Consider the following 55,605-nt stretch of genomic DNA (forward strand, 5'->3'; position numbering starts at 1 on the left):
CTATGCGCCCGATTTGAATCCCGTCGAGGGCGTCTGGTCCCTGCTGCGGCGCGGGCCTCTGGCCAACGCCGCCTTCGCCGATGCCGACGAGCTCACCCGAACCCTCCGCCGCGGCCCGCGACAGCTTCAATACCGACCCGACCTCATCGACGGCTGCCTCGCCGGGACCGGTCTTGCGATCACCGGTCACCACCCGACCCCACACCGAAAACCTCAGTAGGGCGTGTATCGAAAGTGGATCGTCTGTCACACCTGCCTGGGATGCTCCGAGCATGGAGATGACAGTGCAGCTGGCGATCGACTGCTCCGATCCGCAGAGAATGGTGACTTTCTGGGCCGAGGCCCTGGGTTACGTACCTGAGCCTCCGCCGGGCGGGCACGCCACGTGGCGTGCCTACTGGGTGGCGGTGGGGGTGCCCGAGGAAGAGTTGCCGGCCGATGCCGGGGACACTCCGGAGTCGATCATCGATCCCGCGGGACGTGGACCGAGGATGTGGTTCCAGCCGGTTCCGGAGCCGAAGACCGCCAAGAACCGGTGGCACTTCGATCTGAAGGCCGGTGGGGGTCGTCACGTGCCATTGGATGTCCGCGCACAGCGGGTGAAGGCGACGGTGGAACGGCTGGTCAAAGCTGGTGCCACCGTCACGGAGATCAAGGATGAGCCCGACATGGGGCACTACTCCGCCGCCATGCAGGACCCCGAGGGCAACGAATTCGATGTCGTCTGAAGGCCTCGCGCCGGGGCCACACCCCTGGTTCGTCCGTCCTCACTCTGCGCTCGGGCACCGACCGCGCCGTCTCGTCGGGGACATGCTGCACAGCCCCGTCCAAGTCCTTGAGCCCGACTGGAACAGCTGCTTCTGCGACGACCCCCAGCTCGCGGCCAAGACCCGTCGCGCCGACCTCTCACGCGCCGCCGAACTGCGCGAGATCATTATCCCGGCCCACTGGCCGGGGCGCGGGGGCGCCGAGGTCCGCCGTGACGGCGACGGCTTCGCCCTCTCCGGGTGGGCGGGCTTCCCCGCCGCTGACGCGACTCCCGCGCCCGGCAGCGGTCACGGTCGGATGTCCGGGCCGCGGCCGGCCAGAGCCCCCGATCCGCCAGAGCCCGAACCCAAGCCGCTGCTACATCCGGAAACCCGCCGGCCCCCGCACCGCGGCGGCGGCGAGTTCGCTGACCCGGGCGGCGGGTACGGGCACACCGGGCGCCTGCTGGACCCAGGCCACGAACTCCCTGACGGTGAGGCCGGACGGCGTCTGCCCCACGTACGGGATGGCGTACAAAGGGCTGTTGGGTTCGCTGCGCCAGCTGTCGGCCAGCGTACCGAGGTCCACCGAATCAAACCCGAGGTCGTCCAGCAGGTCGGCCACCTCCTTCTTGGCGTCCGGGTCATCGCCGGAAAGCGGCAGCGCGGTACGGTCAAAGGCTCCGGTCGGGCGGAACAGCTCCAGCAACTGCTTGGGGCCGATGTTGTGCAAGGCCTTCACCACCCGGGCATCCACGAGGTGGCGCTGCACCATTTCGCTGGAGGTCAGCTTGTGACTGTCGAGTACCGGCATCTCGAAGTCGGCGTGGGGCGCGTAGTTCATCGGGTCGATAACGGTCTTGCCGGCCAGCTCGGCCCGAGGCAGTTTCTCGTAGGCGGCCAGTGGCACGGAGGCGAGGACGAGATCACCGGCGCTCGCCGCTTCGGCCGGGGTGGCCGCGCGGGCCCGCTCGCCCAGCTCCGCGACGAGAGCGGCCAGCGTCTCGGGGCCGCGTGAGTTGCTCAGGACGACGTTCAGGCCGGCGTCGACGGCGCGACGGGCGGCGCTGACGCCGACCATGCCGGTGCCGATGACGCCGAGGGTTGTTGGGCTCACTCTGTTCTCCGTTCACATTTGCCCGCGTCGAGCCATCCAGCGGGTAGGACCGCTCCGGCGGGTCGTACCCATCACAGTCGAGGTGGTCCGCCCGAACAATGACCAGGAACGCTCGGCAGCGATCACATCGTGTGATAGATCAGGCAGATGGAACTGAGAGCGCTGCAGTACTTCGTCACCGTCACCGAAGAGCTGCACTTCGGGCGCGCGGCGCAACGGCTGGGCATCGTGCAGCCGGCGGTGAGCCAGCAGATCGCCCGGCTCGAACGTGAGCTTGGCGTACGCCTGCTCGACCGCACCTCGCGCCGGGTGCGGCTCACCCCGGCCGGCGAGCGAGTGCTTGCCGCGGCCAGTAAGACCCTCGCTGCAGCGGCTCGGGTACGGGTGGCCGCCGGCGAACCGGCGGCCGTCCTGCGGATCGGGGTGGCCTCCTGCGCCACCCGACGGCTCGACCGCGCGGTGGGCCGACTGGGCGACGGCGAACGCCCCGCCGAGCCGAGACTGGTCGACCTGCCGGTGGCCGCCCGACTCGACGCCGTCCGCGACGGCGAGCTGGACCTGGCACTAGTGCGAGGTGCGCTCGCCTCCACGGCGGTGACGGTGGCGCGCGCCTGGTCCGAGCCGCTGTACGCGGTGCTCGGGCATGAACATCCCGCCGCTCGCAAGCCCGCGGTCAGCCTGCACGACCTCGATCCGTACGGCCTGAGGCTCCCCGCCCGCGACAGTGACCCGCCGATGCACGACGCGGTCCTCGCCGCCCTGCCCGTGGCCCCGTTGCGGCCACCTGCCGGGGACATGCTCAACGTACTGTTCGAGGTGGGCCGGGATCCAGAGGGCTGGACGCTGATGGCTGCCGAGCAGCTCGACGGGTCCCGCTCCGAGCGACTGCTCCAGGTGCCGCTCGACCCGCCGATGACCGTCGACGGCCACGTCGTCACCTCACTGGCCACTCCGGAGCCGTGCGTGGCGTCGTACGTGGCCGCGTTCGCGGACTGAACTTTCGCCTCGGGTACGCATTTTTCTTCCTGCTTCTCTTTCCCGGAACGCCGCACACCGCTGCCGACCGGGGATCGACGGCACCCTTATTCCCGGCCCCGCGTCGCACCGGAAGGGCCGCCTGGCGGAAGCGCTCCGGTGAACACCGCCATCACGGCCTGTGCTTGCAGGTCATCTTGCCCTGGGCCGCGCGGAAGACACGAGCGCGCAGCGGCGCTTGGGCGGGAAGTTCCCAAATCCCTGCAGGAGTACCTAGAAGAGCTGCGCTCCCTCCTGGGCCCGGGCTCGGTCGAGCCCGCCTCCGTAGGCGAAGAATTGGATGAGCAGTCTGGCGGCCGGCCGGTACGTGTCGCCGGTGTCGCGGGGAAGGCACAGCTGCCATCGGGCGATCGAAACCGTCATTCTTCGGAGCGACTGCGCGATGATGAGATTGCTACGGCAGCACGGTCAACTCGTACCGCCTCAGCCGAGGATCGGATCCCCGGCACGCTGCTCTCTGCCGGATGTGGGCCCTGATTCACCTGGCGCGTACGTTGCTGTGCTGCGTGCTCGGCCCACGAGCCGGTCACGTCCAGGACGCCCTTGCGGCCAGGAGGCGGCCCGCCGCTCGTCCGAGGAGGGTGTGACAGTCCGGGTGTCACCCAAGTCATGGAGCTCCGGGGTGAGCCTCGTTGCGGGTGGAGTCGGCCTGTGGTGCGTAGGCTCGAGGCGTGGGAGGAGACGTGGGACGAGGAAGGCTTCGGGATCTTCGCGGTCGAGCTCCTGGCTTCCGGTGAACTGGCGGGCGCCGTCGGCCTGTTCGTCACCTACGCTCCGTCCGAGGCCGCCGGTCAGGTGGAGATCAGCCGGCGGCTCGGGCGGGTGTTCCGGGGCAGGGATACGAGTCCGAAGCCGCCTACGCCACAGTGGAGTTCGCCGTGCAGGGCCGCCTTTCGAGGACCGGGATCGGCCAACGTCCATCCAGCGGATGCGGCCCCGTCGCTGCCCGGGGGCCGGCACTCGATGGGGCTGTTCCGTAGCCGGAAGTAGATCCGTTGCCAGGTTTTCCTACTCGTAGTGAGGCCCGCGCCGCCCGCCGGGCCGCCGAGACGCCCTGGCCCACGAGATCGCCGTCTTGCAACATCGCCTCTCGGTGCACGGGCAACGACATGAGCAAGAACACGCCCTCGCAGCGTAAGCATCGAGCGTCCACTATTACGGGCAACCTTCACTCAGCCCGGACGCCGGTACCCGACAGGACGCCTTCGACCACGTCGCGGAGCTGCGAGCGGGCGGTGATGCCGAGCTTGGGGAAAACCCGGTAGAGGTGTGAACCGACCGTGCGCGGTGAGAGGAACAGCTTTTCCCCGATCTCACGATTCGTCAGGCCACGGGCCGCCAGCTGGACGATCTGCTGCTGCTGGGGACTGAGTTCGGCGAAGGCAGTGGGTACGACATTGCCGGCCTCGATGCCGGCGGCGCGTAGTTCTGCCTGTGCCCGCTCGACCCACGGCCGTGCGCCCAGCCGCTGGAAGGTTTCCAGGGCGGCGCTCAGCAGCGGACGGGCCTCGGCGATACGGCGCTGCCGCCGGAGCCATTCCCCGTAGTCGAGCCGTGTCTGCGCCCGTTCGAACGGCCACTGCTCACCTGCGGGTTCCTTGAGCGCCGCCCGGAAGAACGGCTCCGCGTGCTCGGGAGCCGCCAACAAAGCGCGGCCCCGGTCGATCAGTGTCCTCACCCGTGCCGACATGCCTGTACTGAGACGCCGCGCCGACCGTTCCAGTAGCTCTGCGGCGTGCTCTTGTCGTCCTCGGCGGACAGCTGCCGCCGCCAGTTCGGCCAGGAGGGTGTAAGAGACGTGGTAGTGGACCGGATCGCCGTCGGCGGTGAACGCGGCGCGGAACTGCGTGTACGCGGTGTCGTAGTCGCCCTCGGCCACGGCCGCCATCCCCAGGGCCCGACGCGCGAAGACCGCGACGGAGCGGCTCTCCAGTGGATCGACGAGAGCCAGGGCTCGTTCGACGAGCCGGCGTGCGGTGGCCGGGTCGCCCAATAGAGCGACCACCGTGGCATCGAGTGCCTTGGCACACGCCTCGGCGTGGTCGAGTCCGGCCGACGATGCCATGGCCGCGATGTCAGTCGCCACCGAGCGGGCCTCGGCCCATCGGCCCTGCTCCAGGCGAGTCCAGCCGGCCGCACATCCCAGTCCGTCCGGGAGCCATCCACGGGCGTGCCACTGGTCGAACGCCTCGTCGAATGTCCTGGCGGCGAGGGTGGTCTGGTCGAGCAGCCAGGCGACGATGGCCAGCGCGGTCAGGCGACTGGCGTCGCCCTTGGCCTCGGCGATGAGCCCGGGCAGGGCTGGTGTGAGCAAGGCTCCTGCGCTGCTGGGGTCGGAGACGGCCAGGACCCAGGCGCGCAGCGCCGCTCCGGCGGCATCGTCGGGTATGCGGGAGAGCAGGCTTTGGATCTGTCGCTGTTGGGACTCCTCGCCCGAGTAGTAACGGACCACCGCCGCCGCGGCCAGCGCGTCGAGAACGATGGGCAACCGGGTGTCCGCCGCTTCGTCGGCAACACGCATGAGCAGGGCGAAGGTTGCTGTGTGCCGGGAGCCCAGCGACATGAGCTGTCCGGTGGCCAGTGCGGCTCTGCCCAGCAGCGCCTGGTCGTCGGTGCACTCGCGGACTGCGGCGGCCAGATGTTCCACCCAGCCGAGTTGACCGGTGAAGACGGCGGTGGCGGCGGCTTCGGTCAGAAGTCGCGCTCGGTCCTCGCGGCGCGGGCTGAGTTCCGCGGCGCGCTCCTGGGCCGCGGCCGCGGCTGCGAAGCCACCCCGGCGCCGGGCCCGGTCGGCCGTCTGCTGCAGTGCGGCCGACACGTCCTGGTCGGGGCGTACGGTCGCGGCGGCGAGATGCCATGCGCGGCGGTCGGGCTCCTCGCGCAGCAACTCCGCGAGAGCGAGGTGGGCTTGGCGGCGTTCCTCGAACGACGCGGCGTGGTAGACGGCGGAGCGGACGAGCGGGTGACGGAAGGAGATCCCGGATCCGTCCTGGCGTACGAGACCGGCCCGCTCCGCGGGTACCCATGCCTCGTCGTCCGCCTCGGGAAGTCCCACGGCTGCCGCCGGACCGTCCGCCGCGTCGGCGGCCGCGAGCCGCAGCAAGATGCGGCGGGTCGGTTCCGGCAGATCCGCCGCGTGCCCCGCGAAGATCCGTTCCAGTCGGTCGGTGACCGGCAGCGGGCCCTCCAGGCCACTGCCCTCGGGGTGCCGGATCGCGGTGGCGTGGGTCAGTTCCACCAGGGCCAGCGGGTTGCCGGCCGCCTCCTGGAGGATCCGCACCCGGGCTCGGCCGGTGGGCGGCGTGGGTTGCCGGTCCAGCAGTAGGTTGGCCGCCTCGTCGTCCAGCGGGCCGAGTTCGAGGCGCTCGTATCCCTTGTCGAATCCAGGCAGGGCGGCCGCGGTGCGGACTCCGACCAGCAGGGTGACAGGCTCGCTGTCCATGCGTCGCGCCACGAAAGAGAGAACGTCCAGTGATCCGCGGTCGATCCACTGGGCGTCGTCGACCACCACCAGCAGCGGGGCGGTTTCCGCCAGGTCCGAGAACAAGGTCAGGACCGCCAGACCGACGAGCATTGCGTCGGGAGTCTCCGCACACTCTTCGAGCCCCAGGACGGCTCGGAGCGCGGAGCGCTGCCGCGACGGCAGCCCCTGCGCTTCAGCGAGTACCGGACGCAACAACTGATGAAGACCGGCGAACCCGAGGTGCGCCTCGGATCCGCTCCCCACCGCCCGCAGCACTCGGCCACCCGCGCCCCGTGCGCGATCGGCCGCGAGATCGAGCAGCGTGCTCTTGCCGGCACCGGGGTCACCCGTGACGATCAAGACGTCCCTGTGGGACCGGTGAGTGCTCACACGCCGGATGATTTCCGCGGTCTCGGTCTCTCGGCTCACCGCCGCCGGACCACAATCCCGCGTCGAGCGCTGGCCCTCACGAGCCGTTCCATCGTTCTGCACGAATCGTTCTGCACGGATACTCCAAGGAATCGAGACACGCCAGACACTAGCGTGGGGCTGCGGCGGCAGTGCCGGTAGCGGTATCGAACCCGCTCAGAGCACTCAGAGCGCAGTCGTCGTCCGGGGGCGATGCAGTCACGTGATGCATACCCCGACTGTTGTCACAATTCGTTGTTCGACATCTCGAAGCGTGAGGAACGGCCGCATCCGCTGTCCCGGGACGAACCGTAGTTCAGCAGGTCGGGTGACCAGCGAGGTTAAACGCCGAGTTGAGGGCAGCGCCGTAACCTCGTGCGCTGTCCGGATACCTTGGCGTCGACGTCGACCGACGTCGACGCCAAGGTATCCGGAGCGGGTGGGGTGTGTACTGCCCGACGGCCGATGTGCGCGTACGGGCACGCCTCGGGGGTTCACATGAAGAGGGCCCGGTTCAGGCGGACGCTGTACTCCGCATCGGGGTTGGTCGTGGCGTCTCGACCCTCTCCGTGACCGCGGCGACGGCCAGGTCGCGCCGACTGGGCAGGCGTCCAGCCTCTGCCGCGGCCAGCGCGCCCGGCATATCCTCGCGCGTGAGGTCGGTGCGGTAGCAGGGCGCACCGAGCTGCTGGCGCCAGGAATCCGCGAGCGTGCCGGCGTCGAAGGCGTCGAACCCGGTGTCCTCGACCAGTGCCATGGCCACCTGCCGGTCCTGGTCTCGGTCGGCGCCGACGGGGATGGCGATGCGGCCCGGGCTTCCCGCGGGCTTGTCCTTGGACGCGAACGAGTGGGAACCGATCGCGTTCCGCGCTTTGGCGATCGGCCGGCCCAGCTGCTCGGTGACCCACAGGCTCTCGACCTGACCGGCGTCGATGGCCTCGATCCGGCCCTCTCGCGCCGGGTAGTAGTTCGACGTGTCGATGACGGCCGTGTCAATCGGCACGTTGACGATCAGCGACGCCGCCCGTGGAAGACGGATCAGGGGAATCGAGAGGATCATGACGTCGACGTCCGCCACGGCCTCCGCCGCTGTGACCGCGCGTCCGCCCGAGGACAGCACATCGGCCTCGATCGTGTGTGGGCCGCGCGAGTTGGCCACCTTCACATCGTGTCCCGCGGCTCTGAGTCGCTGGGCCAGAGTCTTGCCGATGTGTCCTACGCCCAGAATGCCGATCCTGACACCCGACATCTACGAGGACGGCATCGACGCATTCGTCGACGAGGTGGTGCCGACCCCGCAGGAACGCGGCATCTGTCCCACCGAGTACCCGGGCACGACCCTGCGCGCGAACCTCGGCGTCCCGCACCAGTACGGACCCGACCCACGCATCACCACAGGCGAGCAGTAAGCACCCTGGATGCCACAGACACTCCGGTGCCTCCTCCGAAGACGGCACAGCCTCGCTCTCCCCGCCGCCCTATAGTCGGGCATCCTCACAGGAACGCCAACGGGCCGTGGGACACAGCCGTGATCACCATGACCAGTCGAGGCGGACCGGGCCCGTGCCGTGTGCTGGCCCCGGTCGGCTGATCTTCCCCGAAGTCCCAGTCCCCTCTCCCAATGATCCCGGAGCAGCAGAATCGGGGCGTCGACGCAGCCGCCTTCCAGGCGGTCCAGGCGTTCGTAGAGGGCGCAGACGAGGCGGACGCGGTTCTGAGCGCGCCGCAGCTGGACGGTCGGGCAAGCCGGTCGGCGTCGGTAGACTGGGTGTTAGGCACCAGACGAGGGGCGACGGGCGTGGACTACGGCGACAAGCTCTTCTGGCTCTCGGTCCTGATCCAGCGAAGGTACGCGCAGATCTGCGCCGAGTACGACCTGACTTCCTCACAGGCCACGCTTCTGTGCGCGGTCAAGGACGAGCCGCGGCAGATGGCGTACCTCGCCGCCTCGCTCGGCATGACCAAGAACGCGCTGAGCCAGCTCGTCGATCGCACCGAGCGGCGCCACCTGGTCAGCCGAGCGAGTTCAGAGCAGGACCGGCGGGTCATCATGCTCAGCGTGACGCCCACAGGGAAGGTGCTCGCCGAGGCGGTGTTCGCAGAGACCACCAAGCGCCTGCCCGACGTCGCGGAGAACCTCGACGCCGACGCCCAGCGCGACCTCGAACGCCTAGCCACCGCCATCGTGGCCGCGTCGGGCGTCTCGGCGTCCACCTCGTCCTGACATACCGCGCGGTCCTCCTAGGCACCTCATGCCTGGCGTCAGTTCACGCCATGAACTAATATGGTTCATGGCGTGAACTAGTTAGGGTTCATGCCATGCCCTAGCGAGAGGTGACGACATGGCCACGCGGGAAAACGGTGCCATCGCGGTTTTCGGTGCGACGGGACAGCAGGGCGGGGCGGTCGTCGACGCGCTCCTGGCCCGAGGAGCACGGGTGCGGGCCCTCGTCCGCAGCCCCAAGTCCGATCGAGCGCAGGCGCTGGCCGCCCGAGGCGTCGAGCTGGCGACCGTCCGGATCGACGACCCGGCGTCAACGGTCGCCGCACTGGAGGCGGTCGCCGCGTTCTACTTCATGACCCCGGAGGCGAACAGCCTCAAGGAGATCGAGGAGGAGGTCCGAGTGGGCGCCGCCCTCGTCGATGCGGCGTCCGCTGCGCGCGTGCCACACGTCGTGTTCAACTCGGTCTTCGGAGCGGATCGCGAAACGGGCGTGCCGCACCACGACTCGAAGCACCGGATCGAGGAATACCTGAAGATTTCCGGCTTGAGGGCCACGATGGTTCGCCCGGCCGCCTTCATGGAGAACTTCGCGACCGTGATGGCCCCGAGCCTGGAGGACGGAACGATCGTGCTGAGGCTGCCGCTGCCGGACGACATCGCCCTGAAGATGGTCTCGATCAAGGACATCGGACAGGTGGCCGCCGCGATCCTGCTCGACACCGCGGACGTGCCCGGCGGAGCCATCGAGGTCATCGGCGACGAGCCGACGGGTTCCCAGATCGCCGCCGCGTTCGGCGCGCGCGCCGGGCTACCGTCACGCTACGAGGCCCTGCCACTGAGCGTCCTCGGCAACGACCTCGACAAGGCGATGTTCCGCCAGTTCGCCGAGGCGTCCGCATACCCGTCGGACCTCGCAGCGGTGCGGGCGATCGAGCCGACCACCTGGGACCTGGCCGAGTGGATCCGCTCCACCGGCTGGACCGCGCCCGCGGACCGGGTCCGTTCCTGATACCCCAGCCGTAGTCCGTGGTCTTCCGGCGTGGCGGTCCCGGGCATGGCACGGCCACCGCGTGATCCTCCTCCGTTGTGTCGACATCAGATGATCAAGCGGTGGCCGTGGGCCACAGAGCAGAACCTGACCGTTGGCGAGCCGAGACCGACAGGATGCTCGCCTTGATCGCCGCCAGGTTCGGTCGGATCGAGACTCGCCGCCGCGCCGCCCGGTTTTCTGGTCGGGCTGCTGGCCGACCTTCCCCGGAAGAACTGTTGGAGCATGCCGAGCACGCCGGTGATGTGGATCCGCACGGAATGCACTACCTGCTCGGGCGAGCGGGCTGGGATACCGACGGTGTCCGCGACTACGTCACCACCAACCTCGGCGACACCGATGCGGTGCTGGTGGTCGACGAGACCGGTGACCTGAAGAAGGCACCTGCACGGTCGGGCTCCAACGCCAGTACACCGGCACCGCTGGGCGGATCGAGAACGCTCAGGTCGCGGTCTACCTGACCTACGCCGGCGCCCGTGGCCACGCGATGATCGACCACGAGCTCTACTTGCCGAAGTCCTGGACAGGCGGCCCCGACCGGTGCGCCGAAGCCGGGGTGCCCGCCGACATCGGGTTCCTGACCAAGCCCGCGCCGGCCACGGGCATGATCTGCCGCGCCCGGAACGCTGGGGTGCCGGCGCGATGGATCGCCGGGGACGGGGTATATGGCGCGGATCCCGCCCTGCGGGACGAGCTGGAGATCCGCCGGGCCGGGTATGTGCCGGCCATCGGCTGCGATCGTCGCGTCCCGACCGCGTTCGGGCTCATCCGCGCGGACACGCTCACCGCCAGCCTGCCGAAACGAGCGTGGCAGCGGCCCTCGGCCGGGGCAGGGGCGAAGTGCGAGCGCTACTACGACTGGGCCCTGGTCGCCCTGGTCCAGGCTGCGAATTCCGTGCTGGATCCCGCAGGCGATGACCGCAAGGACGCCTGAAAGGCAGGGAAGGCCACCGCACACGACACGGCCGGCAAGCGGGCATACGGACCCGGCTGCCGCCTCGTGAACGCGGCGACGTAGCCACGTGCTCGTCCACAAGGCATCCGGGAACGGGACTCGAAACGGGGAGCCGCCTCGCCTTTCACCTGGCCTACAAGAGGAAAAGCCCCGAGTTCAGAGCCGTACGCACCGGTGCAGTCACGTGACGGATACCGCGCCCGCTGGAGCCGCTCGTACGGTTGGGTAAACCTTATGAACTCCAAGGAATTCACATGGAACAGATTACGCTCGGCAACGTCTCTATCGCCCGCGTTTGGGAATACTACGGGTCCGTCGAAATGGAGCCCCACGCCTTTTTCCCGGAAAGCTCGCAGGAAGTCTGGAAGGACGGCGTCCACTGGCTGGCCCCGCATTTCCTGGACTCCGAGACCAACACCGTGAATTCCGCGATCCAGACCTGGCTGCTGCGCAGCGGAGGCAAGACCATCCTCGTCGACACCGGTGTGGGCAACCACAAGGAGCGCCCCTACGCGCCGGTCTGGAGCCACCTGGAGACGGACTTTCTGGCCAACCTCGCCCGGGCAGGTGTCCGGCCCGAGGACGTGGACATCGTGATCAACACGCATCTGCACATCGATCACGTCGGCTGGAACACGTACCTGGACGGGCGGAGTTGGGTTCCCACCTTTCCCAACGCCACCTATCTGATGCCGAAGGACGACTTCGACTTCTGGAACCCGGCCAACGGCCACCAGCCGCTTCCCGGTCGCGGTAACCAGAACGTCTTCGAGGACAGCGTGGCACCGGTGCACCAGGCCGGGCAGACGCTGCTGTGGGAGAACAGCCACCAGATCGACGCCGACCTGCGCCTGGACGCGGCTCCTGGACACACCCCCGGCTCCTCCGTGCTGACCCTCAGCTCCGGAACGGACCGCGCTGTGTTCGTCGGTGACCTGCTGCACAGCCCGGTGCAGATCGTCGAGCCGGACGCCAACAGCTGCTTCTGCGAGGACCCCGCGGGCGCCCGCGCCACCCGCCGCAAGGTGCTGGGCTGGGCGGCCGACAACAACGCGCTCCTGATCCCCGCGCACCTGGGTGGTCACGGCGCTGCCGAGATCGCGCGTGACGGCGACACGTTCGACATCAAGGGTTGGGCGCCCTTCGCCCCGTACTCCGAGCAGGGCTGACACCCCCGGAAAGGCATAGCCGTGAGCCACGAACTCGAGCCCGTCGTCACCACAGCACAGGGAGCCGTCCGCGGTCTCCGTCAGGACGACGGCACCGCCACCTATCTGAACATCCCCTACGCCGCTCCTCCGATGGGCGCCGGCCGGTTCGCCCCGCCGCAGCCGCACGAGCCCTGGGCCGGCATACGGGACGCCACCGTGCCCGGCCCCAACGCCCCGCAGTCCGAGCGGAAGTTCGGCAGCATCGACATGGCCCCCTACTTCGGCGCCGGCTGGAGCCGTGGCGAGGACTACCTCACCGTCAACGTCTTCCAGCCCACCGCCTCGGACAGCGCTCTGCCCGTGATGGTGTTCGTCCACGGTGGCGGGTTCGTCGCAGGGTCGACGCGGTCCGCGCTGTACGACGGTTCCGCCTTCGCCCGCGACGGCGTCGTCCTGGTCACACTCAACTACCGGCTGGGCATCGCCGGGTTCCTCGACATCCCCGGGGCGCCCGCCAACCGCGGCCTGCTCGATGTCGTCGCGGCGCTGCGCTGGGTGCGGGAGAACATCGCCGCCTTCGGCGGTGACCCGAACAACGTCACCCTCTTCGGCCAGTCGGCCGGGGCGACCGTCGTCGGCGGCATCCTCGCCACCCCTGAGGTCGCGGGCCTGTTCCGCCGGGCGATCGTGCAGAGCGGCAGCGGTCTGGGGGCGTTCACCTCCGAGCAGGCCGCCCGTGTCACCAAGGCCGCGACCGAGGAGCTGGGCATCGAGCCGCACACCGACGCCTTCGCGGACATCTCCGACGAGCGCCTGGTGGAGGCCGCCTCCCGGCTCGCGGGCATCGACCTGCGGACCGAGACGCACCACGATCCGCTGATCGGCCTCAGCCCCTTCAGTCTGGTGCTCGACACACAGCCCGCCGTATCCGTCGGCGCCGGCCTCAGCGCCGATGTCGACCTGCTCGTCGGGACCAACACCGAGGAGGGAAACCTCTACCTGGTCCCGGTGGACAAGTACGCAACCTCGACCGCCGACGATGTCGACGATACGGCGGCGCGCTCGCACCCGAAGCCCGCGCAGCTCGTGGAGACGTACCGCAACGCCCGCCCCGAGGCGTCCTTCGGTGAGCTGCGGTCGGCCATCATGGGGGACGCGCTGTTCGGCGCGGGCAGCTGGGCCCTGGTCGGCGCACATGCCGCCCACTCTCAATCCGCCACGTTCAGCTACGAGTTCGCCTGGCGCTCCCAGGCCCTGGGCGGAGACCTCGGCGCCACCCACACGATGGAACTCCCCTTCGTCTTCGACATCGCGGAACTCCCGCAGCTGGCGGGTGAGGGTGTCCTGCTCGGCCCCGACAAGCCCCCCGCGGACCTCGCTGCCCGCACGCACGAGGCCTGGATCCGCTTCGCCAGGACCGGCAACCCCGGCTGGGACCAGTACGACACCACACGCCGGACCACGATGCGCATCGACGCCGAGTGGACCCAGGTCGACGACCCCCGCAGCCAGGAACGACAGGCCTGGGCCTGCCCCCCTCGCACAGATTGCTCTACGCGCCCTTCCGTCAAGGACACACCATGAGAACCGTCATCACCACCGAGAACGCACTCGCTCCGGCAGCCCCGCTGTCCCAGGGCATTTGCAAGGGCCCGATCCTTCAGGTCTCCGGGCAACTCCCGTTCGACCCGGCCACCGGCGCGGTCGTCGGCACCACGGTCGCCGAGCAGACCACGCAGACCCTGCGCAACGTCACCGCCGTACTCAAGGCGGCCGGCGCCGGACTGAAGGACGTCGTGATGCTCCGCGTCTACCTCACCGACCCCGCCCACCTGCCCCAGCTGAACGAGGCGTACGCGGCGGCCGTCGGCGAACCCTTCCCCGCCCGCACCACCGTCCACATGCAGCTCCCTCCGGGACTGCTCGTGGAGATCGACGCCCTGGCAGTCCTGGACGACTGACTCGGTCTACAGGGCAAGGCCGGTCTGGCGCGTCGGCGGCGCTGTTACGCCCCGCCTGGCGGCACAGGGATCCACCTTGGTCCTCGTCGGGCGCGGAAAGGATGGCCTGGACAGGGCCGCGGCGAGTCTCGGGGCGGAAACAAGGCGAAGATCATCGTCACGACCTCAGCGGATGACATCGCCGCCGAGATCACCCGGCAGCGTCCCGCCATGGTCGTCAATGCCACCGGCAGCTTCGCCGCGACCGCCACTCCGATCGCCCACGCGTGCATGCAAGTGGGTGGTCACTACGTCGATATGGCAGCCGACCTCGTAGCCCTCCCGTCTCCTCGTCCTGCATGACGATGCCGCGGCAGCGGGAAGCACGCTGGTCACCGGCGCGGGATTCGGTGTCCTGGCTGCCGAGGCCGTCGTGGCCAAACTGTGCGAGAACCAGCCCACCCCGGAGCGGGTACGCGTCGATGCCCTGGGCTCGGTCGGGATGAGCGCGGGCACCGTGGGCTCCGCGTTCGCCGCCTCCATCGTGGACACCATGTCCATGGGCGGCCGTGCCTACGAAAACGGCCGGCTGGTCACCGCACGCCTGGGCGCCGACCCGCAGCGTCTCACCCTCCCCGATGGCGAGACGGTGAAGTCCGCGGGCGACCCCGCCGGCGAACTCATGGCCGCACAGCGGGTCAGCGGCGCCGACTCGGTCACCGTGACCACGGCCCTGGCCCCCACGTCAGCGATCGCACGCGCGATCCTTCCGCCGGCCGGGAAGCTGCTGTCGATCCCGGCGGTGCAGCGTTTCGCCATCCGTCGTCAAGGTAAGGGCCACGCCCAGGCCGCGCAGGCACTCCTGGGGCCACGCGGTCATCACCTGGCCCGACGGCACCCGTCGCGAGGGCTGGCTGCGTGCCGACGACGGCATGGACTACGCCGCCGTCGCCGCCGAGACCGCCGCCCGCCTCGCACGCGGCCAGGGCAAGCCCGGCGCCTACACCGCCGCAGCAGACCTCGGACCCGACCTCGCCACCGCAGCCGGCGGCACCTTCATCCTCGACTGAGGCCCCGCACCGCAGGCTCACGGCCAAGGAACATGTACCCCACTCCAATGCCCGGCTGACCGTCCACGGCAGACGCCTCCTGATCGAAGGGGGCGCATCGGACGCCACATCGCGCACATCGCCGACGAAATGGACATCTCCCGCGCCACTGCTTACAAGTGGGTACGCCACTGGCGCGCCCAGGGCGACGCGGGGGAGGGCCTGCCCCTGCACACGTTCGCGGCGCGGGCGGGCCTTCCGAAGAGCACCACGTCCCGGATCGCGGCCCAGCTGACGGGTGCGGGCGCCCTCGAACGCCTCGACAACGGCGATTTCGTCGTCGGCGTGCAACTCCTCGAGATCGCCTCGCTGGCGCCCCGCGGCCACGGACTGCGCGCCGCCGCGCTGCCGTTCATGGAGGAGCTGCCCCGGTCACCGGCCAGCACATCCTCCTCGCCGTGCGCGACGACGACGAGGCCGTTCTCGTCGAGCGCCTGTCCGCACGGGACTCGGCAGAGATCAAGTACCGGGTCGGCGGTCGCCTCCCCCTCACCGGGACCGGCATCGGTATCGCCCTGCTGGCGCACGCCCCCGAGCGGGTGCGGGAGGAGGCGCTGGCCGACGCGAACGACGCGGCGCTCCTGCGCCGGCTCATGGCCGCCGTCCGCACGGAGGGTGTCTGCGCCATGACGGTGCCCGCCCCCCCCGCGTTCCGGGCCCCCGCCATGTCAACCGTCGCGGCTCGATCCTGCAGCGTCGCGGTAACGTGCTGGGCGCGCTGTCCCTGGTCGCTTCCGACGACGGCGGAAGGCCGCCGCCGCACGGACGGCGCTGCGGACGGCGGGCCTGGCGATTTCCCGGGCCGTGGGGCGGTGAACCGCGAATTGGCCGAGCGGCAGACCGGCGCCCACGGCGCCGGGTCCCGAACTCACGCGCCTGACAACGACCCGCGAAGCCGGCAGCGGCTCAGGACTCGACGAACTTGTCCGCCAGGCCGCGTTCCAGGTAGTCGTCCGGCAGGTCCTGGACGACCAGCTCGGCTTCGGTGCGTGCGGTGTGCAGCCGCCAGTAGGCGTCGGCCATCGTCTGAGGCTGGGAGTCGTGGCCCCCCTGGCCGATGAAGGCGGCGATCGCCACGTGCGCGGCGTAGACGCCGGTACCGGAAAGTGCCGCATGCAGGTTGAGGATCCAGTTGCGCATTCCACCAGTGGCGATCTGGACGTTCGCTACGTGCGGGGCGATCACCGGGCCCGACCCCGCGCCACTGCTGACCAGGACCGTCCCCGTGCCGCGCTCCAGCATGCCGGGCAGGACGTGCTGCACCGCCGCGACACCGCCGAGCAGGTAGAGATCCAGCTGGGCCAGAACCGAGTCGACGGTGACCTTCGTGGCCTCGACGAGCGGCGCGCGGCGCAGGTCTGCCGGGGAGGGCGCGGGCGAGTACTCGAGTACGTCGATCGGCCCCAGCCGCTCCTCGGTGGCGGTCAGCGCCGCGTGCAGAGCGGGACGATCGGTGACGTCGGCGGGGAACACCCCGACCCGGACGCCCGTGTCGGACAGATCGTCGGCCACCGCCCGGAGCGTCGTACGGTTTCGGGCGATCAGCGCCACGTCGAACCCCTCGGCGGCGAACCGCCGACCGATCGCGCGCCCCAGCTGCGGACCTGCGCCGACGATCGCAATCGTGCTCAATTCGCCACCCCGTTACCCTTGTTCCGACATTCCGATGCACGCCGAAACAATAGTAGAAAGGGCGTGGTCCGCGTCACGGCCATCGGCCTGCTGCCACACCCGACCAGAGCGCCAAACGCTTAGACCCGGTGGCGTTTTCCGGTGCACGGGTTGATCCGCTGCCCCAGGACCCGTAGTCGATCTGCGCCGCTGCAGTTCGATCAAGTTGTAGATCCACGAGCGGATCTTAAGCAGAGGGACTCTGTCGGGCAGGCCGGGGCGCAGGCAGAGCGCTCACAGCCGCCCGCCCGCCTGTACTGCGCACGACGCTACGACCGGACGGTGCCGGCTCGTACCGCACCGGACCCGAGAGTAGCCTGCGCAGCACTTCGTTCTCGTGGCGCAGCACGAGCAGTTCCGCATCCTTGACGGCGTCCGGGCGCAGCAGTGCCGCCGGGACCGCGAGCAGCTTCCGAGCCACCTGATACACCAATGAGACGGTCATCCGGACAGGCTTCGAGCAGGCTGTCGGGGCTCGCCAGACCCACTCCAAGCAGCAGCGATGAGTATCCGAACGGCACACCACCGGCACCTGTTCAAGTAGTACCTCGCTCTCCTCTCAGTGCGGGGCTCGCTGGTCGTAGTCGCGCCGGCGAGCCTGTATCTCGGAGGCGTTCGCGACGGTCCAGTCGTAGAGGTGAGCGAATGGCTCGCGCAGGGATTCGCCGAGGGGGGTCATCGAATATTCGACGCCGACCGGCGAGGTCGGCAGCACGTGGCGCTCGACCATCCCGTTGCGTTCGAGCCGGCGCAAGGTCTGCGTGAGGCTGCGTTGCGTGACGCCCTCGAGGCGGCGCTTGATCTCGTTGAACCGGCGTGGTTCGGCCAAGACCGCCATCACCATCATCGACCACTTGTCGGCGATCTGATCGAGGATCGGGCGGCTCGGACAGTCGGACCGAAACACCGCGTTGTGCTCGGCGATGGCCTGGTAGACGGCCTCAGAAGTGGCCATGGCGGTATCCTCCACGATCCCTAGGATGCTTGAAGTGCGTTATTGACGCAGGTCAGAGACGGTTTCACAGTAGGTATACAACAGGAACCAGAGTCCTGCCGGATACCTAGGAGACATGTCATGGGCCACGACGTCTACCGGACCTTGCGGATCAGCCAGAAGGACGGAGTCGCGCATGTCACGATCGACAACCCGCCGGTCAACGTCCTCAGCGTCGCGGTCATAACCGATGTGCGACGCCTGCTCACCTCGTTGGCCGACGACGGCACCGTCCATGTGATCGTGTTCGACAGTGCGGACCCGGACTTCTTCCTCGCCCACGTCGACATGACCGCCACCCCGGAGGCCCTCGCCGGACTCATGGCCGACCTGCCGGACGGCGTCAACGTCTTCCAGGCCGTGGGGGAGCAGCTACGCCGCCAGCCTCAGGTAACCATCGTCAAGCTCGCAGGCAAGGCGCGTGGCGGCGGTGCCGAGTTCGTCGTGGTTGCGGACATGGCGTTCGCGGCGATCGGCAAGGCCGGGCTCGGCCATATCGAAGCACTCATGGGCATCGTCCCCGGCGGTGGCGCCACGCAGTACCTCACCGAGCGCGTCGGCCGTAACCGTGCCTTGGAGATCGTGCTCGGTGCCGATCTGATGGACGCCGAGACCGCCGAGCGGTACGGCTGGGTCAACCGAGCCGTACCCGCCGACCAGCTTGACGAGTTCGTCGACCGCCTCGCCGGTAACATCGCCGCGCTGCCCGGCGGCGTCGTCGCGGCAGTCAAGCGCGCTATCGTCCTCCGCGATCATTCTGGTGGCCTGGCATGGGAGAACGAGACCTGGGCCGGGCTCGTATTCCGCCCCGCCACAGCACAGCTCATGAGCGCCGGGCTGGCCAACGGCGCCCAGACCCGGGACGGCGAACAGGACCTCGAGGGCCTGTTCCGCAATCTCGCCGGGTAGCTGAATGAGCGCCTGTGACAGGTCGAATGCCGTGTTGGTGACAACCAGACTGCTTCGACCCAGGCGGCAGTCGCTGAGGAGCTTCCAGCTCTTTACGCGGTCGTGGTGTGTTCGACATGGGCAAGCGATGGTTGGCAACACTGGTCGCTGTGGACTGGTCGGACCGGTATGGGCGTCCGGCCTTCTATCACCGGCTTCCCAAGGGCAAAGCGGCCCTGGTGAACTGCCCCGAGTTTGTAGCGGCCGGATTCTCTGGGAGGTAGCCGTGGGCGGAGTGCAGGCGCTCGATGTTGTGCCAGCCGACCTATTGAACGACGGAATGTTCGACCTGGTCAGCGCCCCGTCATGGGCCTTGATGCTCGATCAGCTCGGCCTTGAAGGAGCTTTTGAGGGCTTCGGCCATCGCGTTGACGCTCCTATAGCTGTCAAGTTGCTGCGGGGATCTTCCGGGGAGCGGGTCGGATCAGGTGGTAGACCTCGCGGATGACGTAGCGTTTGAGGCAGCGGATGATCTCGCGTTTCGTCTTGCCCTCGGAGGTGCGGCGGGCAACGTAGTCGATCGTGGGTTGGTGGTACTGCATGCGGACGAGACGGTGCGGTAGATCGCGGCGTTGAGCTGTCGGCGGCCGCCGTGGTTGATGCGGTGCCTGCCACTGGTCATGCCGGAACCGGTGGCCAGCGGTGCGATCCCCGCAAATTTGGCGAGGGCTGCCTCGGACATGGTGCGTTCGGGGTTGTCGCCGACCACGACGAGGATTTCCGCGGCGGTGTCGACGCCGATCACGACGTGCCCGGACCTGTGCTGCTCGTTGGGGTTCATCGCGTTCCTTCCGGCCGGTAGCGTGAAGTGCACGCTGTCGCTGGCCGGACGGACAGGACTGTCACGGGGACGCTTTGACGAGGTGTCTCTAGGCTCTTATCAGGTCACATCCAGCCAGCGGCAGCGCTTGCCGCGTGCCTGGCCGGACGGTCGACAGATCAACGCCAGGATACCCGTGGGGTCGGTCATAGCAAGGGTAAGACCGTCACGGCCGGGGCTCCCCGATCCTTGCGGAATCCGGTGCCAAGAGACTGACAGTCGTAGCTCGACCCGATACGCCCCATGCTGCGGCGGATGCCGTGCCGGCGGCAAACCTCGGCGAAGGCCCGACGGACGTACTGCGCGCGCCCCTGTCCGTGTGAAAGACGACGCCGTCGACCCGGCCGCCGCGGGTGGCGACTGCCATCTCGGTTGCGTCGGTGACCAGTTGGGTGCGCATGTGGTCGGCGATGGACCAGCCGGTCACGCGACGCGAGCAGATGTCGATGACCGTGGCCAGGAACAACCACGTCGAGCCGACAGCGATATAGGTGATGTCGCCGCGCCACCTGGTGTTCAACGCCGTGGCCGTGAAGTCACGCATCATCAGATCCGGTGCGGGCGCGGCCGTCCTGTCCGCGATCGTGGTCCGCTTCTTGCGGCGCAGGTGACGGCCGACGATGTGGTTGACCCGCATCAGCCGGGCCACCCGCTTGCGGTTGACCTTGCGGCCACGGGCCCGGAGTTCGGCATGGATCCGCGGGGCACCGTAGGCGCCGTGGTGCTCGGCGCGGATCTGCCGGATCTCAGCGACCGCGGGGGCCTGCTCGGCCTGACGCGCGACGCGGGTCTGCGCGGTGGCCTGGTGCCGGTAGTAGCCGGAGCGGGAGACGCCCAGGATTCGGCAGATCCGCTGCACACCGAAGACGGCGCGGTTGTCGGAGATGAAGTCCCAGCGGTGGCGGCTCACTTCACCGCCCGAGCGAAATAGGCGGCTGCATGCATGGCGCAGGATCTCCCGCTCCAGTTGCCGCTCCTTCTACGCCTTCAGCAGCCGCTGGTTCTCGGCCCGCAACCGCGCCAGCTCCTCAGCCGGGCTGAGCGCGGTGCCGCCCGGCGGCTCGGGTGCGGCCCCGCTGGCGTCCTTGTGGACCCATGTGCGCAGCGTCTCCCCGGTGATCCCGAGATCCGCAGCCACCGCCGCATACGTCCGCTTACCGCCCGACGCGCGATACAGCGCGACGGCATCCTTCCGGAACTTCTCCGGATACGGAGACTGCCGTCCCACCTGGACATCCCTCCCTGGACCATCAAGATCCATTGTCAGGGTGTCCACTCCAAAGGTGCAGCCTCAGTACTCGACCGGAAGCCGCTGGCCAGCCTGAAATCCTGCGTCTTCCTGCGCCGCCGCATCGCTGCCGAACCCGCCTGAATTCTGACGTGCTTCCGCGCGCCGGGGCCCGGGAGGTGGTGGGGCGGTCTTGACGGGGCAGCATCTGCTCGGTCTGTTCCGCTCGGTGAGGAGTCGTCATGGTTTCTGTCGGTCGCGCCGTGCCGCTGGTGGTGCTGGCCTGCTTTGCGCTGGCCGGGGGCTCGTCCACTGGGGCGGGCTCCGGCAAAGGCGGGGACTGAAGGAACGGTGCATCAGCTGCCGGTTCTTCAAAAGCGACCGGCCCGGCAGGAACGACCGGTCCGGCGCTGTCCGGGACAGCGGCGGGGGCGATTGCGGTGGGGGCCGGTCCGCAGAAGAGGTACACGGTGCAGCGGCAGCCGCCGGCCGGTAGCTGTCACTACCGGCACACCGGGGCCGGGGAACCTTGCCGGATCTGAAGTGCACGCCGGGCGCGGCCTCGCCGGCGGTCACCCAGGCGACGCTGGCGCGGAAGATCTGCCGGAAGGGCGGCTATACCAAGGGCATTCGCCCGCCGGTCTCGGTCACGGGGCGGGAGAAGAAGTTGAACGCCGCCTCCTACGGCTACCCGGGCAGCCTGGGCGACGCCGAATACGATCACGACATTTCGCTCCAGCTCGGCGGTGACCCGAATGATGCCCGCAACCTGTGAGTGGAGCCCGCGGACCCGGGGCCACCAGCCGGGCGGCGGGGTGAACAACAAGAAGGACCCGGTGGAGACGAAACTGCACATCACCGTCTGCTCGGGCAAAGTGACGCTGGCCGCGGCCCAGAAAGCCATCGTCACCGAGTAGACCACCGCGGAGCACACCCGCGGGCTGAACTGACACCCGCGGGCACGGCGCCTCCCGTCAGGCGGTTGTACACGGGTTTGGGAGGCGCCTGTTTCCACGGTCGGGTGATGTTCGCGAGTTTCTATGGCAGTGGGGGCTTGCCAGGACAGCATCGGGGTGTTCCCGGTGAAAGGCCCTTGTCATGCCGTAGATGTCGAAGGTCGAGCTGTACGCGGCGATCGGGCGGGGCCACCGAGCCGGCCGGAAAATCGAGGGTTATGGGAGCGTTCGTGGAACGGTCACTGTGGCTGTTTCCACGAACAGAGCCCCCAGAGGGCTGTGGAACGTACGAGGAGAAGACCTCAAGCGGGCAGTTTCGTGTCGATGACGAAGCTGATTTCGATGACCTGGCCGGGCAAGGTCAGTTCAGTGATGCCCAAGACCGTGCTGGCCGGGCGGTGGTCGCCGAAGTACTCCCGGTTGCCCTCCGCCGTCACCGCGGCATTCTGCCGCAGGTTCACCAGGTACAGGGTCTGCGAGACGACCTGGTTCCGGGTGGCGCCGTAGTGGTCCAGGACCTTGTCCATGTTGGCGTAGGTCTGCTTGAGCTGGGCGGCGAAGTCGCTCGCGTAGAGGAACTCGCCTGCCTCATCGAACGAGAGCTGTCCAGAGACGTGGATCAGCTCGCCGGACTTGATCGCCTGTGAGTAGCCGAAGTCGCTCTCGGCCGGCACGTTGTAGTTGAAGACCTCAATGGTGGCCACGGTACTCGCCCTTCCGCTGTGCTCTCTTGTAGTTACTCAGGAACTGTAGGAGAGTTACGGTTGACCTGGAAGAACGCACTTTTCGGTGACTGAGGAACCTGATGGTGACCAAGCAACTACTCAAGGGTCTGCCTGACGACGCTGACCTGCGGCGCGCAGACTCCCTGGCGCGGGAGATCTTCTCGGACGTCGCCAACAAGTGGGCGCTCCTGATCATCGAGGCGCTCGGCGAGCGCACCCTGCGCTTCAGCGAGCTGCGGAACGAGGTCGAGGGCGTCAGCCACAAGATGCTCACCCAGAACCTGCGCATGCTGGAGCGCAATGGCCTAGTCGACCGGAAGGTGCACCCCACCGTGCCGCCGCGAGTCGAGTACACCCTCACCGAGCCGGGCCGGGCCCTGCGCACCGCGGTCGACGCCATATGCGGCTGGACCCACCAGCACCTCGGTCACATCGAGAGTGCACGCGGCCGTTTCGACGCCTGACGGGCGCGCGGCGACACCCTCGCGCGTTACGCGATTCCTTGATCGATCTCACGTTGGTGGCCACCAACGTGGCCCGCGCTCGCCTGATCGGGCTACCTAGCCCATCCTGTGCCACAGGTTCAGAAACAGACATCTCACAGGCGGCGGACCGTCCCATGGACTTGCTGCTATTTCTCGTGAACATCCACGTGCCTCAAGATCACGAACTGCTGCCCAAACCGGCAGACAAACGCTGCTGTTTGAAGTGAACGAAGCCAGCCGCAGGATCTTCCAGAGCGTGGACGAGGCGACTGGATGCCCTGGCCAGACCAGTCCGCCCTGGATTCGCGGGCGGCCCCGTCGCGGGTTCTGCTGTGCCGGGCGCACGAGCGGTTTCCTGATGGCAGCTGCCGTGGGCGGGCGCGGTCACATCAGCGTCGAGCGGCGGGGTCCGACTGCGTGGCGGTCGGCTTTCGGTGTGCGTCGGGAGCGTCCGCGGGGCCTGGGGTGTGTGCGGCGCCTTGGCAGGGATTGCCGTGCCGTAACAGGCGCGCGGAATCGGCGACCGGCCGGTTCCCTGTCCGGTCTCGAGTCGATTCTGGGCATCGAAGATGTCCATCGGGGCCAACGAGGGTGCAGGGCGCCTGCGCGGTCACGCTTCCCCCGGGGGAGCAAGGGGGCGGGACCGCGTCCTGCGGCGGCTGTCACGTCACTGGCGGGCGCCGTATTCCATGGATCTCTGACTCCGTTGCCAGCGTAGTGCTGGCGTTGGCGGGGGGAGCCGGTCCGGGCGGTCCGCTGTCGTGGGAGCAGGCGCAGGAGGTGCGGGGGCCTGTATGGCGTAGGCGAGTGCGACGACGATGACGCGGGCCGGCAGGGGAGCGCAGGCACGCCGTGCGGGGTGAGTTGAGGCGACACAGGCACCGCCGTCACCGCACGGACCTGCCAGGGTGGGCCGGTGAGGTCAGCGTCTGCTGTCGTGGGTGGTGAAGAGGTCGAGCAGAGCCTGGACGGGCAGGTGGGCGTCGGCTGGGTGGTGGAGGGTGTGGTCCAGCCGGTGCGTAGTGGGTGGCGCCCGTGGTGTTCCCGGCTGAGATGGCCGGCCTGTTCGAGGTCGGCGACGATGCTCTGGGCGGTGCGTTCGCTGAGGTGGCAGGCCGCGGCGATGTCGCGCCCACGCGCGGTGGGTTCACGCGCGAGGGCCAGGCGCACCCTGGCGTGCTTGGTGAGGAAGGCCCCCATGCGCGTGGCGCGGAGGATGCGGACGCCGGTGTGGGCAGGGCGCGGAAGGGAGCCGGGCGGCAGGCTCCCCGTGCGCGCGCAGGTGCCGCCCGGCATAAGCCGGGCGGCACCTTTCGTGGCGCACCGCCGACGCACCCCAGCCCGGGATGTCTCCGATGATCCATGGGCGATCAAGCCCCACGGAAACCTTGTATGAGCCAGGAACCGCACCCGACCAGGACGTCACCGTGCCAGCCATGGTCATGGTGCGGAGACACGATGCTTTTCCGGCGCTGTCTGGGGCAGCACGCCTGCCTCGGACGTCCCACGAGGATTGCCCATTCCCCTGCCTCGGGGCTTCTTGCCGCCGTGGTATCCCTGGCCCACCCTGGCCACGCCGTGACGGGCCAGGCGAAGGGAAGAACATGCCGCAGAAGAAGCGTGAGCGTCAGCAGCGGGACATGCCCGGGCCCGGCCCGACCGCCGCGAGCACGCGCCGGGCGGACGTCAGCGCCGCCCTCGCGGCCGCTCTGGACGGCGGTCCTCTCTCGCCGGGTACCGTCCTGCGCCTGCAAAGGACCGTAGGCAACGCCGCCGTGGCCCGGATGCTCGCCGAGCGGGCACGGCACTCCGCCTCGGAGGGAGCGGCGGAGCCCGGCCACCCGGTCGTGCAGCGATCCACGGTGCACGAGGTGTTGCGGTCGCCTGGGCGCCCCCTCGACCGGCCCCTGCGCCAGGAGATGGAAGCCCGCCTGGGCTCCGATTTCTCGGACGTACGCCTGCACACCGACAGCACTGCCCGGGACTCCGCCGCCGAGATCGGGGCCGTCGCCTACACCTCGGGTCACCACATCGTCGCGAACGCGCCCCGGCTCGACGGACACACTCTGGCCCACGAGTTGACGCACGTCATCCAGCAGCGCCGCGGGTCCGTCGCGGGCACGGACAACGGTGCGGGCCTGTCCGTCTCCCACCCCGACGACCGCTTCGAACGGGCGGCGGAGGCGAACGCCACCAGGGTCATGGCCGCTTCCCGGCCTGCCGCGCAGGGCTTACCGGACGCCGGGACGCACGAAGGGTACGTGCACCCCGTGACGCCCGCCGTCCAGCGCCGCACCGCCACCCCTCTTGCCGACCAACTCGGCACAGCCGAGGTCGCGAACGACGTGAGCAAGGAGATCGCGACGTACGACGGCCTCACGGACTCCCAGCTCACCCTGCAACGCAGGACGCTGGAGAAGATCCAGCAGCTGCTGCCGGCCGGGGCCGGCCCGGTCCGCGAGATCGTGAGCAAGGAATTCGACCATGTCGCCGCGGAGCTGGACTTCCTCCGGCAGTCTTCGACGACGGCGGAAGGTCCCTACGAACTTATGACCCGCCAGGGTCTGCTCTGGTCGGAGGAGAGCTTCCCGAAGAACACGGAGGCCGTCGGCAAGACGGACAAGGCCTACTTCGACGAGCTCTCCGCCCTGAACCTCGAAGGGATGCGGAAGGAGACCGCGGGGCGCCTCGACCCCTGGTTCGAGTCGATGCGCCAGGACTTGCAGCAGACCCTGCGGACGTTCGTGGTGCGGCACTACACGCAGCGCAGCCGGGTGCAGTCGCTGCTCGACGAAGGGATCAAATCGAAGGCGCGGATCGAGGCCGAATCCGGCGGCGAGCACAACACCCAGCCCTACGACGACCACGTGCTGGCCAATACGGGCTTCGTCTTCTTCTACCTGGAGGCGCCCACTGACGGTTTCCGGGATTCGCGCTTCGGCGATACCCGGATCACCCTCGGGCTGGAGGAGTCCGGTCTGCTCTCCACGGGCTGGGTCATGCTGACCGACTTCAACACCCGGGACTTCCCGAACCTGATGGCCAAGCGCACCGACCCGGTCGCCGTCACCTCGTACACCAAGAGCAAGAGGGAGTTTTCGAAGGCGAACCCGGACTTCAAAGATCCACTGCGCACGTTCAAACGGAGCTCCGGCGTCATTCCGGAAACCTCCGCACGTGCCGCGGATATGAGCATGGAGCGCCGGGCCCAGCTGGCCCACGTCCGCCAGCAGCTGCAGGACGAGGTCAACGCCAGACAGGAGTACCGCGGGGCCGGGGCCCGGATCGAACGCCCGGAGCTGCTCCAGCAGAACGTGCTGGTCGGCCCCGACATCGTTCCCGGTCTCGTCGAACGGGTCCTGGCCGAGGTGGCACGCATCAGCGAGGTCGATCCCAAGAACGGGGACGTCCTGCGCGCCAAGAACGCCGAAGAACTACTGCAGTTCCTGCTCAAGAACGTCATCCGCCCGCAGGCCATGGTGCCGAACTCCGTGCGCATCGCGGAAAAGGACGTCCAGTACAAGAACTGACCGAAGGCCGTTCTGCGTGCTCTGGCCTCCGCGCCGGGCACCGACGCCATGCGCCAGTTGACTGAGCAGGGCGACGACCGTCCGCAGTGGCACGACCACGACTGCTTCCGCGACGCGCTCGCGGCTCTGGTCCTTCAGGCCGCAGCCCGGCATGGTGCTGTCCTGGCTGTTTACGTGTCGGACTTCGCGGCGGGAGTTGAACGCACGCAAACGGCGCGTGCGTGTCCCGACGGCCCGGTGACAGCGATCCATAGCGACCTCGTCCCGCCCAACGTCCACATCGACGCGGCCGACCGGCCCGTCGCGGTGCTCGACCTCGGCTTCTACACAACCGCGGGCGACCCGGCCTTCGAGGCTGCCGTCCCCGCTCCCATATGGGACATGAACGGGCCGCATGCCGAGGAGCACACGGCGATACTCACCACGCCCTTTGCCTGCCGAGGTGCCGGGCTGTACGGGACAACGGACGCGCCACGCAGGTAGGCCGGTCACGCGTCCAGCATGGCGCGAGCCGCGGAAGAGCCCCGCGCGGGGTCCGGGCATGCGAACTCCCCACCGCTCTTTCCGACGTAACTCCGCCTGCGGATGCGGCAGCGGAGAAAGATCGGCGGCCGCAATCGGTGGCGGCGGGTGTGAAGTGCGTGTCGAGGGGGACTTCGTTGCCTGCGGGAGTGCGCCAGGGTGCGCACGTGTTCCCGTCCGGGCCCCTCTGGTTCGGCACAGCAGCCGGAGGGGCCGCCGTCGAACCGGCGAAGAATGCCGGGGCGGGCGGCAGCAATGAGAGATGAAACCCCTGCTGCAGGTGGGCAGGGCGAGAGGAAACGGGCGGCTATGGATATCCGGCGCAGGAACCACGTCACCGTCACCGGCCGTGCCGACGGGCCGGTGCTCGTGCTGGCGCACGGGTTCGGCTGTGACCAGAACATGTGGCGCCTGGTGCTCCCCACTCTGGCCGCGGAGTTCCGGGTGGTCCTCTTTGACTGTGTGGGCTCGGGCCGGGCGGACCCTGCGGCCTGGGATGAGCGGCGCTACAGCTCGCTTCAGGGTTACCCGCTCGATGTGCTGGAGGTCTGTGAGGAACTGGACCTGCAGGAGGTGACCTTCGTGGGACATTCGGTCAGTGCGATGGTCGGGGTGTACGCGGCGGCGAGAGCACCAGAGCGGTTTTCGCATCTGGTGATGGTGGCTCCCTCGCCGTGTTACCTCGATGACGACGGGTACCGGGGCGGGTTCTCCGCGGATGACATTGATGAGTTGCTGGAGTCCCTGGGGCCGAACTATCTGGGCTGGTCGGCTGCGATGGCTCCGGTGATCATGGGCAACGCGGACCGGCCGGAACTCGGCGAGGAGCTGACCGCCGCGTTCTGTGCGACCGACCCGAACATGGCGCGTGTCTTCGCCCGCACGACCTTTTTGTCCGACAGCCGGGAGGATCTGAAGACGGTTGCGGTGCCGACCCTGGTGCTGGAGTGCGAGCAGGATGTGATCGCGCCCCGCGAGGTCGGCGCCTATGTGCACGCCGTGATCCCGGGCAGCCGCCTGGTGACGCTGGAGGCGACCGGGCACTGTCCGCAGCTGAGCGCGCCGCAGGCCACCGCCGGGGCGATCACCAGCTTTGTCGGGGCGTCCGGATGATGTGCCGCACCGGCCAGGATCAGGGTCCGGAGGGGGAGCCGGGCGTCGAGGCCCTGGATGCGGCGTTCACCTCGCTGCTGGAAGACAGCGCGCAGGAGTTGTACGAGCAGGCTCCGTGCGGGTACCTGTCGACGTTGATGGACGGCACCATCGCGAAGATCAACACCACGCTGCTGGACTGGCTGGGCTTCGAACGGTCCCAGGTGGTGGGGCGGCTGCGGTTCACCGATCTCCTCACGGTGGGCGGCAGGCTCTACCACGAGACGCACTTCGCCCCGACGCTGCAGATGCAGGGCGAGATCAGCGGCATCGCCCTGGAGATCAAAGCCGCCGGCAGCCGGCGGATGCCGGTACTGGTCAGCTCGAAGGTGAAGACGAGCGAACGTGGCGAACCGCTGCTGATCCGCGCCACCGTCTTCGACGCCCGCGAGCGCAGATCCTACGAGAACGAACTGCTGCGCAGCCGCCAGGCGGCCGAGGAAGCACGCCGGCAGGCCGAGGCCGACCGGGACCGCCTCCAGGAAACCCTCGCGGTCCTGCAGCAGAGCCTGCTGCCCGCCCAACTGCCGCACATTCCAGGCCTGGAGGCCGCCTCCTACTACCACACGGCCTCCCCAGATCTTCTGGGCGGCGACTTCTACGACCTGTTCCCCGCCGGCGCGGGCCGGTGGGCATTCTTCCTCGGCGACGTGTGCGGCAAAGGCCCCCAGGCCGCCGCCGTGACCTCCCTGACCCGCTACACCCTGCGCGCAGCGGCCCTGCACGACCCCGACCCCGTGAACGTGCTGACCACCTTGAACACGGTGCTGCACGAGCGGTACACCAGCGGCGACCCGCGCTACTGCACCGCCATCTTCGGCACCCTGCACCCCCGTGACGGGCAGGTCGGCGTGCACCTGGCCGCCGGCGGACACCCCTCGGCACTGATCCAGCGGGCGAACGGAAGGACCGACTACCTGCCCACCCCCGGCGGCATGCTCGTCGGCGTCCTGCCCCGGGCCCAGTTCACCGCCGCCCGCACCGAGTTGGCCCCCGGCGACACCCTGCTCCTGTACACCGACGGCCTCACCGAAGCCCGCCCCGCACCCACGCGCGAACTGTATGGCGAGGACGCCCTGCGTGCCTTCGGCGCCGCCCAGCCGCCTGCCGGCCCACAGGCCCTGATCGACGCCCTGACCGGGCTCATCGCCAGCTTCGGCGACGGACTCGACGACGACACCGCACTGCTCGCCCTCGGCATGCCCGCCCAGTTTTCCGCTCCCGCGGGTCAAGACCTGAGATGAGCCCGCTGACGATCACCGCCCGCGATGCGGCCACCGGCCCCCTCTGGGAGCTCACCGGTGTCCTCGACCATGCGACGGCACCCGCGCTCCGCACCGCCCTTGACCATCCGACCCTGGCCGCCGGACAGCTCCTGATCCTGGACCTTGCCGGACTTGCATTCTGCGACTCCAGCGGCATTACCGCGCTGCGCGCCGCCCGGAACCTGGCCATCGAGCAGAGCGGCGACACAGCCCTGGCCGCGGTCCCCGCTCACACCGCCCGCATCCTGTCCATCGTCGGCCAGGACCGGGTCTGCACCATCCACCCGGAGGCCTCCGCGGCCACCTCCCCGGCTCCGCAGTGCACTGCCCCGACCCACTGATGCGGACACGGTGTGGGCAGCGCGTGAGGACACCGAGTTTCATGCGACGAGTGACAGCGTAGGTGGTGAGGTCAGTTGTTGTTCGAACTCGGCCGGTGTGAGGTAGTCGAGGGAGGATTGGCGGCGGCGCCGGTTGTAGTAGGCCGGCCAGCGGAACAGCTTCAGGCGTGTCTGGGCCTTCGAGGTGAGGCGTCGACCGTGCAGCAACTCCCGTTTCAGGCCCTGGAAGAACGACTCGGCCGAGGCTCCCCGATCCTTGCGGAATCCGGTGCCAAGAGCCTGACAGTCGAAGCACGATCCGGTGCGTCCGCAACTTTGCCGAAGCCCCAACTCCCGCAGTCGAGTGCGGAATTGGGCTGAGGTGTATGCACTGCCGCGGTCGCTGTGGATCACGCAGCCGGGCTTCAGCTGGCCCCGGCCGTGAGCCATGTCCAGGGCGTCGACGACAAGGTCGGCGCGGTGGTGGTCGGCCATGGCGTAACCGACGACCTCGCGGGTGGCCAGGTCCAGCCAGCAGGCCAGGTCGAGCCAGCCCTCGGCGGTGGGCAGGCAGGTGCTGTCGCCGACCAGCCAGGTCCCGGGCCGCTCGGCGTGAAAGTCGCGGCCGATCAGGTCCGGGGCCTTCGCGGACACGGTACTGGCGGGCGGCGGCGAGATTCAGCGCCCACGTGTGGTTCTGGGTCCGCTTAACCGGCCGCTCCTCCTCGGCCGCATCAATACCAAGCCCGTGTCTGTACCCAGCGCCCGAGCTCCTTGCCCCGGACCACGACGTCCCTCACCTTCGTCGGCAGGCTCCCGCCGTCGGCCAGGTGTGCCTGGATCAGCCGGAGGCAGCGTTGCCAACTGGGGGCCCAGCCGGGATCGAGGTCGTCGAGCTGGTGGCGGCGTTCGTCGGTGAGCGCCCCGGCCTCCGACCCGACCGGCTCACCGGCCTCCCGGCGCGCGGCGATCCGGTCCGCGAGCCTGGCCGCATCCCGCATGTTCTTCGCCCACGGCCCCACCGGGTAGCCGTTCCCCACCGGGTAGCCGTTCCACACGGCGGTGGCCGGCGGCAGGAAGTGCCCGTGCGCCGCAGCCCACGCCTTCGCCGCGGCGAGGCCGTCGGCGAACGCCTCCTCGCGCGGCGCCCACACCATCCCCAGCCCGTCCAACTCCGCGACCCGCTCCGCATCCAGCCGCCCCGCCTTGTAGGAGCGCCGCTGATGGGTCAGCCACACCCCCAGCGGAAACCCGGCCGGAGGCCAGTCCTCGGGCGTCACGAACCCGTACGGCACAGACAACGGTTTGCGGCCTTCAAGGCAGAACCGTCCAGGGCTGCTGCCCCGGGCGGTCCGGTGTCTTGCGTGGTGTCGGCGTATCGGCGCCTGCGGTCAGTTCGCGGTGCCGTCCAGCAGACTCTGCTGCTTTGCCTTGTGCTGTCTGTTCGCCCGCCGTACCGGCCCGTGTTCCCGGTGATCGTGCCGCTAGGGCGTGTTGCGAAAGTAGATCTTGGTCATGGATGATCACGCCTCGTGAGGCGTGGTGATTTGACGGACGGCCAATGGGCCCGGCTGGAGCTCTTGTTGCCGAGAGGCGCCAAGTCGGGACGTCCGCCGGTGTGGACTCGGCGGCAGCTGATAGATGGCATACGGTGGCGGACCCGGACGGGTGCCCCGTGGCGGGATGTGCCCGAAAGATACGGTCCGTGGGATCGGGTCTATGACCTGTTTCGGCGCTGGCAGCGGGATGGCGCCTGGGCCCGGATCGTCACCCAGCTCCAGATCGACGCGGACGCCAAGGGGCTGATCACCTGGGAGGTGAACGTCGACTCCACGGTCTGCCGGGCCCATCAGCACGCGGCTGGGGCCGCGAAAAGGGGGACCTCCAAAAGGAACCGCCCGGTGGCATCTCCGACGAGCCGTCCGACCACGGTCTCGGGCGCTCCCGGGGCGGCCTGACCAGCAAGATCCACCTCGCTGTCGAGCAGGGGCAAAATCCCCTTTCCGTAGTCATCACGGCTGGGCAGCGCGGTGATTCCCCGCAGTTCGAGCCGGTCCTGGAGGCGATAAGAGTGCCTCGGCCGGGCCGGGGGCGACCTCGTACACGTCCAGCGCGGGTCCGGGCGGACAAGGCATACGACTCTCGCAGGAACCGTGCCTACCTGCGGCGGCGCGGCATCAAGGCCACCATTCCGGTCCCTGCGGACCGTGTTCACAACCGCCGCAAGCGCGGCTCCCGCGGAGGTCGGCCGCCCAAATTCGACCAGGCCGACTACCGCGCACGTCACGCGGTCGAGTGCGGCATCAACCGTCTCAAGCGGCACCGTGCTGTCGCCACCAGGTACGACAAGCTTGCCGTCCGCTACGAGTCAACCGTGCTGGTCGCAGTCCTCAACGAGTGGCTATGAAACGCTTGAGCAGCGCCTGTGCCATGTAGTGGTCGTAGCGTTCAGCCATCTGCAGAGGTGTAACTCCATTGCTGTTTGGGAGCAGGGGGTCTGCACCGTAGGCGAGGAGAATGGCCGTCGCCGCGGTGTTCCACGGGTGTCCCGTCTGCAGGTGGCCATCGCCTTCGATATCGAGAGCGTGGACGAGTAGCGTGAAGCCCCAGCATGTTTCGTTCGGGTCTGTTCCAGACGCCAGATGAAAAGTGAGCAGCTCATGGTCACTGGTCTCCACGGCCCTGTGGGCAGGCGTCCAATTCGAGTCGTTGGGCATGTCGGTCACCCGATGAAGCTTACGAAGCCGTCGGGCAGGCACAGGCGTGGGGCTGCACTTTCGCAACAGGCCCTAGTCACGGGGACGGCCCGAGCCGGCCCGCGGCGCCGTTCGTCCCCGTGCCGTTCGAGGGCGACTACCTCACCGTCGAGCACATGAAAACCTGCATCGGCGGGAGTAGACATTGAGTGGGGGTGTGGTTATGGTTTCTCTCGTAACGGAGATTGAGCAGGGCCCGGCAGAGATGAACTGCCAGGCAGCAGTACCAGCATGTGCAGTTGCAGGACGGTGCGGTGGTGGAGTTCCGAAGCCAGGATGGTTGCAGGACGGCGACGGGGCTGGCGACCGGACCGGGTGGCCCGCAGTGATCAGGGGCCACCACCAGCAGTAACCGCAGTACAGGTACGTGCAGTTCGCAGGACCGCAGTGGAGAGAAGTGAGCAGCACCTTGGTGAAGGCGTCGGCTGCGGGCGCGCGCACCGGGAGGTTCGGCAGTGGGTTCCAAGCCACAGCAGGTGCAGCACGGGCGCTGGCTGCCGGAGAGTGGCGCTGGGACAGGCCACCAGCAGTAGGTAAGTGATTCATCTCAGAGGGAAAGAACGGAGGAACCAGGCGCCATCAGGATCGCCCGGGCGGAATTCTTGGGCCCGGGTACCGCAGGACATCGTTAGTGAGGTGGTCTCCGGTCAAGCAACCGCGATCCCCGCACCCCCGACCGCAGTTCACTCGGGGCGGCGGACACAGAAGGCCGGCGCAGGATCAGGGTCGGCAGATGGTGTAGCAGTTCCTTCGGGGCCCGGGCGCAACTATGCACCCGGGCCCCTCCACGCGTTTCACAGAAAGGTGTAATGACCGCAGACGACTCCTTCAGCCGGCTGGATGACGACGATTTCCCCGCCTACACGATGGGCCGGGCTGCCGGCATGCTCGGCACCACCCAGGGCTTTTTGCGCGCCATCGGCGATGCCCGCCTCATCACCCCGCTGCGCTCGGCGGGCGGCCACCGCCGCTACTCCCGCTACCAGTTGCGCATCGCCGCCCGTGCGCGGGAACTCGTCGACCAGGGCACCCCGATCGAGGCTGCCTGCCGGATCGTTATCCTCGAAGACCAGCTCGAGGAAGCCCAGCGCCTCAACGCCGAACACCAGCGCGCCGCCGCAGCGCATGCATGGTCGTCGTGAGTCATGGCTGTAGGGGCTGTCGGTACGGGCTCGAGCTCATCGCGGCCATCGATATCCGAACCGTGGCTCCGGCGGATCAAGGTAGAGCGCGCACAGCATGGACGCTCGCTGCCAGAAGACACGAGTACGATCCGGGCGCGCAGCACCGCGCGCACCTCGGACTTCGGCGAGGCCACAGTCCGCACCAGCTGCTCGCGGACCCCTGAACTGATAGTCACCTCCACCGCTGTCCCCGCCCGTTGCCCGCCCTCCATGGCCAACGATCATGGCGGGCCGCCGCCGCGCCCGGCAGGATAGGCCCGTGCCGAAGAGCCCCCCGGAAACAATGCAGCAGCATCTGCGCCAGCGTCTGAACCGCCACGCCCGCGAATGCTGGCCCCACGTGAACGCCATTACGGTTCGTTTCCGTGCAGGATTCGCCTACGTGGCAGCCGAGCTGCCGGGCGGAAAAAGCCTGCCGCTGTGCCGACTGCGCTTCACCGGCGGGCTGCACACCTGGGGCTTCGCCTCATACCTGGCGAGTAGTGACAGCTACCGGGACGCCGTCCTGCCCAGCGGACTGCCCGTCGGCTCTGCGGAGGAGGCCCTCGACTGCGCGGGCGACCTCCACCTCAGCGTTCTCTCGCCGGCTTTCCGGGTGCCAGCGGGACTCATTGTCCTCGTCGGCCCACCAGCCTCGGGTAAGACCAGTTTCGTTCGGGCACTGGTCGCGCGGCGGCAGATCGACGCGGCAGCCGTGGTATCCAGCGACGAGATTCGCGCGGAGCGTTTCGGTACCTCACCCGCACAAGCGGAATCCGACGAGGCGGACGCACGGATCTTCGAGGAACGCGACCGCAGGATCGTCACCAGACTCGCCGCCGGACACAGCGCAGTCGCCGAGTCAACGAACGTCACGCCACAGGCACGCGCACGACTCATCGCCCTCGCCTGCCGCTTCAGCGCCCCGGTGACCATGCTGCGATTCAACCCGGACGTCACCGGCCTCATCCAGCAGTACACCGAGCGAGGCCGCACGGACCTCACCGCTGCGGACGTCCGTGCCTACGCCGCCATCATGATCCGAGATGCTGGTGCCGACCAGCTTCGCTCCGAGGGCGCAACAACCGTCCACGATGTTCCAGGGCGCCGCCAAGGAATCACGCCTGCCGAAGCCGCCGCGCGTTTCTCCGTCGCCTGACACATCCGACGTGTCCAGACCCGACATGGACTCCAGCGGTCTGAACATACTGCTGACCGCCTACCGCCAGGCCACCGATGCCGGCGGCTGGCTGCGCCTGGCCGGAGCGAACGCCGGCGTGCTGCGCGTGCTGCGGATCGGATCGTAGGCGTCGACACCATCATCGCGGTGCACCCCACCGTGCCGACCGCCCTCGCCTGAACCCTTGACCCCGGTATCCGACACGGCTGCCCTGGCGTGGCAGACGCCTCCACGGGCCGGCGCATCGCGGGGCGGCAGGCCATGTGCCCCTGGACAGCACAGGTGCGCGGAGTGGGGTCTGGCCCCACATGCCTGTGCCTGCGCACGGCTTCCGCCGGCGGGAAGGACGACGGGCCGGCTGCGGAACAGCCCCCCCCGGAGGGCCTGGGCATGACAAATCCTCGCCGACTCTTCTGGCCGCCCCGCCGGTGGAGGCAGTGAGGTGGAAGACCAGCGAAAATCACAACTGCGGTGGAGGGGGTGAAAAGCGTGGAGAGGGGAACTTTGCGGCAGGCGGGAGCGCGCCACGGTGCGCGGGTGTTTCCGCCCGGCCCCTCCGGTTCGGCCAAGCAGCCGGAGGGGCCGCCCGCGAACCTCACAGGGCACGAGCCGTATCGACCCGGGCCCAACAGGAGACTGCATGCAGGGGCCGCCGCCGGCCACTCCAGCCCAGGCTCCACCCGGCCGCGGCCCCGGCATCGAGATCAGGACCTGGGGAAAAGGGTGTTCCTCCAGCAGGGGTTTGATCTGGCTTCCAGAGCCCGGCCTTGTTCATGGACGGCTGCGAGCGAGCGAGCGGGCCGGGGACGGGACGACTATGTCGAGGGTGCCGCGGTGCCGGGAACGATGACGGTCCGCTCGTCGAGCACGTCGAAGATGTCGTCGATCAGCCGGGGGCCATGCGCGCCTTGGGCCGGATCACCTCAACGAGTCTGTGGCGCCCGGCCTTTCGCAGCGTGGCCGGAGAGCCGTGTCGCTCGGGGAGCCAGGTGACGGCCTGGTGATCCAGACGTGGGCCCAGGACGCGTTCCAGGCTGGGATGGAAACTGGGTGAGCAGGCCGCGTATGCGGTTGCTGGTGCGGGTGGCCTCGGAGGCGAGGTCCTGGTCGAAGCCGACCAGCACCGTGAGTTACCCGGGTTCACGAGACGGATCCCAGGTCACGTCGACGTCAGTTTCGTGGACGCCGTGTGCGAGTCCCACCACGATGGCGGCCACGGCGGCCCGTGCCTCGGCTGGGTCGGTATTGGCCGGCACGTCGGCAAGACGCCCGCACAGCATCCCGCCTTCCTCTGTGAGGACACTGTGGCGCCAGCCTTCCGGCGTCGCCAGCAGGGTGATGCCCTTCGGCATGGGCAGCGCAGGTCACCGTTGCCGCGATCGGTGGTGATCTCGTCGGTGAGCTCCAGGGAGCGCAGGGTGTGCGGCATGGTGCGGGCGCCGTCCGCGATGACTGCGGCGTCCACCCAGCCGAACGACTGAAGTTAAACGGCAAGCTCAGACTCAGCTGCTGCAACGGCGGCTCGTTCCTGCCCGTCGGTCAGACTGCCGCAGGGGCCCCGAGCATCGCGGAAGCCTCCTGGAACGCGCTGAGCGGGCGCGTGGGTGCGGCGGTTCGGGAAAGGTCGCGGCAGGTGAAGCCGAGCTGGGTCATGGCCCGCAGGACCTCGCCGGCGCTGAAGTCGCGGCGGTCCTGGCGGGTGACGACCTGCCCGACCTGCTTGACGGGGTAGGTGCGACGACCGACGATCACGGACGCCCCGAAGACTCCCTCCGGCTTGACACCTTTCATCGATTCCAGGACGCCGCTCTTGGTGAGGTCGAAGGGAAAACGGGCGATGACACAGCGCATGATGCCTCACAGGGAGAAGAACGAGGGGGCGGTTCTGCCGCGGTCCAGGCGGTTCAGCGGGCCAGGGAGAGGACGCCCAGGGCGTTGCCGCCGAGGATGTCGCGCAGCTGGGTCCGGTCCGTGTAGGTGGAGCTGTCACGGGCCGCAGTGAGCTGGGCGCGGGTGAGGAGCCCGGTGCGCAGACTGTCGTTGTCGCAGATGAGGAGATGCCCGGTGCGGGCGCCGGCCATGACGGACAGGGCGACCTCGACGGTCATGTCGTCGCAGACCTGCGGTTCGCCGGTGTCCATGGCGTCGGCCGCCGTCCTGTGCGCGGGGGTGGTGTGTGCCGGGCGGGACTGCATCTGAACCAGCGTCAAAAGGTGTCTCCTGCAGTGGTGGGTCAGTTTCCTGATCACGAAGTTTTCAGGCCGCCGCGTCGAAGGAGGTCTGTCGCGCCGTCGTGCGCCGGGCGGTTGAAGCGGGGCTGCGGCGGCCGCGTGAGGACGTGCTGCGCTTGCGCCGCTCGGCCACCGGAGCGGTGATCGTGACCGGGACACCGGAGGGGGCCTGGGCGCCGGTGATCCGGCTGAGCGCCTCTTCGCCGGAGCGGACCTGGGTGGTCTGGGGCACGATGCCGGCGGCGGTCATGAGGCGGGTCATGTCACGGCGCTGGTTGGGGGTGACCAGGGTGACGACGCTGCCGGACTCCCCGGCCCGCGCGGTGCGGCCGCCGCGGTGGAGGTAGTCCTTGTGGTCGGTCGGCGGGTCGACGTTGACGACGAGGTCGAGGTCATCGACGTGGATGCCGCGGGCGGCCACGTTCGTGGCCACGAGCACGGTGACGTGACCGGTCTTGAACTGGGTCAGGGTGCGGGTGCGCTGGGGCTGGGACTTGCCGCCGTGCAGCGCGGCGGCCCGCACCCCGCTGTTCAGCAGGTCCTGGGTGAGCCGGTCGACGGCGTGCTTGGTGTCCAGGAACATGATCACCCGGCCGTCGCGGGCCGCGATCTCGGTGGTCGCCCGGTGTTTGTCGGCGCCGTGGACGTGCAGCACGTGGTGTTCCATCGTGGTGACCGCGCCCGCGGACGGGTCGACGGAGTGGACGACGGGGTCGGTGAGGTAACGGCGGACCAGGCGGTCGACGTTACGGTCGAGGGTGGCGGAGAACAGCATCCGCTGGCCTTCGGGGCGTACCTGGTCCAGGAGCGCGGTGACCTGGGGCATGAAGCCCATGTCGGCCATCTGGTCCGCCTCGTCCAGGACGGTGATCGCGACCTGGTCGAGTCGGCAGTCACCGCGGTCGATGAGGTCCTTGAGGCGGCCCGGCGTCGCGACGACGACCTCGGCGCCGCCCCGCAGCGCGCCGGCCTGCCTGCCGATGGACATTCCGCCGACGACGGTGGCCAGGCGCACCTGCACCGAGCGGGCATAGGGAGTGAGCGCGTCGGTCACCTGCTGGGCCAGCTCACGCGTGGGCACGAGGATCAGGGCCAGCGGCTGGCGCGGCTCGGCGCGCTGTCCGGCGGTGCGGGCCAACAGGGCCAGGCCGAAGGCGAGAGTCTTGCCGGAGCCGGTGCGCCCGCGGCCCAGGGCATCGCGGCCCGCGAGGGTGTTGGGCAGGGTCGCCCCCTGGATCGGGAACGGGACGCGCAGACCTTGCGCGGTCAGCGCGGCCAGCAGCTGCGCCGGCATGTCGAGGTCGGCGAACTCCTCGACCGCGGGCAGCGCGGGAGTGATCGTCTTCGGCAGGGCGAACTCGCCCTGCACCGCGGCGGGCCGCCGGCCGTACCCGCCCGAGCGGCCCTGTCCGCCGGAACGGCTCGGGGCACCGGAACGGCTCGGGGCAGGCGAGCCGAAGCGGGCGCCCCGCCTCGAATCAGCGCCGGACCCGAAAGCGGGGCTCTCGCTGCGGCGGGGGCGGGAAGAGCGGTTGTTCGTACGAGTGGGGTTCATCGAGAACCTTCCTTGATACGGCGCGCATCAAGGAATTCCCGCAGCGATAGAGCAGCGCGGGGAATCACAAGAACGAACCGAACAGAATGAGAAAAGAATTGCGGCCCGCAATGAGCGCGGTGCAGCATGCAGGCCATGAAACAGGCGACGTAACTGGGGCGTGAAATTCCGGACGTCGACCGGTGCAGTCCCGGAAAGGCGCGCATCTCTGAAGATGGGACCTGGCGTCGGGGTGATGTGCACCCACAGGTGAGGGCGCTGTGGGAAATGTCCGTAGCTGGGGCCCGCACCCCGAGGGATGCGGGCCCCAGCTGCGAAGATCTTGTCCGCGTCAGGCGAGAACGATGTTCTCGGCCGTCGGGCCCTTCTGGCCCGCCGCGATGTCGAAGGTGGCCTTCTGGCCTTCGAGCAGTTCGCGGAAGCCCTGGGCGGCAATGTTGGAGAAGTGGGCGAACACGTCGGCGCCGCCACCGTCCTGCTCGATGAAGCCGAAACCCTTGGCCGCGTTGAACCACTTCACGGTGCCTGATGCCACGTCATATCTCCTTTGGGGCAGTACGCCGGAACCCGCGAGGCGCGGATGCCGGGTCGCCGCGATGAAGCCCCGTCCGGAAAAGACCGGCAACACAAAAAAGCTTCCAGCCACCGAGAAATATGAGTGGAGGAGCCTGAAGTTTTGGGAACCACAACTGCAACTGAGAATGACAGTAGCATGAGGTAGCGGTCCGCGTACGGTAAATAACTCCGCTCTGGTAGGTGCCCTAAAAACACTCTCTACCCCGCGCGGTAAACCCTCATCTCGCGGTCATAGATATTGCCCGGCGCCGATGTCCAGCGTTTTAGGAAATACGGCGCCGTGCACCGCTCGGAGGACACAACTCTTCCGGCGGCCCCGTCGGCCCGCAGCCCGTCTCAGCACAGATCGGGGCGGCGGTCAGTAGAGGGCCAGGAAGATGGCCGTGCAATGCGTGGTGAAGGCCGCCACGGTCAGCGCGTGGAACACCTCGTGGAAGCCGAACCAGCGGGGCGAGGGGTCGGGGCGCTTCAGGCCGTAGACGACGGCGCCCGCGCTGTAGAGGAGTCCGCCGACCACGATCAGGGTGAGTACGGCCGCTCCGCCGCGCTGCAGGAAGTCGGGCAGGTAGCGCACCGGCGCCCATCCCAGGGCCAGGTAGCACGGGGTGTACAGCCAGCGCGGAGCGCCGACCCACAGGACCCGGAACGCGATGCCGGCCACTGCACCCACCCACACGATCCACAACAGCACGGACCGCTGATCCGGCGGCAGGAGGAGCACGGCCAGAGGGGTACAGGTGCCGGCGATGATCAGGAAGATGTTGGCGTGGTCCAGACGTCGCAGCAGAGCCTCGCCGAGCGGCCCCCAGGTGCCGCGGTGGTAGACGGCGCTCGTTGCGAACAGCAGCCAGGCGGTGACCGCGTACACCGCGCAGGCCCAGGCCGCCTGCGGCGTGCGAGCCAGGCAGATGAGGACGATGCCGGCGATCAGCGCGGCAGGGACCATCCCGGCATGGAGCCAGCCCCGCAACCTCGGCTTGACCGGTTCGACCAGGGCGGCCGCCTGCTCCACCAGAGCCGCAACCGAGTGACCGTTTTCTGTTGCACCGTCATCTTGTGGTCCGCGGCGCAGCCCGATTTCGCGGTCTTCTCCACACTCTGAGGAGACCTGAACACACTCGACCTCAGCGGCGTCACGGGACATGGCTCCCCACCCTCCCCCAGACTCCTGGGCGTCACTGGCAATCATGCGCTCATGCTAGGAGACCTCCCAGGACACCTTTCGAAGGGCTGGGCCGAAGACCAGGCGCACCTCAACCGGGTGCGGCATCTTCGCCGTGTGGACTCCGGCTCCTTGTGTCCGCCCCGCTTTCCCCACCTGCGGGCCAAGACCTGGGATGAGCCCGCTGACGATCACCGCCCGCGACGCGGCCACCGGTAGTCCCCTATGGGAGATCACCGGCGAGCTTGACCATGCGACGGCACCCGCCCTGCGCACGGCCGTGGACCACTTGACCCTGGCCGCCGGACAACTACTGGTCCTGGGCCTTGCTGTTCTTGAATTTGCGACTCCATGTCGCCGCTCTGTTCGATGGCCAGGTTCCTGGCGGCGAGCAACGCGGTGATACCGCTGTCGGCCCTGGGCAGGCGCTGTGGCCGTCCTGTGGTGATGCTCGAGCTACGGCATCAAGGGGCGGCTTGAAGGCGGCGCGGCCGGATGGTGTTCGCCCAGTCGCGGGTCTGTTTGTGGGCGGGGTCGTCGGGCATCGAATTTTTGAGTGCTTGGGACAACAGGCGCATCTGCGGGAGCGGTCGATCCAGATGCCTGTCGTTGATCGGGCGGTTGGTGCTGCTTCCGCGGTGAGGATCCGCCACCAGCAGCGATAGGAGCACCCCGATGGTCACCCGTCACCCCCACACTGATGCTCCCGACACCACGGCAGCGTTCCGACGGCTTGCCGCCGCGACGGCGGGGCGGGAGCGGGAACTGTTGGTGGAGGAGCTTGTGACAGCGTGGCTGCCGATGGCTGACCGGCTCGCGACCAAGTTCCGCAACCGCGGGGAGAGCCTGGAGGACCTCAAGCAGGTCGCCGCCATCGGTCTGGTCAAAGCCGTCGAGCGCTACAACCCCGCCCAGGGCGCCTTCGAAGCCTACGCAGTGCCCACGATCACTGGCGAGATCCGGCGCCACTTCCGCGACCACGGCTGGGACGTACGGGTCCCGCGCCGAGTGCAGGAGCTGCGCAACACGGTCCGCACCGCCCGCCACGAGGTGATGAACCAGCCCGGCTACACCAGCGAGCCGAGCGTGGAGGAGATTGCCGCGCAGGCGGGCCTGTCCCTCCAGGAGGCCCGCGACGGCATGGAGGCCCTGCAGAGCTACCGGGCGCTGTCGCTCGACGCGGAGTCCGCCACCCGTGAGGACGAGTTCAGCCTGGCTGACACTCTGGGCACCGTGGAGGCTGCCTACGACCGGATCGAGCGGCGCGAAGCCGCCAAGGCCGGCTTGCGCGCCCTGCCCGAGCGGGAACGTCACATCCTCTACCTGCGCTACTTCGAAGATTTGACCCAAGCCCGCATCGCCGAGAAGATCGGCGTCTCCCAGATGCAGATCTCCCGCCTCATCACGACCAGCTGCGCACGCGTCCGCGACCGTGCGCAGGACAGCGCCGGCTAACGGCCACGTGTTGTAACCGGCTGCAGCGTGTGGGGGCCAGTCTTCGACCGCAGCGCCGGGTCCGGCCCTTGAGGCAGGTACTGCCCGAAAGGCCGGCCCGGTCGGTGTGCCGCGCCGTCACATGGTCGGGGCGAACCGTTCCCAGACGCGGTGTGCGCTGAGCAGTTCTTGCAGTTGGTCGGGGACCGCGGCGCCGTTGCCGCCGAGAACGATGCCGGGGGCGTCGGCCGGCAGACCGGCGGCGTCGAGGACCTGCTCGGCGCCGGCCCAGCCGCCGATGGCCTTGCCGTGGCGGAACGCCTCGTCCAGGAGCAGTCGCAGCCGCGGATCGAGTGCGGAGGCTGGCGTCTTCACCTTCGCGTCCCGCGCCGGGAGGGCGTCGGCGCCGGCGGCGGGCGTGCCTACCACCAGCAGGGCGTCGAACTCGATGGAGCGGGCCGTGGCGAAGGTCCCCTGCACGGTGATGGGTTCGCCGCCGGCGTCCAGCTTCCCGCCGGCCGGGGCGATGACCAGCGCCACCATGCCTGCGTCGAGCATGGTCTGTCGGACGGCACGCACTGCGTCGAGGTCGCCTGTGCCGTCGGTGACGATGCCGATGATGCGTCCGTCCAGCGGCCAGGTGTGGCCGAGCTGGGAGAGAGCCGGGCTGGGCTGTGGGTCCTGCAGCGGCTCGGTCGGCTGGGGTGCGGGTAGTCCGAGTGCGGTGGCGACCTGGGCGCACAGCTCGGTGTCGATGTTGGCCAGGGACTGCAGGCCGCGCTGCTTGACGGCCTGCTCGTAGCATTTGCCGAGCTCGAAGGAGTAGGCGCCTGTGATGTGCTCGCGCTCGGGCGGGCTCATGCTCAGCCAGAACAGACGGGCCTGGCTGAAGTGGTCGTCGAAGGTGGCCGGTGCCTCGCGGACTTTGCGGGAGGCGGGCAGTGCGACGGGGACCTCGATGTCGGCGCCGCTCTCGGCGCCCGCCAGGAACGGGCAGCCCGCGTCGAGGGAGTTGGGGTGATAGGGCGCGACGCCGCGGTGCACGGCGGTCTGGTGCATGCCGTCGCGCAGCATGTCGTTGACGGGCGTGTGCGGGCGGTTGATGGGCAGCTGGCCGAAGTTGGGCCCGCCGAGCCGACTGATCTGGGTGTCGAGGTAGGAGAAGAGCCGTCCCTGGAGCAGCGGGTCGTCGGTGACGTCGATGCCGGGGACGAGGTGGCCGAGGTGGAAGGCGACCTGCTCGGTCTCGGCGAAGTAGTTCGAGGGGTTGCGGTTGAGGGTGAGCAGCCCGATGGGCTGCACCGGGGCCAGTTCCTCGGGCACGATCTTTGTGGGGTCGAGCAGGTCGATGCCTTCGAAGGTCTGCTCGGGGGTGTCGGGGAAGGTCTGGATGCCCAGTTCCCACTCGGGGTAGATGCTCGCCTCGATGGCGTCGGCGAGGTCGCGGCGGTGGAAGTCGGGGTCCACGCCGCCGGCGATCTGCGCCTCCTCCCAGACGAGGGAGTGCACGCCGAGCTTCGGCTTCCAGTGGAACTTCACCAAGGTGGTCTCGCCGGCCGCGTTCATCTGTATCTCCTGGGGTGCGCATGGCTGGGCGGGGGCCGTGCGAGCTGTCCGCGCACACGGTGGAGGCGAAGTACCCGGATCTGACCGTTCCGCACGGACGACTCCAGCCGAACCAGCAGAAGCCGGGTAGCGCACGCCCCTGCAGAGGGGCCCGCCCCTGGCTGCCCCCGGAGAGAACCCCCGCCCGGCCGCACGACTACGCAGCCGCTCACGCCATCACCGACCTGCACCGTCAGAACGTTCCGTTCGGCGTGGGAGCAGCGGCCCGTGCCACCCGCTCGATGCCGGGCCGTCCCGACGGTGCCCTCGTTGCCACGATCGACCCCCGCGCGCACCAGGGACTCGGCGTGCTGGTAATGAACCGTAACCAGTAGATGTCACGGGTGCTGATCGGCCCGGTGGTGCGCACGCCGCTGCCCGGCACGGCGAGGGGGCGCGCAGGGAGCCGTCGTCCGGTAGGTCAGGCCGTGGTCGAGGCCGTGCCGGCGGTTGATCGGACGCGCGGGCCCGGGGGCGCGGCTGTCGGCTGCGCGCAGTCGCTACGCCGGTCGCCCGGATCCGCGACCGGACATGGCGACTGCTGCGCCGCCCCACCCGGCCGCCGTTGTACAACTGGCTGTTCGCCATCATGGGGCGCGACCGTAGCTACGACATCAGCAACGCCCGGGCTGATCTGGGCTATCAGTCGAGCATGACTTCGCCGCCGGCCTGAATGAGCTGCGCACGTCCGCACGGTGGACCCGCCGCCTCCTCGCAGCGTTGGGCATGATCCCTCGCCGGCTGCGGGCGGGCCCGGCTAGCGGTTGCCGGCCGACGTGCGCCGCCCGGCAAAGGACAGCGCCACGATCAGCAGAGAGGTCAGCGCCGCGGAGAGCGCGGGAAGCGGCGCCCCCGGGCCGCGGTACCTGCGCGGGCGGGCCGGATCCGAGCCGGTCCTCGACGAGATATCCGAGGGCCAGCGCACAGGCCACCAGGGTGCTTGCCACGGCCAGCGAGCGGCGGATCCGCCGTCCTGCCCTTGCGGGGGTGATCGCTTAGGCTCAGCAGCAGCAGCGCGGGCGAGGCGGGGAGGTGAGGGACGTGGCCGGCGAGAATGCGGGTGAGGACGATAGCGATGCCGAGGACGTGGCTCAACGGCGCCGGATCGTCGCAACGCTGAGCGACAGCGTGCGCGCGGTGCCCACCGCTGAAGTACCCGCGTCCCTCTGCAAGGCGGTGCTGGGCCTTCTTCCCGTCACGGGCCTGTCGGTGCAGGTGAGAGGAGGCGGGAGCGGGATGAGCGTGGTCCTTTGTGCGAGCGATGCGACCGCGGCACATCTTACGGAGCTGCAATACACCCTGGGCGAGGGACCAGCAGTGGAATCGGCTCGACTGCGGGCTCCCGTTCTGGCGGCCGACCTCACCCAGGGCGCCGATGCCCGCCGGTGGCCGCTGTTTGCCCGGCAGGCCGTCGCCGCCGGAGCCGAAGCCGTCTTCTCCGTTCCGCTGGGCACGGCCGTCTCTCATCTGGGGAGTCTCGACATGTACCGGGACGGTGCGGGACCGTTGGCCCAGGAGGAACTGCGCTGCGCCATGTGGGCCGCCGACGCGGTCCTTGAGATCATCATGCTCTTCGAGCGGCAGCCGTCCATGGACGGCGCCATCGATGAGTGGCTCGATGCAGCGGTGATCGACCACGAGGACGTCTACCAGGCCGCCGGGATGATCATGGTTGCGATGGACATCAGCGCGGACGAGGCCCTGTCCCGTCTGCGGGCCCGGGCCTTCGCCCAGGGCCAGACCGCGACCCAGGTAGCGCATGACATCGTCAATCGCAGGTTGGACATCAACGGCCATGAATGAACGCGAGCAGGAACACGGCGGCGATCAGGAGGCAGGCATGAGCCGCGAGCAGCAACTGGCCCGTGCGTTCGTCGCCCTGGCCGACACCGTCTCACCGGGATTCGACCCCCTGGCGCTCTTCGAGACACTGGTCGGCGACTGCGTCCAACTCCTCGACGTGCAGGCATCGGCCGTCATGATGGCCGACGCCCGCGGGGGCCTGCGCACCATGGCCGCCTCCGACGAACAGGCCGCCTTCCTCGAACTGCTGCAGCTGCAGACCGGCCGCGGGCCGTGCATGCAGTGCTACCGCAGCAAAACACCCGTTCACGTCACCGACCTCGAGCAGGCCAAGGATCAGTGGCCCCGCCTGGTGTCCGCAGCGCTGGACGCCGGATTCCGCTCCATGCACGCCCTCCCGCTGCGCGTGCACGAGCAGATCATCGGCGCGGTCAACCTCTTTCGCACCAGCCCCGGCAACATGAACGCCGACGACACGGCAGTGGGCCAGGCACTCGCCGACATCGCGGCCCTCTCCCTGCTGAACTGGACCAACGAAGCACCACGCGACGGCGACATCATCACCCGGGTGCAGTCCGCCATCGTCGCCAAGGCCACCGTCGAAATGGCGAAAGGAATGATCGCCCGATACGGCGGGCTCTCCATCCCCGACGCCTCCACCGCCCTGCACGCCTACACCCAGCGCCGACAGGCGCGCCTGTCGGAGACAGCGCAGGCGCTCACGGAACGCACACTCGACCTCGCCGAGATCATCTCGGAGACAGCCCGCCCTCAGTCCCGCAGAACAACAACCTGAACAGCGGCGCAGCCGGTCGTGCACGCCCACGAGGACCGGCGACCCTGCACGTCGAAATGACCATCCGCACTGCGCGCGAGCGCCCCTCTCCCGTCGCACTGCAGGCCGCCTCACCAGGTGGCCCCGGTGACAACGGGCACCGCAGCTTGCCGCCGAGTCACAGTCGGCGAGCAAGACGTCCAAGCGGGAGATGAGATCCGCCCCGCAGCGCGGTGACACGCGTCCGCACGGCCAGAGCCGACGAAGGATCAGCTGTACGCGCAGGTAAGAAAGAAGAACGTAGAGGGGTGTTCGTCGATGAACAAGCAGGACCTGGCCGAGGCCGTCGACCGCTGATCCCGGTACACAGGGCCCGGGCCGGGAAAATGATCCGCGGAGCCCTGGCCCTGCGTTGGGTCGGCAGCCCCGTCACACAGTGGTGCCGAACCGCTCCCAGACGCGGTGCGCGCAACCTCTTGATCTGGTCGAGGACCGTGGCGCCGTTGTCGCCGAGGACAATGGCAGGGGCGTCGAGGACCTGCGCGACGCCGGCCCGGCCGCCGATGGCCTTGCCGCGGCGGAACGACTCATCCAGGAGCAGCCGCAGCCGCGGATCGAGGCTGGCGGTCGCGGTGTCCGCCTTGGCGTCCCGCGCCGGGTGTCGTTACCGGGTTGCTGCGCGAAGGGTATGCGTGAGGCTGACGGTGGCGGGCTGAGGTGCGCGTGGCAGGCTTGAAGGGTGCCGGCGGCGCGCCGGCCGGTGTCACGTGGAAGGACAGGGGCATGGACTGGCGTGACTTCGCCATAGAACTGGCCTCGGTGGCCCGCAATCTGCTGGAGCAGGACTCCGTGGAGGGAACGCTGAGTGAGATCACCGCCGCGGCGGTCCGGCTGGTCCCGGGATGTGAGGCGGCGGGCATCCTGCGCCTGTCCGGTGGCACGGTGCGGTCCTACGCGGTCACCTCACCGCTGGTGCAGGAAAGTGACCATCTGCAGGAGCGGTTCGGCGAGGGGCCCTGCTTTGATGCGGCCAAAGTGGGCCATCCCGTCTTCCGTATCCACGACATGACGACCGAGACGACGCGGTGGCGCCGGTACGCGCCCGAGGCGAGAGCGCTGGGGATCGGCAGCATGATGGGCTTCCTGCTCTACACCAACGAGCAGGACCTGGGCGCCCTCGACATGTACTCACCGAAGGCGGGGGCCTTCACCGAGGACTGCGAGACGGCCGGCTGGCTGCTGGCCTCGCATGCGGCCGTGGCCTTCGCCGAATCCCGCGAACACTCGCAGCTGGCCCAGGCGGTTCAGACCCGCGGCCTGATCGGGGAAGCGATGGGCGTGCTCATGGCCAGCCACCACCTCAGCCAGGACGAAGCCTTCGACGTGCTGCGCCGCTACTCGCAGGAGAACAACATCAAGCTGCGCGAGGTGGCCCGGCGCACCGTGGATCGCGGCGGCCTGGAGAAGCCCTTCCTCAGCCCCTGAGCGCAGGGCCGCTGCCGCCGTGCCCGTCCCCATCACGGCCGGTGTGCGGGATCGTGGCGATGGTCGCCCCCGGCGACAAGCCGCGCTGGCCGGACCTGTGTCGCACGCACCTGCTCGCAGCCGCGGGGTGGCGGTGATGAGCATGCCCCCGCCCGGCCGCTACCCCGTGACCCTCTGCATCGACGGCCGGGCCCGTCGAACGTCCCCTCGCTGTTCGGTCTGCACGCTGACAGCGACCGTGGGATCCGGCCGCGCCGGGGGAGCGCGTCCCTGTGGGGGACCGGCGCACCCTTCGCGTCCGGTTGCGGCGTTGGACCGGTGACATGACTATTTTCTGCCGCATGGCGCTGACAAGCCGCGCCTCCTGGGCTTCTTCCCCTGGTCCGTGCATCGGTTCTACGCTCAGGAAGGAAGAGGGTGCTGGGCGCCTGGTGCTGCCCGCCCCTTTTGCAGGCTCCCGGCCCCCGAGCCGTGACTCATGAGGCCGGCTGGAGCCGCATCGCCCACTACGCGGCTCCAGCCCCGGTCCTCCGGTGCGTGCTCGGGCAGCGGGGCAATTCCGCGGTCCCGCTGCCCACGCTCCGCAGGGCCGTGCACGCGACGCCTGCACCACCAAGTGCCCGCGGTGCGCGTGCTCCGGTTGCCGCCGTGTCCGCGGTGGCAACCGGAATCCTCACAGCGTCCCACCACCATGGTGACGTGTCTGCGCAACGAGCCATCTCAAACCGGTCTGTCCGAAGGACAACCGCCGTGCGCGCCGGGCAGGTTGAGGCAATTGAGGTCCCGCGCGTGGCTCCTTCGGCAGGGCTGCCTGATGCGCGCAGACGGACTTCACGCGCAGCCACAGCCATCGTACCGATGTGCCATGGAGGCTCCGTCCTGCGCGGAAAGCGCGCGTGGGGGCGCATAAGCGGGAGGCCCCATCACGTCACGTGACGTAGCAGTGCCTCGGCTTCGGTGCTCTGGCATGCGCGGTGCCGGGGGAGGAGGACACTTCGAGTGCTGTGCAGATGCGCGGTGGCCGGCGCGCGGCCGCCGTGCACACGGCACCACATGCCTGCCGAGGGGCCCGGACCCCGTTCCTCGGCGGCCCCTGTAGGTAACTGCCCCCGGAACGCCCCGGGCGCGGTGGCACCGCTTCTGCGAGGGGTTGCGACCAGGCGGGCAAGGCCGGTGACCTATGAAGTCGGCTCGGACGGACCAGGCCTCCATGCGCCGGCAGGCGGAGCACATGCGCGCCTACGCGCGCGCCGCGACCGCGCGCGCCGAGGCCATGCATGCCGCCGCCACAGCCGCCTACGCCAGGGCGCAGCGGATGCGAAGCGACAGCGAGCGCAGGCTGACGGCCCTTCGATTCAGTCCCACAGCGGACTGAAGAACGCCCCCAGGGCGTGCCGGCGCCCTTCCTCGCAGGGGGGTCCTGGTACGGCCTCACGGTGCGGGGCCGCCGCCTGTTCGGTCCGGGTCTGCTGGAGCCGCACGCCGCCGTCTGCACGGCTCCAGCCCGGCCCTCTCACAGGTAGCTCCCGTGCCCCGGCGAAAGGACCCCGTGCGAAGGAATCGCACAGGGGAGGCAGATTCCTTTGCACGCCCGGCGGCCGAGCCCCACCCACCGTGAGACCGGGGCAGCCGCCGCCCCGCGGCCCGCCACAACGGACCCAGCTCCAATTTCACGCTACGCCCCGGCACGCCAGGCAGAAAGCGGAACTGGACAGTGCGCAGGGGGCTGCCGAGCATCATCTCTGTGCGGCCGCTTCCGCCGACAATTCAGGGCTGCTGCAGGTACGGACGAGGGGGGAGACGAGCGTAGGACGTGCGGGGTCACCGTCCGTGCGTGCCGCTCCTGCCCGCGTCTGCCCCCGCATGGTGGCCGGCAGCCTTTCCGGGCAGAGTCAGCGTTCCGGACCGCGAGGCTCGCGGTCGGCGGCGGTGGTGCGGGCGACGCAGGCCTGCACCTGCTCGGCAATGGAGCCCGGGCCGGGGGGCCAGTGGTCTTCCAGGTGGGCGGTCACGATCATTTCCGCGATGCGGCGCAGCTTGGTGTTGGTGCGCTGGGAGACCTCGACCAGGATGTTCCAGGCCGCCTGGGGTCCGCATTGGGCGTGAACCATCAGGATGCCGCGGGCCTGGTCGATGACCGGGCGGCTGGTCATCGCCTCCCGCAGCTGCTGGATCTCCCGGAGCAGGGCCTCGCGTTCGGTGTCTGCCGTCTCCGGGGCTGGCGGTGGGGTACGGACCGCAGGGCGTGCACCGGCGTGGAGTCGGGCCCGGTAGGCGGTCAGGACCTGCTGGTGCCGGATGGCGAGTTGCTGGTGCCGCGCGGCGAGTTCACGGGTTGCGGCTACCAGTTTCCGGGCCCGCTCATGCGTCGGCGCGTACCGGTGCAGTTGCTCGTCCATGGCGACCTCCACACCGGAACACCTTCCCGGCCGGCACATTTTGTACCGTCACGGGTTCCCTTGCGGCCGGTCCCCGTCATGCGACAGGGCCATGGTCGGCCAGTCGGCCGCTTATCTGCGACACGCGGAAGCCGGTACAGCCCACCCACCACGCGCGGAAATCCGCCGAAGGACATGGGTCCTGCCCCGCGGCCCCGCGGTCCTTGTGGTGGGCCAGTACCCCTACGCGTACGTACGTCGCAGACGTCGGCCCCGTCGCGCACTCCGCAGCACAGCAGCAGCGACGTTTCCGTCCTGCCCATGCAGGTCGAGGACAACCGGGTTCGCCTGGCGCGCCGGTCGCTGGTCGGCGAGCTGGTCGGCGCCGGGGGATGACGTTGTGTAGACCGGTGCGCGTGCGGCCGCGCTTCTTCTAGGCTGAAACGCAGGCTTGGATCCGCGTAGACCCCCGGGCACCCGCGACGGTCTGAGTGGCAGGGGGGCCGGGCGCGATGTGTCATGCGGAGGGCTGATGCGGCAACGAGAGCCCGAGTGGGGGGCGGGGCTTCGGTGGATATCCGCCATGCGCTGCGGGAGATGGTGGGCGAGGGCGGTGTGCGGTCCGTCGCCGCGCGGGCTTGCGCCGCCGTTCCCGGTATCGATGCGGCGGCGCTGGTGCTGACGGCGGGGCTGATGGCGGCGACGCCGTTGTGTCTGAGCTGGTGGGGCGATCTGGCCGAGCAGGGCGCGGCGCTGCAGCTCGCCCTGGGCGAGGGCCCGGCTTCGCCGCCGACCGGCGCAGGAGCGCGGTGCTGGCGCCGGACATTTCCCAGCCGGCTGCCTGTGTGGACTGGCCGGTGTTCGCCACCGAGGCCCTCGCCTGCGGCATCCACGCTGTTTTTGTCTTGCCGCTGCTGGCGCACGGCCAGGTGGTGGCGCTGTTCACCTGTTACCGGGGCCGGCCCGGCCCCCTGTCCGCGGAGGGGATGCGTGCTGCGGTGATCCAGGCGGCGGCGGCCGGAGGGGATGCGTGCTGCGGTGATCCAGGCGGCGGCGGCCGGCATCCTGTTGCTGCATCATGCCCGGGCGGCGGATCCCTTCCTCGACACCCTGGTGGCCGGTGAGGAATCGCTCCCGGAGCCGGTCGCCATCCTGCACCAGGCGGCCGGCTTCCTGCGCGGCCAGCAGGGCTGCACCGCGCAGGAAGCAGTGGCCAGCCTGCGAGCCTATGCCTTCGCTCATCAGTGTCCCCTGGCCGATGTCGCCGTGGACGTGGTCAACCGACGCCTCACCCTGCCCGCCCAAGGGGATTCACCGTGACGCATGACCTGTCGGACGAAGCGTCGGCCCAGGAGCTGCTGGTCGACGCCCTGCTGGCGCTGACCGGCCCGCGCAGCGGCGCGTTCGACCCCCACGCCCATGCCGGACTGCTCCTGCGGCACAGCCTGTTGCTGGTGGACGCCGCCTCGGTGGGCGTCGAGCTGGCGGACACGCACCACCGGCTGCACTCCACCCTGGCCTCCACCACCACCGGCGCTACCTTCGCCGACGACCCGGAGCATGCCGGCGGCCCCAGCCGGCGCGCTTTCACCTCCGGCCGGCCGGTCACCGCCGTCGACCTGCAGGCCGAAGATTCCCGGGGGCCCGCCCAGCGCGCCCCCGCGGCCGTGGCCGGCTTCTGCGCCCTGCACGCGGTGCCCCTGATCAACGCCGGCCGGATCCTGGGCGTGCTGGTCTTCTACCGCGACACCCCCGCGCCTTTCACCCTGGAGGACTGCGCTCATGCGCGGGCGCTGGCGGACATCGCCGCCATCGCTCTGGCCTTCCACCACGTTGCGGACCAGCAGCACGACGTGATCGCCCACCTCGCACGCGTCCACGATGTACAGATCGTCACCGAACAGGCGAAAGGAATCCTCGCCGCCCGCCTGCACCTTGCGATCCCCGAAGCCGACACCATGCTGCACCACCAGGCCCACATGCGCGGACTGGCCGTCTACGCGCTGGCGCGCGTCATCGTCGCCGGCGTGGCCTGGCCGCCCCTGGACCGAACCGACTGACTTCGCCCGTGCCGTTCGCTGTCCTAGCGGGCGCATCCTGGGGGCGGCTGCCTCGCGGAACGGCAGAAGCCCTGCCGTCGCAGCCTCCTTTCCGCCGGGGCCCCGACCTGTCGCGGCAGCTGACCCGCGCGTCCTCGCTCAGGCGAACAGCCTTCCCGTAGAAGCCGCTGAACTCGGTGGCGGGGAGGGAAGTTCCGGGGCCAGGGGGTGCGCCGCATCCCGGCCGTGACACGGGGTTACGGCTATGGAGGCCGGCCGCGATACTGACGGCATGGAGACCGATCGGCCCGATGACTGGTACGGCTCCGCCGACGGCGTCCGCCGGGAGGCACTTCGGCTGCAAGAGAGCGCCGCTGTCGCTGACCAGCGGGATACCGCTGCCGATCAGCGGGAGGAGATCGCTGACCGGCGCGAGGAGATTGCTGATCAGCGGGAGGTGCGGCTTGCCGCGTGGGAGAGCCGTGTGGATGACCGGGTCCGTGTGGCGGGGACGCAAGCCCCGGGCCTTCGGCGGCAGGCGTACGAGACGCTGGGCCGGGCCCGCGGGCTGCTGGAGGCCAGCAGGGAGCGGCTGGACCGCAGCGAGGCGGCGTTGGGGCGCGCGGATGCGTCCGATGAACGCGAGCAGCGGGACGTGGAGCGGGAGGTGTCCTTCTCCACAGCGCTCCAGGCCGACGAAGGTCCTGCCCAATGGGTGGTCCTGGAAGCGAGGGAGCGCCGCCTGCGGCGGCAGTTCATCCAGGTCGCGGGCGCCCGGGCGGTGACCCAGGACGCACTGGCCGGTGAGTACGAGCAGCTTGCCCTGGCCCATCCGCAGCAGGAGACCGAGTACCGGCAGCGCGCTGAGCAGGCCCGCAAGAGGGCGGCCGGTCTGCGCGCCGACGTCCTGGCAGGGGGAGAGGAAAGCGGCTGACGTACTCTCCGTGTCCGACGGGCAGCAAACCTCGTAACACCGCAGTCGCGTCTGCCTTGTAAGTCTCCCGCCGTGTTCACACGGCTGCAGACGCCAGCTCCACCCTGGCAGAAGGGCTGACGGGCGGCTGGGCGGTTTCTATCGGTGGTTGCGAATCACCTTGTCGGTGATCGTGCTGATGGTCGTCTTGGACACGTTTGCGCCGTAGACCTTGGCAAGGTGCGAGGAGATCTCGCCGTGCGTGAGGCCCTTCGCGGACAGTGACAGGACCATCTCGTCGACGCCGGTCAGACGGCGCTGCCGCTTCTTGACGATGGCCGGCTCGAAGGAGCCGTCACGGTCCCGCGGCACGTCGATCTCGACCGGCCCGATGTCGGTCAGCACGGTCTTGGAGCGGGTGCCGTTGCGGGAGTTGCCGCCGTCCTTACCCACCCGATCGTGCTTGTCGTAGCCGAGATGGTCGGTGATCTCGCCCTCCAGGGCGGACTCCAGCACCGTTTTCGTCAGCTGCTCAGCAGCCCGCGCTCGCCGGTCAGCTGCAGACTCTTGCTCCGGGCCTGCTCGACGAACTGGTCGATGAGCTTCTGCTCGACGCTCGCGGCATTTAGAGTCGGTTCCGCCTGGTCATCGACGGTCACGAGCTCGGTAACGATGTCAGTCACTTGATGTCTCTTCCATGATCATCAATTACACCGGTGAGCGTACAGACCCGGTTACCGAATGACCCGGCGCGCGGTGCGGGCCGGCCGGGAGAGCCCGCACCGCGGACGAAGCCGTCGTGGGGCCGTCACCGGGTCCGCGGCGGCGCCTGCTCACGCCTTGTGCTGCATCGAGCTGCGTGCCGGATTGCCCTGCTCCGCGGCCTTGGGGTCCTTCTCGTCGGCCTTGGCGCGCACGCCGTCCGCGATACGCTCGCCGATGGTCTTGTCGATGTTGGACCAGTACGTGAGAGCCCGCTCCTGGACCGGCTCGGAGACACCGTTGAGGAGAGGTCCGACGACGGCCCTCGATCCTGTCCTCGCCCGGGACGAGGTTCTGGCGATCGGTCGACTGCTGGTCGGCCGAGACCCGCTTGTAGACGAGGTTGGCCATGCCGCTTGTGTCGGCGCATCGGGCCCTGGGTGTCATCTAGCTCTGTCGTCATCCGTCACCGGATCCAATAGACCAGAGTTGCTCCATTGGACGCCCAACGGGCCTGTCGCCATTCGTTCGTTTGCCGACATTCCCGACCCCTGTGAAGGCGCATGCGAAACCCTCGCGCCTGATCGACGCGCCTGTGGCGGCGGGACCCTTCCCGGTGATCAGCCCGCCCCCTCAGGGACCGGCTCCGGCAGTTCGGCTGCGACGGCGCGGACGCTGTCCCGGAGCCAGCGCTGCCCCAGGTCGCCGTCGAGGCGCGGGTGCCAGGCCATTTGATATTGCAGTGGGCGGATCTCCTCGGGAGCGGGCAAGATCCGGATCCCGGCGTCCGGGCGTTGCTGCGCGAGCAGCCTCGCGGGCAGGGTGAGGATCAGTCGGGTGCCCGGGACTGAGTGAGCAGCCAGGGAGTGGTAGGGCACGGTCAACCCGGCCCGGCGGCGCGCTCCGAGGCCCTCCAGGCGCCCCTCGATCGCGGTCTGGCGCTCGCCGGTGGTGCCGACGATCACGTGAGCGGCGCCCAGGTACTCCTCCAGGGTGATCTCCGGGCGATCGGCCAGCGGGTGGTCCGCGGACAGGAGGCACACAAATCGGTCGTCGAACAGATGCTCCGTTCGCAGCGCGGTGCCCGGCCCCGGCCCCGGCCCCGGCCCGCCATAGAACACCAGGTCGACGACGCCTCGGTCGAGATCGTCGTAGATGGCGTTGTGCCACGTGCGGAAGTTCAGCGTGGAGCGCGGTGACTCCTGGAAGACGCGCTGGAAGACCGCGGGGGCGAACACCCGGGCGTAGTCGGTCCCGGCGATCCGGAATGCCTCGGCGGCCACAGCGGGGTCGAACTCCTCAGGAGCGAACAGGCTCTCCAGTCGCGGCAGGACCGCTCGCAGTTGGCGCTGTACACGCTCGGCCCGCGGGGTGAGCCGGTATCCGCCGGGCGTGCGCACCAGCAGTTCGTCGCCGAGCGTGTCGCGCAGCCGCTGCAGCGCCCGGCTCATCGCCGGTTGGCTCATCCTGGCGAGTTCCGCGGCGTGCGAGACGTGCTGTTCCTCCAGCAGTGCGGCCAACGGTGCCAGCAGGTTGAGGTCGACTCGTTCGATATGCACCATGCGCATAACCTAGGTGCATTTCATGCATTAGACAAATACTTGTGGGAGGCGGAGTGTTGTTCACGTCGCCGGGCGCATCGTCCGCGAACAGCCTCATCACTACGGGCATCCCTCCGGATGCCGGATCGGAGCAGTCATGAACGACGCGACAGCGGAGAACGGACCCGGTCGGCCCAGGGTGGCCGTGGTGGCCGGCGGCTCGGGCGGCATCGGCGGCGCGGTCGCGCGGCGGCTGGCCGCGGACGGTACGGCCGTCGTAGTCCACTACGCGGGCAGTGCGGCGAAGGCCGAGGCGATCGTCGAGTCGATCACCGTGGCCGGGGGCACGGCAGTTGCTCACTCCGGCGACATCGCCGAGCCGGCGGACATGGCGCAGCTCTTCGACGCCGCGGAGGCGCGTTTCGGCGGCATTGATGTCGTCGTCAACACCGCAGGAATTATGCTGCTCGCCCCGCTCGCCGAGATGGAGCTGGA

At 69.2% G+C, this 55,605-nt stretch carries 52 protein-coding genes and 10 pseudogenes (1 of these 62 only partly in view); 37 read left to right on the forward strand and 25 right to left on the reverse strand.

The window, feature by feature from the left end:
- From ACIREE_RS37425 to ACIREE_RS37435, 3 genes and pseudogenes are all read left to right on the forward strand, one after another.
- Positions 1–220: pseudogene (locus ACIREE_RS37425) on the forward strand (IS630 family transposase); the annotation flags it as partial.
- 52 nt (positions 221–272) lie between these two features.
- Positions 273–728, forward strand: coding sequence for a VOC family protein (locus ACIREE_RS37430; RefSeq protein ID WP_404162824.1), 456 nt, complete (start codon positions 273–275; stop codon positions 726–728).
- Positions 729–742: 14 nt separating this feature from the next.
- Positions 743–1,020, forward strand: a pseudogene (locus ACIREE_RS37435) (MBL fold metallo-hydrolase); the annotation flags it as partial.
- Positions 1,021–1,125: 105 nt separating this feature from the next.
- Here ACIREE_RS37435 and ACIREE_RS37440 read toward each other — a convergent pair.
- Positions 1,126–1,863 carry an NADPH-dependent F420 reductase gene (locus ACIREE_RS37440; protein ID WP_404162827.1) on the reverse strand — a complete coding sequence of 246 codons (738 nt, stop codon included), beginning with the start codon at positions 1,861–1,863 and terminating at the stop codon, positions 1,126–1,128.
- 147 nt (positions 1,864–2,010) lie between these two features.
- On the opposite strand from ACIREE_RS37440, the gene ACIREE_RS37445 reads away from it, so the two are divergent.
- Complete coding sequence (locus ACIREE_RS37445) at positions 2,011–2,859, forward strand: LysR family transcriptional regulator (protein ID WP_404162830.1); 849 nt, start codon at positions 2,011–2,013, stop codon at positions 2,857–2,859.
- A gap of 252 nt (positions 2,860–3,111) precedes the next feature.
- Here ACIREE_RS37445 and ACIREE_RS37450 read toward each other — a convergent pair whose 3' ends face one another.
- On the reverse strand, positions 3,112–3,261 hold the full coding sequence (locus tag ACIREE_RS37450) for a hypothetical protein (RefSeq protein WP_404162833.1): 150 nt from the start codon (positions 3,259–3,261) through the stop codon (positions 3,112–3,114).
- Positions 3,262–3,561: 300 nt separating this feature from the next.
- On the opposite strand from ACIREE_RS37450, the pseudogene ACIREE_RS37455 reads away from it, so the two are divergent.
- Positions 3,562–3,788: pseudogene (locus ACIREE_RS37455) on the forward strand (GNAT family N-acetyltransferase); the annotation flags it as partial.
- A 278-nt stretch (positions 3,789–4,066) separates the two neighbouring features.
- Here the strand turns inward: ACIREE_RS37455 and ACIREE_RS37460 are convergent.
- Positions 4,067–6,853 carry an AAA family ATPase gene (locus ACIREE_RS37460; protein WP_404162836.1) on the reverse strand — a complete coding sequence of 929 codons (2,787 nt, stop codon included), beginning with the start codon at positions 6,851–6,853 and terminating at the stop codon, positions 4,067–4,069.
- Positions 6,854–7,283: 430 nt separating this feature from the next.
- The gene (locus tag ACIREE_RS37465; RefSeq protein WP_404162840.1) at positions 7,284–8,018 is read right to left on the reverse strand and encodes an NADPH-dependent F420 reductase; all 735 of its coding nucleotides are present in this window, start codon (positions 8,016–8,018) and stop codon (positions 7,284–7,286) included.
- Between ACIREE_RS37465 and ACIREE_RS37470 the strand changes: the two genes are divergently transcribed.
- The 8 genes from ACIREE_RS37470 to ACIREE_RS37505 all read left to right on the forward strand — a co-directional run bounded on the left by ACIREE_RS37470 (position 7,996) and on the right by ACIREE_RS37505 (position 14,108).
- Positions 7,996–8,178 carry a hypothetical protein gene (locus ACIREE_RS37470; RefSeq protein WP_404162843.1) on the forward strand — a complete coding sequence of 61 codons (183 nt, stop codon included), beginning with the start codon at positions 7,996–7,998 and terminating at the stop codon, positions 8,176–8,178. The two genes, ACIREE_RS37465 and ACIREE_RS37470, sit on opposite strands and share 23 nt — an antisense overlap.
- 389 nt (positions 8,179–8,567) lie before the next feature.
- Entirely contained in the window at positions 8,568–8,993 is a 426-nt protein-coding gene (locus ACIREE_RS37475; RefSeq protein WP_404162846.1) for a MarR family winged helix-turn-helix transcriptional regulator, read from the forward strand.
- Between the two features lie 118 nt (positions 8,994–9,111).
- Positions 9,112–10,002 carry an NmrA/HSCARG family protein gene (locus ACIREE_RS37480; RefSeq protein WP_404162849.1) on the forward strand — a complete coding sequence of 297 codons (891 nt, stop codon included), beginning with the start codon at positions 9,112–9,114 and terminating at the stop codon, positions 10,000–10,002.
- Positions 10,003–10,157: 155 nt separating this feature from the next.
- Entirely contained in the window at positions 10,158–10,502 is a 345-nt protein-coding gene (locus tag ACIREE_RS37485; protein WP_404162852.1) for a hypothetical protein, read from the forward strand.
- A complete protein-coding gene (locus ACIREE_RS37490) occupies positions 10,472–10,975 on the forward strand; it encodes a transposase (RefSeq protein WP_404163016.1) in 504 nt (167 codons plus the stop codon). Before ACIREE_RS37485 ends, ACIREE_RS37490 begins: the two co-directional genes overlap by 31 nt.
- Positions 10,976–11,250: 275 nt before the next feature.
- Positions 11,251–12,165, forward strand: coding sequence for an MBL fold metallo-hydrolase (locus ACIREE_RS37495; protein ID WP_404162854.1), 915 nt, complete (start codon positions 11,251–11,253; stop codon positions 12,163–12,165).
- A 21-nt stretch (positions 12,166–12,186) separates the two neighbouring features.
- Complete coding sequence (locus ACIREE_RS37500; RefSeq protein WP_404162857.1) at positions 12,187–13,731, forward strand: carboxylesterase/lipase family protein; 1,545 nt, start codon at positions 12,187–12,189, stop codon at positions 13,729–13,731.
- Positions 13,728–14,108: a RidA family protein gene (locus ACIREE_RS37505; RefSeq protein ID WP_404162860.1), complete on the forward strand. Its 381-nt coding sequence runs from the start codon at positions 13,728–13,730 to the stop codon at positions 14,106–14,108. Before ACIREE_RS37500 ends, ACIREE_RS37505 begins: the two co-directional genes overlap by 4 nt.
- A 165-nt stretch (positions 14,109–14,273) precedes the next feature.
- Here the strand turns inward: ACIREE_RS37505 and ACIREE_RS37510 are convergent, their stop codons facing one another.
- Complete coding sequence (locus tag ACIREE_RS37510) at positions 14,274–14,648, reverse strand: hypothetical protein (RefSeq protein WP_404162863.1); 375 nt, start codon at positions 14,646–14,648, stop codon at positions 14,274–14,276.
- Positions 14,649–15,019: 371 nt separating this feature from the next.
- Here ACIREE_RS37510 and ACIREE_RS37515 point away from each other — a divergent pair, with 371 nt between their 5' ends.
- Both ACIREE_RS37515 and ACIREE_RS37520 read left to right on the forward strand, forming a co-directional pair.
- Entirely contained in the window at positions 15,020–15,157 is a 138-nt protein-coding gene (locus tag ACIREE_RS37515) for a hypothetical protein (RefSeq protein ID WP_404163046.1), read from the forward strand.
- A 55-nt stretch (positions 15,158–15,212) separates the two neighbouring features.
- A pseudogene (locus tag ACIREE_RS37520) lies at positions 15,213–15,421 on the forward strand (helix-turn-helix domain-containing protein); the annotation flags it as partial.
- A gap of 681 nt (positions 15,422–16,102) precedes the next feature.
- Here the strand turns inward: ACIREE_RS37520 and ACIREE_RS37525 are convergent.
- Positions 16,103–16,828: an SDR family NAD(P)-dependent oxidoreductase gene (locus ACIREE_RS37525; RefSeq protein WP_404162866.1), complete on the reverse strand. Its 726-nt coding sequence runs from the start codon at positions 16,826–16,828 to the stop codon at positions 16,103–16,105.
- 598 nt (positions 16,829–17,426) lie between these two features.
- Complete coding sequence (locus tag ACIREE_RS37530; protein ID WP_404163019.1) at positions 17,427–17,822, reverse strand: winged helix-turn-helix transcriptional regulator; 396 nt, start codon at positions 17,820–17,822, stop codon at positions 17,427–17,429.
- Positions 17,823–17,942: 120 nt separating this feature from the next.
- Here ACIREE_RS37530 and ACIREE_RS37535 point away from each other — a divergent pair, with 120 nt between their 5' ends.
- On the forward strand, positions 17,943–18,770 hold the full coding sequence (locus ACIREE_RS37535; protein WP_404162869.1) for an enoyl-CoA hydratase/isomerase family protein: 828 nt from the start codon (positions 17,943–17,945) through the stop codon (positions 18,768–18,770).
- 463 nt (positions 18,771–19,233) lie between these two features.
- Here the strand turns inward: ACIREE_RS37535 and ACIREE_RS37540 are convergent, their stop codons facing one another.
- Together ACIREE_RS37540 and ACIREE_RS37545 are read right to left on the reverse strand one after the other, a co-directional pair.
- The gene (locus ACIREE_RS37540) at positions 19,234–19,590 is read right to left on the reverse strand and encodes a transposase (protein ID WP_404162872.1); all 357 of its coding nucleotides are present in this window, start codon (positions 19,588–19,590) and stop codon (positions 19,234–19,236) included.
- 257 nt (positions 19,591–19,847) lie between these two features.
- Positions 19,848–20,857: pseudogene (locus ACIREE_RS37545) on the reverse strand (IS3 family transposase); the annotation flags it as partial.
- Positions 20,858–21,386: 529 nt separating this feature from the next.
- Between ACIREE_RS37545 and ACIREE_RS37550 the strand changes: the two are divergent.
- Both ACIREE_RS37550 and ACIREE_RS37555 read left to right on the forward strand, forming a co-directional pair.
- Entirely contained in the window at positions 21,387–21,632 is a 246-nt protein-coding gene (locus tag ACIREE_RS37550; protein ID WP_404162875.1) for a hypothetical protein, read from the forward strand.
- Positions 21,616–21,774, forward strand: coding sequence for a hypothetical protein (locus ACIREE_RS37555; RefSeq protein WP_404162878.1), 159 nt, complete (start codon positions 21,616–21,618; stop codon positions 21,772–21,774). Before ACIREE_RS37550 ends, ACIREE_RS37555 begins: the two co-directional genes overlap by 17 nt.
- Before the next feature lie 341 nt (positions 21,775–22,115).
- Here ACIREE_RS37555 and ACIREE_RS37560 read toward each other — a convergent pair whose 3' ends face one another.
- Positions 22,116–22,517 carry a RidA family protein gene (locus ACIREE_RS37560; protein WP_404162881.1) on the reverse strand — a complete coding sequence of 134 codons (402 nt, stop codon included), beginning with the start codon at positions 22,515–22,517 and terminating at the stop codon, positions 22,116–22,118.
- 101 nt (positions 22,518–22,618) lie between these two features.
- Between ACIREE_RS37560 and ACIREE_RS37565 the strand changes: the two genes are divergently transcribed.
- The 6 genes from ACIREE_RS37565 (at position 22,619) to ACIREE_RS37590 (ending at position 29,833) form a co-directional block, all read left to right on the forward strand.
- Positions 22,619–23,002 carry a winged helix-turn-helix transcriptional regulator gene (locus ACIREE_RS37565; protein WP_404162884.1) on the forward strand — a complete coding sequence of 128 codons (384 nt, stop codon included), beginning with the start codon at positions 22,619–22,621 and terminating at the stop codon, positions 23,000–23,002.
- Positions 23,003–24,627: 1,625 nt separating this feature from the next.
- A complete protein-coding gene (locus ACIREE_RS37570; protein ID WP_404162886.1) occupies positions 24,628–26,553 on the forward strand; it encodes a DUF4157 domain-containing protein in 1,926 nt (641 codons plus the stop codon).
- Between the two features lie 48 nt (positions 26,554–26,601).
- Positions 26,602–27,036, forward strand: a complete 435-nt coding sequence (locus tag ACIREE_RS37575; protein WP_404162889.1) for a phosphotransferase — start codon at positions 26,602–26,604, stop codon at positions 27,034–27,036.
- Positions 27,037–27,384: 348 nt separating this feature from the next.
- Positions 27,385–28,188, forward strand: coding sequence for an alpha/beta fold hydrolase (locus tag ACIREE_RS37580; RefSeq protein ID WP_404162892.1), 804 nt, complete (start codon positions 27,385–27,387; stop codon positions 28,186–28,188).
- On the forward strand, positions 28,188–29,471 hold the full coding sequence (locus tag ACIREE_RS37585; RefSeq protein WP_404163022.1) for a PP2C family protein-serine/threonine phosphatase: 1,284 nt from the start codon (positions 28,188–28,190) through the stop codon (positions 29,469–29,471). Before ACIREE_RS37580 ends, ACIREE_RS37585 begins: the two co-directional genes overlap by 1 nt.
- Positions 29,468–29,833 (forward strand): STAS domain-containing protein, encoded by a 366-nt coding sequence (locus tag ACIREE_RS37590; protein WP_404162895.1) that lies wholly within the window; start codon positions 29,468–29,470, stop codon positions 29,831–29,833. The genes ACIREE_RS37585 and ACIREE_RS37590 overlap by 4 nt, the downstream gene beginning before the upstream one ends.
- A 39-nt stretch (positions 29,834–29,872) precedes the next feature.
- Here ACIREE_RS37590 and ACIREE_RS37595 read toward each other — a convergent pair whose 3' ends face one another.
- Together ACIREE_RS37595 and ACIREE_RS37600 are read right to left on the reverse strand one after the other, a co-directional pair.
- A complete protein-coding gene (locus ACIREE_RS37595; protein WP_404162897.1) occupies positions 29,873–30,466 on the reverse strand; it encodes an IS3 family transposase in 594 nt (197 codons plus the stop codon).
- Positions 30,467–30,546: 80 nt separating this feature from the next.
- Positions 30,547–31,107 carry a helicase associated domain-containing protein gene (locus ACIREE_RS37600; protein ID WP_404163025.1) on the reverse strand — a complete coding sequence of 187 codons (561 nt, stop codon included), beginning with the start codon at positions 31,105–31,107 and terminating at the stop codon, positions 30,547–30,549.
- Between the two features lie 237 nt (positions 31,108–31,344).
- On the opposite strand from ACIREE_RS37600, the gene ACIREE_RS37605 reads away from it, so the two are divergent.
- Positions 31,345–32,219, forward strand: a protein-coding gene (locus tag ACIREE_RS37605) for an IS5 family transposase (RefSeq protein ID WP_404162900.1) whose coding sequence is annotated in 2 segments (ribosomal slippage) — positions 31,345–31,711 and positions 31,711–32,219 — 876 coding nt in all. Because the reading frame shifts where the segments join, the coding sequence is not laid out codon by codon here.
- Here ACIREE_RS37605 and ACIREE_RS37610 read toward each other — a convergent pair.
- Positions 32,203–32,529: an ankyrin repeat domain-containing protein gene (locus ACIREE_RS37610; RefSeq protein WP_404163028.1), complete on the reverse strand. Its 327-nt coding sequence runs from the start codon at positions 32,527–32,529 to the stop codon at positions 32,203–32,205. The genes ACIREE_RS37605 and ACIREE_RS37610 overlap by 17 nt on opposite strands.
- Before the next feature lie 848 nt (positions 32,530–33,377).
- Here ACIREE_RS37610 and ACIREE_RS37615 point away from each other — a divergent pair.
- The 3 genes from ACIREE_RS37615 to ACIREE_RS37625 all read left to right on the forward strand — a co-directional run bounded on the left by ACIREE_RS37615 (position 33,378) and on the right by ACIREE_RS37625 (position 35,038).
- Positions 33,378–33,710 carry a MerR family transcriptional regulator gene (locus ACIREE_RS37615; RefSeq protein WP_404162902.1) on the forward strand — a complete coding sequence of 111 codons (333 nt, stop codon included), beginning with the start codon at positions 33,378–33,380 and terminating at the stop codon, positions 33,708–33,710.
- Positions 33,711–34,011: 301 nt separating this feature from the next.
- Positions 34,012–34,890: an AAA family ATPase gene (locus ACIREE_RS37620; RefSeq protein ID WP_404162905.1), complete on the forward strand. Its 879-nt coding sequence runs from the start codon at positions 34,012–34,014 to the stop codon at positions 34,888–34,890.
- A 10-nt stretch (positions 34,891–34,900) separates the two neighbouring features.
- On the forward strand, positions 34,901–35,038 hold the full coding sequence (locus tag ACIREE_RS37625; RefSeq protein WP_404162908.1) for an STAS domain-containing protein: 138 nt from the start codon (positions 34,901–34,903) through the stop codon (positions 35,036–35,038).
- Between the two features lie 563 nt (positions 35,039–35,601).
- Here the strand turns inward: ACIREE_RS37625 and ACIREE_RS37630 are convergent.
- The 7 genes and pseudogenes from ACIREE_RS37630 to ACIREE_RS37660 form a co-directional block, all read right to left on the reverse strand.
- Positions 35,602–36,041, reverse strand: a pseudogene (locus tag ACIREE_RS37630) (IS110 family transposase); the annotation flags it as partial.
- A complete protein-coding gene (locus tag ACIREE_RS37635; RefSeq protein WP_404163048.1) occupies positions 36,042–36,263 on the reverse strand; it encodes a hypothetical protein in 222 nt (73 codons plus the stop codon). It abuts the pseudogene before it with no gap.
- Between the two features lie 187 nt (positions 36,264–36,450).
- A complete protein-coding gene (locus ACIREE_RS37640; RefSeq protein WP_404162911.1) occupies positions 36,451–36,762 on the reverse strand; it encodes an SCO5918 family protein in 312 nt (103 codons plus the stop codon).
- Between the two features lie 89 nt (positions 36,763–36,851).
- Positions 36,852–37,121: pseudogene (locus tag ACIREE_RS37645) on the reverse strand (hypothetical protein); the annotation flags it as partial.
- 46 nt (positions 37,122–37,167) lie between these two features.
- Complete coding sequence (locus tag ACIREE_RS37650) at positions 37,168–38,697, reverse strand: DEAD/DEAH box helicase (RefSeq protein ID WP_404162914.1); 1,530 nt, start codon at positions 38,695–38,697, stop codon at positions 37,168–37,170.
- Positions 38,698–39,028: 331 nt separating this feature from the next.
- Positions 39,029–39,232: a cold-shock protein gene (locus ACIREE_RS37655; protein ID WP_404162917.1), complete on the reverse strand. Its 204-nt coding sequence runs from the start codon at positions 39,230–39,232 to the stop codon at positions 39,029–39,031.
- Between the two features lie 399 nt (positions 39,233–39,631).
- Positions 39,632–40,417: a hemolysin III family protein gene (locus ACIREE_RS37660; RefSeq protein WP_404162920.1), complete on the reverse strand. Its 786-nt coding sequence runs from the start codon at positions 40,415–40,417 to the stop codon at positions 39,632–39,634.
- Between the two features lie 693 nt (positions 40,418–41,110).
- On the opposite strand from ACIREE_RS37660, the gene ACIREE_RS37665 reads away from it, so the two are divergent.
- On the forward strand, positions 41,111–41,890 hold the full coding sequence (locus ACIREE_RS37665; RefSeq protein ID WP_404162923.1) for a SigB/SigF/SigG family RNA polymerase sigma factor: 780 nt from the start codon (positions 41,111–41,113) through the stop codon (positions 41,888–41,890).
- Positions 41,891–42,007: 117 nt separating this feature from the next.
- Here ACIREE_RS37665 and ACIREE_RS37670 read toward each other — a convergent pair.
- Positions 42,008–43,435 (reverse strand): annotated as a pseudogene (locus tag ACIREE_RS37670) (catalase); the annotation flags it as partial.
- Between the two features lie 1,080 nt (positions 43,436–44,515).
- Between ACIREE_RS37670 and ACIREE_RS37675 the strand changes: the two are divergent.
- The 4 genes from ACIREE_RS37675 to ACIREE_RS37690 all read left to right on the forward strand — a co-directional run bounded on the left by ACIREE_RS37675 (position 44,516) and on the right by ACIREE_RS37690 (position 48,912).
- Complete coding sequence (locus ACIREE_RS37675) at positions 44,516–45,277, forward strand: ANTAR domain-containing protein (protein WP_404162925.1); 762 nt, start codon at positions 44,516–44,518, stop codon at positions 45,275–45,277.
- A gap of 37 nt (positions 45,278–45,314) precedes the next feature.
- Positions 45,315–46,073, forward strand: a complete 759-nt coding sequence (locus tag ACIREE_RS37680; RefSeq protein ID WP_404162928.1) for a GAF and ANTAR domain-containing protein — start codon at positions 45,315–45,317, stop codon at positions 46,071–46,073.
- A gap of 762 nt (positions 46,074–46,835) precedes the next feature.
- On the forward strand, positions 46,836–47,537 hold the full coding sequence (locus tag ACIREE_RS37685; protein ID WP_404162931.1) for a GAF and ANTAR domain-containing protein: 702 nt from the start codon (positions 46,836–46,838) through the stop codon (positions 47,535–47,537).
- A 1,180-nt stretch (positions 47,538–48,717) separates the two neighbouring features.
- Positions 48,718–48,912: a hypothetical protein gene (locus tag ACIREE_RS37690; RefSeq protein ID WP_404162934.1), complete on the forward strand. Its 195-nt coding sequence runs from the start codon at positions 48,718–48,720 to the stop codon at positions 48,910–48,912.
- Positions 48,913–49,429: 517 nt separating this feature from the next.
- On the opposite strand, the gene ACIREE_RS37695 is transcribed toward ACIREE_RS37690, so the two are convergent.
- Positions 49,430–49,936, reverse strand: a complete 507-nt coding sequence (locus tag ACIREE_RS37695; protein ID WP_404162937.1) for an ANTAR domain-containing protein — start codon at positions 49,934–49,936, stop codon at positions 49,430–49,432.
- A 1,017-nt stretch (positions 49,937–50,953) separates the two neighbouring features.
- On the opposite strand from ACIREE_RS37695, the gene ACIREE_RS37700 reads away from it, so the two are divergent.
- The 3 genes from ACIREE_RS37700 (at position 50,954) to ACIREE_RS37710 (ending at position 52,888) form a co-directional block, all read left to right on the forward strand.
- Positions 50,954–51,235, forward strand: a complete 282-nt coding sequence (locus ACIREE_RS37700) for an ANTAR domain-containing protein (RefSeq protein WP_404162940.1) — start codon at positions 50,954–50,956, stop codon at positions 51,233–51,235.
- Positions 51,232–51,975, forward strand: coding sequence for a GAF domain-containing protein (locus tag ACIREE_RS37705; protein WP_404162943.1), 744 nt, complete (start codon positions 51,232–51,234; stop codon positions 51,973–51,975). Before ACIREE_RS37700 ends, ACIREE_RS37705 begins: the two co-directional genes overlap by 4 nt.
- Positions 51,976–52,246: 271 nt before the next feature.
- Entirely contained in the window at positions 52,247–52,888 is a 642-nt protein-coding gene (locus tag ACIREE_RS37710) for a hypothetical protein (RefSeq protein WP_404162946.1), read from the forward strand.
- A 153-nt stretch (positions 52,889–53,041) separates the two neighbouring features.
- Here ACIREE_RS37710 and ACIREE_RS37715 read toward each other — a convergent pair.
- The 3 genes and pseudogenes from ACIREE_RS37715 to ACIREE_RS37725 all read right to left on the reverse strand — a co-directional run.
- Positions 53,042–53,466 (reverse strand): annotated as a pseudogene (locus ACIREE_RS37715) (transposase); the annotation flags it as partial.
- Positions 53,467–53,700: 234 nt separating this feature from the next.
- Positions 53,701–53,889: pseudogene (locus ACIREE_RS37720) on the reverse strand (catalase); the annotation flags it as partial.
- Between the two features lie 300 nt (positions 53,890–54,189).
- On the reverse strand, positions 54,190–55,131 hold the full coding sequence (locus ACIREE_RS37725) for a LysR family transcriptional regulator (RefSeq protein ID WP_404162949.1): 942 nt from the start codon (positions 55,129–55,131) through the stop codon (positions 54,190–54,192).
- Positions 55,132–55,267: 136 nt separating this feature from the next.
- Here ACIREE_RS37725 and ACIREE_RS37730 point away from each other — a divergent pair, with 136 nt between their 5' ends.
- Positions 55,268–55,605 carry the start of an SDR family oxidoreductase gene (locus ACIREE_RS37730; protein ID WP_404162952.1) on the forward strand. 424 nt of this gene lie beyond the right edge of the window, so the window shows 338 of its 762 coding nt (coding positions 1–338); its start codon is at positions 55,268–55,270; its stop codon lies off the right edge, out of view.

Source organism: Streptomyces sp. NPDC102467 (assembly GCF_044765445.1).
Classification (GTDB): Bacteria; Actinomycetota; Actinomycetes; order Streptomycetales; family Streptomycetaceae; genus Streptomyces.

Excerpts from the sequence above, each read along its gene's own strand:
- ACIREE_RS37660 (WP_404162920.1), bottom strand. The coding sequence starts at position 40,417 with ATGTCCCGTGACGCCGCTGAGGTCGAGTGTGTTCAGGTCTCCTCAGAG.
- ACIREE_RS37450 (WP_404162833.1), bottom strand. The coding sequence starts at position 3,261 with ATGACGGTTTCGATCGCCCGATGGCAGCTGTGCCTTCCCCGCGACACC.
- ACIREE_RS37585 (WP_404163022.1), top strand. The coding sequence starts at position 28,188 with ATGTGCCGCACCGGCCAGGATCAGGGTCCGGAGGGGGAGCCGGGCGTC.
- ACIREE_RS37470 (WP_404162843.1), top strand. The coding sequence starts at position 7,996 with ATGCCGATCCTGACACCCGACATCTACGAGGACGGCATCGACGCATTC.
- ACIREE_RS37650 (WP_404162914.1), bottom strand. The coding sequence starts at position 38,697 with ATGAACCCCACTCGTACGAACAACCGCTCTTCCCGCCCCCGCCGCAGC.
- ACIREE_RS37710 (WP_404162946.1), top strand. The coding sequence starts at position 52,247 with ATGGAGACCGATCGGCCCGATGACTGGTACGGCTCCGCCGACGGCGTC.
- ACIREE_RS37575 (WP_404162889.1), top strand. The coding sequence starts at position 26,602 with ATGCGCCAGTTGACTGAGCAGGGCGACGACCGTCCGCAGTGGCACGAC.
- ACIREE_RS37580 (WP_404162892.1), top strand. The coding sequence starts at position 27,385 with ATGGATATCCGGCGCAGGAACCACGTCACCGTCACCGGCCGTGCCGAC.
- ACIREE_RS37615 (WP_404162902.1), top strand. The coding sequence starts at position 33,378 with ATGACCGCAGACGACTCCTTCAGCCGGCTGGATGACGACGATTTCCCC.
- ACIREE_RS37430 (WP_404162824.1), top strand. The coding sequence starts at position 273 with ATGGAGATGACAGTGCAGCTGGCGATCGACTGCTCCGATCCGCAGAGA.
- ACIREE_RS37685 (WP_404162931.1), top strand. The coding sequence starts at position 46,836 with ATGGACTGGCGTGACTTCGCCATAGAACTGGCCTCGGTGGCCCGCAAT.
- ACIREE_RS37665 (WP_404162923.1), top strand. The coding sequence starts at position 41,111 with ATGGTCACCCGTCACCCCCACACTGATGCTCCCGACACCACGGCAGCG.
- ACIREE_RS37570 (WP_404162886.1), top strand. The coding sequence starts at position 24,628 with ATGCCGCAGAAGAAGCGTGAGCGTCAGCAGCGGGACATGCCCGGGCCC.
- ACIREE_RS37695 (WP_404162937.1), bottom strand. The coding sequence starts at position 49,936 with ATGGACGAGCAACTGCACCGGTACGCGCCGACGCATGAGCGGGCCCGG.
- ACIREE_RS37640 (WP_404162911.1), bottom strand. The coding sequence starts at position 36,762 with ATGCGCTGTGTCATCGCCCGTTTTCCCTTCGACCTCACCAAGAGCGGC.
- ACIREE_RS37480 (WP_404162849.1), top strand. The coding sequence starts at position 9,112 with ATGGCCACGCGGGAAAACGGTGCCATCGCGGTTTTCGGTGCGACGGGA.
- ACIREE_RS37690 (WP_404162934.1), top strand. The coding sequence starts at position 48,718 with ATGAAGTCGGCTCGGACGGACCAGGCCTCCATGCGCCGGCAGGCGGAG.
- ACIREE_RS37510 (WP_404162863.1), bottom strand. The coding sequence starts at position 14,648 with ATGGACATGGTGTCCACGATGGAGGCGGCGAACGCGGAGCCCACGGTG.
- ACIREE_RS37680 (WP_404162928.1), top strand. The coding sequence starts at position 45,315 with ATGAGCCGCGAGCAGCAACTGGCCCGTGCGTTCGTCGCCCTGGCCGAC.
- ACIREE_RS37445 (WP_404162830.1), top strand. The coding sequence starts at position 2,011 with ATGGAACTGAGAGCGCTGCAGTACTTCGTCACCGTCACCGAAGAGCTG.
- ACIREE_RS37540 (WP_404162872.1), bottom strand. The coding sequence starts at position 19,590 with ATGAACCCCAACGAGCAGCACAGGTCCGGGCACGTCGTGATCGGCGTC.
- ACIREE_RS37505 (WP_404162860.1), top strand. The coding sequence starts at position 13,728 with ATGAGAACCGTCATCACCACCGAGAACGCACTCGCTCCGGCAGCCCCG.
- ACIREE_RS37590 (WP_404162895.1), top strand. The coding sequence starts at position 29,468 with ATGAGCCCGCTGACGATCACCGCCCGCGATGCGGCCACCGGCCCCCTC.
- ACIREE_RS37465 (WP_404162840.1), bottom strand. The coding sequence starts at position 8,018 with ATGTCGGGTGTCAGGATCGGCATTCTGGGCGTAGGACACATCGGCAAG.
- ACIREE_RS37555 (WP_404162878.1), top strand. The coding sequence starts at position 21,616 with ATGCCCGCAACCTGTGAGTGGAGCCCGCGGACCCGGGGCCACCAGCCG.
- ACIREE_RS37565 (WP_404162884.1), top strand. The coding sequence starts at position 22,619 with ATGGTGACCAAGCAACTACTCAAGGGTCTGCCTGACGACGCTGACCTG.
- ACIREE_RS37530 (WP_404163019.1), bottom strand. The coding sequence starts at position 17,822 with ATGGCCACTTCTGAGGCCGTCTACCAGGCCATCGCCGAGCACAACGCG.
- ACIREE_RS37610 (WP_404163028.1), bottom strand. The coding sequence starts at position 32,529 with ATGCCCAACGACTCGAATTGGACGCCTGCCCACAGGGCCGTGGAGACC.
- ACIREE_RS37725 (WP_404162949.1), bottom strand. The coding sequence starts at position 55,131 with ATGGTGCATATCGAACGAGTCGACCTCAACCTGCTGGCACCGTTGGCC.
- ACIREE_RS37635 (WP_404163048.1), bottom strand. The coding sequence starts at position 36,263 with ATGCCGAAGGGCATCACCCTGCTGGCGACGCCGGAAGGCTGGCGCCAC.
- ACIREE_RS37485 (WP_404162852.1), top strand. The coding sequence starts at position 10,158 with ATGCTCGCCTTGATCGCCGCCAGGTTCGGTCGGATCGAGACTCGCCGC.
- ACIREE_RS37535 (WP_404162869.1), top strand. The coding sequence starts at position 17,943 with ATGGGCCACGACGTCTACCGGACCTTGCGGATCAGCCAGAAGGACGGA.
- ACIREE_RS37515 (WP_404163046.1), top strand. The coding sequence starts at position 15,020 with ATGGACTACGCCGCCGTCGCCGCCGAGACCGCCGCCCGCCTCGCACGC.
- ACIREE_RS37495 (WP_404162854.1), top strand. The coding sequence starts at position 11,251 with ATGGAACAGATTACGCTCGGCAACGTCTCTATCGCCCGCGTTTGGGAA.